A 57,671-nucleotide genomic window follows, 5' to 3' on the forward strand; every position below is an offset into this window, starting at 1 on the left:
ACGTCCCGCGCGGCGTGGGCAACTCCTTCCAGGCCCTGGAGGACGGCACCGCCTACACCTACCTGGTGGACGCCCACTGGTCGCTGGAGCTGAAGAGGACCTACACCTTCGTGAACCTCGCCGACCCCGAGCTCGCCATCCAGTGGCCGATCCCTCTTGCGGAGGCCACCGTCTCCGAGGCCGACCTCAACCACCCGATGCTGAAGGACGTCGTCCCCATGGCGCCGAAGCGCACCCTCGTCACCGGCTGCAACGGCCAGCTGGGCCATGCGGTGCGCGGGCTGGCCGAGGAGCGCGGCGCAGCGAAGGACTTCGACTTCTGCGACATAGACACCTTCGACATGTCCGACCCGGACGCCTACGCGCAGTACGACTGGTCGCTCTACGGCACCGTCATCAACTGCGGCGCCTACACGGCCGTGGACAGGGCGGAGACCCCCGAGGGCCGCGCGGCCGCATGGAAAGCCAACGCGACCGGCCCGGCGCTGCTCGCCCGCACCTGCTCCGAGCACGGGATCACCCTCGTCCACGTGTCCTCCGACTACGTCTTCGACGGCACCGCGGAGGTGCATGACGAGGACGAGCCCCTCAGCCCGCTGTCCGTCTACGGCCAGACCAAGGCCGCCGGCGACATCGCCGTGGCCGGGTGCCCGCGCCACTACATCCTGCGCTCCAGCTGGGTCATAGGCGAGGGCCACAACTTCGTCAAGACGATGAAGGGGCTGTCCGACCGCGTCGCCGACCCGGACGACAGGCTGGACAAGATCACCGTGGTCGACGACCAGCTGGGCCGCCTGACCTTCACGCGCGACATGGCCGAGGCCATCTTCCACGTTTTGGACGCGAAGGCTCCCTACGGCACCTACGACTGCACGGGCTCCGGCGCCGTGAAGTCCTGGGCCGACATCGCCCGCGCCGTCTTCGAGGCCGCCAACGGCAACGGCGAGAAGGTAGTTCCGGTTTCGACCGCCGACTACTACGCGAGCGCCGCCGGTCTCGTCGCACCGCGCCCGGTCCACTCCGCGCTCGACCTGTCCAAACTCGAGTCGGTCGGCTTCCACATGCCCGACTGGGAGGAAGAGCTGGGGGAGTACCTTGATACTCTCGCCATGCGGGATGGTGAAGCCTAATGTTTGGTCAATATGGTCCTTCTGAGACGTTTAAAAATATTTGGGCGCTGCTTCTCACTAAGGTGTTATTTCCTGGCGCGAGACTTGTCCGCCGCCCCTTCTATCTTCGCGGTGGCAAGTGCCGTTTTGTTTATGGGGAGGGTTTCACCTGTGGTTATTCTTGTCGCTTCGACCTTGCTGGCGATGGCACCCCTCTTATTGTCGGTAAGAACTGCAAGATAAACGATCGAGTTCATATCTCTGCGCATGAGAGCGTCGTTATCGGAGACAACGTGCTCATGGCTTCGAATATTTTTATTTCTGATAACAGTCATGGGTCCTATGACGACGATCCCTCGTTGCCCGACATGGCGCCAGATGATCGAAAGATTGTTACTAAGCCTGTACACATTGGCGATAACGTGTGGATAGGCGAAGGTGCAGCAGTGATGCCTGGTGTGACTATTGGCAACGGCGTGATCATCGGTACCAATGCGGTGGTGACTCATGACGTTCCCGACAACGTGATCGTTGCCGGGGTTCCCGCTAAACCCATTAAACGATTTGTCGGAGGGGGGTGGCTTCCCAGTGGAAAACGGTGAAACCCCAAAGGTAAGTATCGTCGTCCCCATGTATAACGTTGGTGAATGCGCCGCGGCTTGTCTTCGCTCTCTTATGGGCCAGACGTATAGAAATATAGAAATTGTGGTCGTTGATGATGGGGCGACCGACGATACGGCAGATATCTGTGCCCGTACCATTGCAGATGACGATCGCGTTAAGCTCGTGCATAAGGAGAACGGAGGTCTATCTTCCGCTCGCAACTTCGGCCTTGCCTGCGCCACAGGTGACTTCGTTACGTTTGTGGACGGTGACGACGTTCTGGACGAGTGTGCTGTAGGACATATGGTCGCCCTTGCGCAGAAGACTGGTGTGCCCCTTGTCACATGTGAATATAAGAAGATTGACTCGACTGACGACTTTGGTTGCCAAGAGATTGGCGAAGGCAAGGTCGTTTCCGGCGGTGAACTTCTTAGAATGTTGCTTCTGCTTAACGGTGAGTCCGGCTCTGCCTGCGCGAAGCTGTATGCTAGGGAACTATTCCCGCTCCTTGCGTTTCCCGAGGGGCAACTGTTCGAGGACTTTGGCGTTGAAGCTACTGTCTTCTTTAACGTTGATAAGGCTTGTATTTCAGGCGCAGAGCTTTATGGCTATCTTGCCCGCGAGGGTTCCATTACTACGAATAAGAAATACGAAGACAAGCACCTTGAGGGCATGGAAGCATCTTTGTCAATTGTGGGAGACGTTGTTGATGATAGACCAGAGTTGAAAGATGCGTTTGCTTGCTTTGAGGCTTTTTGCTCTCTTCGCGTTGCGTCGAGGCTGGATTTGAATAAGTGCATCGACAAGCGCAAGGCTAAGGCTTACATCCTTAATGCGAGGAAACGCTGTAGGAAGGTCGCCGGTAACCCTCTTGCGAGCAAGACTTGGCGCTTTCGCTGCGGGCTTTTTGCATTTTCGCCAGCACTTCATAATCTTGTATACAGCCTTTACGGCAGCTTGACCGGAAAGGTCGTAGGATGATGGATACACTCGAGCTTGATTTGTCAAACTCGCATCGCATTGTTTCTCGCAAATCTGACGCCGGTGCATATAACAACGCCTATTTTCTCCTCGCCCTTCTATCATGCTTTCTCTTTCCTTTTGCTTCGATTTTCTTCATTATTCTTTATATTAGGTCTGAGAAGCATTCGAGTGTGGGCCTGGCGATTCTGGTTGGTCTTTGCTCTGGCGCAATTGCCTATGGGGTTAATACGACATTAATGGCTGACATTGATCGATATACCAACAGTCTGCCTATCTTTCGTGAGACATCATTTTGGGACCTCCTTTCAATCAAGGGTGTCTATTCCTCTGTGGGGTCTCATGGTTACAACCTTTTTGCTTGGATCGTTTCGAGATTTAATGACGACCATCTTCTGCGAAGCGCAGTTACAGCAACTTTTTACTCGGTCTTGGCCTTTATTGTTGACGATTACGCCGCACTTCAGGGGTGGTCGTTTAGGAGGACTTGTGCCGCCCTTCTGATTTCAGTGGCGATCTCACCGTTTTTCAACGTTCTCTCTTATGCAAAAAGTACCCCGGCGTTTTCGTTGCTTCTCTTGGCGCTCTATTTGGACTTCCGAAAGCGTACCGGACCGGTTGTATTGATTTTGCTTTACGCTTTTGCCGCCTCCACTCATTCATCCGTTTTACCAGTGATAGCTTTAAGAGTTGTGCTGCTTTTCGTGAAAAATGAGATTGCAATTTACGGCATCAGTCTTGCATTGCTTCCTTTATCAAATATACTTTCTGCCGCCTTACCGGCCTCCTTCAGGACAATACCCGTTCTTTCTCTATTTGTGAGCGCTTTGGATAAGTTTTCGGTGTATAGCGAGTTCAGCGATTGGGGATGGGCCGCGGCATCTCAGCACAGTGTGTTGCTTATGGGGTATCGATATTATTTTGGAGCTATCGCTGTTTTCTGCATCCTTTTGGTTTTCAGGCGTTACGACGTTTCTAAATCCGGTTTGCTAGTTTTTTCAGGCATTTGGTCTGCCCTATGCATTGCAGTTTCAGTATTTTTTGCCGCAGATGTTTTCTTTCGGTATGCAATGCCTTGCTCAACGTTGTTTGTTTTAGCTGCTTTGAGTCATAAGGATGATGCCGTAAATCTTTATATAGATATCGCACTTGCGATTATTGCAGTTATCGGTTTTGTCGTTCAGTGGGCTTATCTCGCAAGCGTTGTCGATATGTCCTGTTTTATTCTTCATGGTTTGTTCGGAGTTTAGTTTTGAGTTCTCAACACAAACATTTCTACAGCAATGTCGTTTGGCAATACGGACTGCAGATTGTTAAATACATTTTTCCCCTTATTACACTGCCTTATCTGACTCGTGTGCTTCTGCCGGAGGGCTACGCGATCTACGCGTATGTCGTGTCGTTCATGACTTTCGCCCAGACTTTCGTCGATTTTGGCTTCAACCTTTCCGGTACTAAACGCATAGCACAATCCGAGACTGTCGAAGAGGAGAACCGGGCTATTGGTGCTGTGACAGAGGCTCGCCTGTTGCTTGGTGTAGTGACCGGCGCTGTCGTCGTTGTTGTGGCCTGGTTCATTCCCATTACTCATTCAAACATGCTATATACCATGCTTGCATTTGTTGCTGTATTCGGTAAGGCACTTGCTCCGGACTTTCTTTTCCAGGGACATGAAGACATGGGTCCATTGACGACTCGTTACTTTGTCTCGAAGGGTGTCTCTACTGCCTTGACGTTCGTCGTTGTCCATTCTATCAATGACATTCTGTGGATTCCTATTCTCGACATCCTTTCGAGCGTTATTGCCCTTGCCTGTTCTTTCATTTCCGCCAAGCGAATGTTCGGCACCACCATTACGTTCGTGCCCCTAAGCGAGGCGCTTTCAGAGCTGAAGGTTTCCGCGCTCTATTGTTTCTCGAACATGGCCTCCGTCGTTTTTTCCGGATTCACTACGCTCTTGATCGGAATCGTGATTACCGACAAGGCGATGATCTCCTACTGGTCCCTTGCTGTGACTGCAATCAATGCCATCCAGTCCCTTTATTCGCCAATTGTGAACAGTCTGTACCCCCATATGGTCAAGGGGGGTGACTACGGTTTTGCAAGGAAGTTGCTCCTTGTCTCTATACCCGTCCTGCTCATTGGCACCATCGCTTTCGCAGCGCTTTCCGATATAGTTATGCTCGTGCTCGGTGGCGAGGACTATCTATCAGGTTCCTGGGTTATCGCCTGGGCTTCACCCGTTCTCCTGTTTTCCTTCTATGCAACGATGGTCGGCTGGCCGATTCTAGGCGCCTCTGGCAAAGTCGCTGAGGTTACCTTCACCACAGTAGGATCTGCTGTGTTTTGCATTGTTTCGCTTTTGACCGTGTCTGCGATAGGAATCGCGAGCATGCAGGTCATTTGCATCATCCGTTGCTTTACTGAGGCAATTATGTGCGTGAGTCGCATTTGGCTTGCGCGCGGATACTTGTTTCCGTCTCGAAGCGTTACCACCGATTGCGAAAGGTAAGGAATAAGAAATGAAAAAATGCGTTGGTATATTGTCGCGGCATGCAGTGCCGAACTACGGTTCTATTCTGCAGGCATATGCCCTTCAGGATGCGTTCGCCTCTATGGGTATCGATGCCGAGTATGTTGACTACCGCATCCCCCGGGACTTTCCTTTAGCAGATGCCATGAGGACTTCTGGCGCGCTTGGTCCGATTCGTGCGATTCCAAAAGCGATTGGCGCCCGTAAGTTTGAGGCGATGAGGAATGGCTTGTTGAGGCAGAGCCGTAGGGTAACCGACTCAGAAGAGCTTAGTAAGCTTCTTGCTGAGTATCCTGTCCTTTGTGTTGGAGGCGACCAAGTGTGGAACATCATGTCTGATGGAAACATCGAGGGCGCCTACCTTCTGGAAGGAGCATCGGACGATACCTACAAGTTTTCCTTCTCGTCCTCCTTTGGCAAGAATGGCCTCGATGCGCGCGAATACGACCGTGCTGTAAAAGCGTTTGCGCGGTTTGACAGGCTTTCAGTGCGCGAGGAAAGCGGGCAGAAAACTCTTGAAGAAATGGGGTTTGAGGCACAAACCGTTGTCGACCCTGTGCACCTGCTATCAAAGGAGACCTGGTTCGACCGTGTTGAGCCTCGTGCTCCCCGCGGCGTGAATGGGGAGTACTGCCTGATCTACAACTTGCATCCAAACGATGCGTTCGACCGCTATTCTGCCGCTGCATGCAAATCTCTCGGTCTCGAGGTCGTTAGCATCCGTCCGTCGCTTCGCAAAACAATGGGGAAGAATTTGTTCTACCCGTCGCTACATGAATTCCTTTGGCTGTTTGACAATGCCGCCTGCGTGCTCACGGACTCATTCCACGGGACTGCCTTTTCGCTGCTGTTCAATACGCCCTTTGTCGATATTCTGCCTGAGCAGTATGCGGAGCGTAACAAGGCGATTCTTTCTCGTTATGGGCTGGATTCCCGCATAAGCACGGAGCTTCAACCAGAAGAGCTTTGCCTCAACGATTTTGATTGGGCGGGCGTCAATGAGTCGCTTGCAGCCAACCGTGTGTCCTCTACGGAGTTCCTTTGTGACACCGTGGACGAGTTCTCCGCCCGTCTCGCTCGCTAAAAAATGAATGGGAGGTCCTATTTTGAGTCAAGCATCTGTTTCCATCATCGTTGCTGTTTATAAATCAGAACAATTTCTGCCGAAGCTGCTTCATTCCTTTGAGGTTCAAACCCACAAGAATCTTCAGATTATTCTCGTTGACGATGGCTCTCCCGATGGCAGTGGTCGCATCTGTGATGACTATGCTGCACGTGATCCAAGGGCTGTTGTTATTCATAAGCCCAATGGTGGCACTTGCTCTGCTAGGAATGCAGGACTTGATGTTGCGACGGGTGACTACCTCATGATTGTGGACGGTGACGACTGGCTGGAGCCCGATTGCGTCGAATATTTGGTCGACTTAGCCGAGAGCACCGGCTCCGACATGTCCTACTCGGTGAATCTTTTCACAACGCGCGATAGGGAGCAGATTGCTGAGGACGTCCGGGAGACCTGGTCGGCAGAGCGTGCTACTGCTGCTATTATTTATCCTTTTATGCGTCTGGGGCCTTGGAACAAGCTGTACAAACGTTCCGTAATTGTCGACAACAATATCTCGTTTTCCGTTCCTTGGTTCGGCGAGGGTCTTTATTTTGCTACCGAGGTAGCCCAGCACTCAAATCATGTTGGCGTCGGTAGACGCAAAGTCTACAACTACCGTTTGAATAACATGGGGAGCGGTCTTACCAACTACAACGTGCAGAATGGAAAGAACGCCCTTGGAAACATTAAATTCATCAAAGAGAACCTGACTCTGGACACTCCGATGGTTCGCCATGCATGCGATTGGCATATCTGGCGAAACTACGAGTTCCTACTCACTCAGATAATAGGTGCGGACGAAATGGGCTCCGAAGGCGAGCTCGCGAAAGAATGTGCGGCGTACGTCAGGAAGAACTGGCTGCCTGTATTCAAGAACAGTGAAGTCGGCCGTTCCGAGAAAGTTAAGATTGCATGCTGCGGTATGGCACCTGTGCTGTACGCAAAGCTGGTCATAGATAGAAACCGGAAGGGACTCGAGGCTGATAAGGGCAAGTTCATGGATGTCGAGGAGTAGGTGCATGGCGAATTTAAAGCACGCAATCAAGCAGGGCATCGTCGCTCTCAAAGCCAAGAATATACAGCCTGTGATGCAGACCGTTGGCGATGAAAGCCTGCTCAAGGGGAAGACCGCCCTAGTGGTGGGAGGCACGGGCGGGATCGGCAGGGCCGTCGCCAAAGCGTTCCTGAAGAACGGCGCGAATGTTGTGATCGCCGGCACAAGGCGCGCAAAGGTCGACAAGGTCGCGGTAGAGCTTGGCGAGAAGTGCGCCGGGGTTGTCGTCAACCTTGCCGAGCCAGAGACCTTTTCGAGAGTCGTTGACGAGGCAGTGGCCTTCTACGGTCCCATCGATATCCTAGTAAATTCTGCCGGCGTTCACACCGAGGATGTCTCCATGGGCGGGTTTCTCGATTTTACCGTTGAGGAATACGACCGTATCTTGGACATCAACCTGCGCGGCGTCTACTTCATGGTGCAGTCTGTTGCACAGCGCATGATTTCCGATAAGGTCAGTAATGGGCATATCCTTATCGTTTCATCCTCGGCCGGCAACGAGCCCGCATGGTCTCCCTACCGCGTATCGAAGTGGGGTCTGAAGGGCATCACTGAGGGCATGGCTTCTGCCCTGGTTCCTCACGGCATTGTGGTCAACGCGATTGCGCCCGGTAGCACGGCGACTCCTCTTCTTGGCATCGAGGAGGGCGACAGCATCTCCGCCGAGGACAACGGGCTTGGCAGGTTCGCTATGCCCGAGGAGATCGCAGAGTTCGCCGTGATGCTTGCCAGCCCCATGGGCGACATGGTCGTTGGCGACACGTTGTACGTTTCCGGTGGCCGCGGTGTCTGTGATATCCGTTAGGGGCTTTGCGGACATTTCGAAGTTTTGAGATCGCCTTTACCGCAGAAGGAGCTTGGCTGCTTCGGAGGCTTGCTTCGAACCGTCTTCAAGGGAGACTAAGCACCGGAACAGCCGCTTTGCCAAGCCCTCGGTTGCAGTGAAACTCATGGTATTGCTTTTCGAGGTGACGCCACCGATTGCGGTGTTGTACCAGGTCCTGCCCCCGTTGTCAGAACATTGCCATTGATATGCGGCCGCGTGCTCGGCATCGACCGAAAACGCGGCTTCAATTCCTGCACTCGTTACGCAGTCATGCGGCTGCGCGGTGATTCCTCCCTTATTCGGCACCAACGCGAGCTTGGCGCTTTGGGTTGCGGTCGTGGTTCCGTCTTGGAAGGTTACAACGCACCTGTAGAGGCGTTTTGCAAGCGAGGCGTTGGCGGTAAACCGCAATGTAGGCCGCTTCGACGCGGCATTGCCGATTCCGGTGTCGTACCAGCTTTCCCCACCATTATCGGAGCATTGCCACTGGAATGAGACGGCGCCTTGAGCTTGCACGGTAAAAGAGACTTCGGAGCTTGTCGCCGCAGTAGTGTCTTGCGGCTGCCCCGTTATTTGGTTGGTGCTCAGTTTTAGATGTGCAGAGCTTGAGGCTGAGCTGGTCCCATCGGGGAAGAATGCCAAGCAGCGGAAGTGGCGCTTTGCCAGGCCCGCGCTTGCAATGAAATCGATCCTCGTCTGCGTTGAAGTCGAGCCTCCGACTCCCGTGTTGTACCAGGATTTACCCTCGTTGTCCGAGCATTGCCACTGGAACGAGGTGGCCCGTTCTGCTCCGATGGCGAAGAACGCTGTTGACCCTGCGGCCGCTGTGCAGTCTTCGGGCTGCGAGCTGATGGCGTAGCGGGCTGCAAGGACCAGGCGTGCGGGCTTGCTTACGAGGGTGCTGCTGTTCGGGAACGAGACTACGCAGCGGTAGAGCCTCTTCGCGAGTTGGGCATTGGATGCAAACCTCAGGGTTTCCTGCCTAGAAGTTTCGCCGCCTATGCCCGTGTTGTACCAACTCGAACCTCCGTTGTCGGAGCATTGCCATTGGAACGATGTCGCGCTTTGCGCCGTTACGGTGAATTCGGCTTGGGCTCCGTTGGATACTTCGCAGTCCTTTGGCATGGCTGTTATGGTGTACGTGGTCTCATAGCTTGCCGTTAAGTCGTACCTTTTTGTGCAACAAAAAAAGCCGCTCAACCAGCGGCTTTTCTTATTTCGGCATGAAAAAAGGCGACCGCCCTAAGTGGACGGTCGCCTTTATTAATTGTTGTGAAGCTTGCCTTAGGCGCGGGTCTTAATCTCCTCGAGCACCTTGGCAACAAACTCGTCGACGCTCATCTGAACGGTCTCGTTGGAGCGATCGCGGACGGAGATGTTGCCGGCCTCGACCTCCTTCTCGCCCAGGATGAGCATGTAGGGCACGCGGTCGATGCTGCGGGCCTCGCGGATCTTGTAGCCGATCTTCTCGTCGCGGTCGTCGCAGACCACGCGAATGCCGGCCTCCTCCAGCTTGGCGCACACCTCGTGAGCGTAGTCGCGGCTCTTCTCGGAGACGGGAAGCGCCTTGACCTGCACGGGAGCCAGCCAGGTGGGGAACTTGCCCGCAAAGTGCTCAATCAGAATACCGATAAAGCGCTCGATGGAGCCAAAGCACACGCGATGCAGCATGATGGGGCGTTTCTTGGTGCCGTCGGCGTCCACGTACTCCAGGTCAAAGTTGAGCGGCATCTGGAAGTCGAGCTGGACGGTACCGCACTGCCAGGTACGGCCGAGCGAGTCCTCCAGGTGGAAGTCGATCTTGGGGCCGTAGAAGGCGCCGTCGCCCTCGTTGACCTCGTAGTCCATGTGCAGCTGCTCAAGAGCGGTGCGCAGGCCCTCCTCGGCGCGCGCCCAGTCCTCGTCGGAACCCATGGAGTCCTCGGGGCGGGTGGAAAGCTCAACGTGATACTTAAAGCCAAACTTTTGGTACACGGAGTCGATGAGGTTAACCACGCCCACGATCTCGTCGGTCAGCTGGTCGGGACGCACAAACAGGTGAGCGTCATCCTGGTTAAAGCAGCGCACGCGGAACAGGCCGTGCAGAGCGCCGCGCAGCTCGTGGCGGTGCACCAGGCCAATCTCGCCGGCGCGGATGGGCAACTCGCGGTAGGAGTGCGGCTTGGAGGCGTACACCAGCACGCCGCCCGGGCAGTTCATGGGCTTAATGCAGTACTCTTCGTCGTCGATGACGGTGGAGTACATGTTGTCCTTGTAGTGGTCCCAGTGGCCCGAGGTCTTCCACAGCTGCTTGTTCATGATGAGCGGCGTGGAGATCTCCACGTAGCCGGCCTTGTGGTGAATCTCGCGCCAGTAGTCCAGCAGCGTGTTCTTAAGGATCATGCCGTTGGGCAGGAAGAACGGGAAGCCGGGGGCCTCGTCGCGCATCATAAAGAGGTCCATCTCGCGGCCGATCTTGCGGTGATCGCGCTTCTTGGCCTCCTCCAGCATGTGCATGTGCTCGTCGAGCTCTTCCTTGGTGGCAAAGGCGACGCCGTTGATGCGGGTGAGCATCTTGTTGTCCTTGTCGCCCTTCCAGTAGGCGCCCGAGACACCGGTGAGCTTAAAGGCCTTGAGGGCCTTGGTGTAGCAGATGTGGGGGCCGACGCACATGTCGATGTAGTCGCCCTGTTGGTAGAAGGTGATGCGGGCGTCGTCGTCCAGGTCGCCGATGTGCTCGACCTTGTACTTCTCGCCGCGCTCCTCCATAAGGGCGATGGCCTCGGCGCGGGGCTTCTCGTACACGGTGAACTTCAGGTTCTCCTTGACGATCTTTTTCATCTCAGCCTCGATCGCGGGGAAGTCGTCCTCGCTGATCTTTACGCCCTCGGGCAGGTCGACGTCGTAGTAGAAGCCGTTGTCGGTCGCGGGGCCGTAGGCAAAATCGGCCTGAGGGTACAGGCGCTTGATGGCCTGCGCCATGATGTGCGCGGCGGAGTGGCGGATGACGTGCGTGACCTCGTCCTGCGGGAGCTCGGCCACCGAACCGTCATTGTAGAGTGCCTTCATGGGTATGTTTTCTCCTCTCGGATGCCTGATGCAAGTGCGTGCGATGCGCTCGGTGTTTTTGACTTGCATCATTATAGGCAGGTTGCCTTGGTATACAAGCGCCCGCCGCACCTTAATGGCACGGCGGGCGATTTTCTACGCATGCTTCATCGCGTGGGGCGGGGTGTGGGGCGCGCGTGGCTTGCGGTGTGCCCGTGGCTTGCGGCCGGCCCGGCGATGGATGCGTTACTGGATGCGAGTTCGGCAGTAGGGGCAGACCTTCCAGTGCGCATCGAGCGGGCGATGGCAGCTGGGGCAGACGTTGCGAACCTGGGTGTCGCACACCGGGCAGACGACAAAGTCCTTCTCGATGGGCGCGCCACACTGCGGGCAGGTGCCGTACTGGGCAAGCTGGCGCTCGCGCAGGGCCATGTCCAGCTCCTGTTCCTCGCGGTCGGACGCGTAGGAGTGCGGGCGCAGGACCAGGTAGGCAATGAGGCCTACAAACGGGATGAGAGCGATGATGCCCCATGCCACGTAGGCGCTGGCGCCGCGGCGGCGAGCGTCGATGAACACATAGACGACCGACAGCACATACAGGGCGATGATAAAGCCAACGAAGGCATAGACGACGCCCATAAGCTGCGGCGACATGAGCTCGGAGATGTACTTGGACATTACGGATACCTTTCGGAATATTAACAGTCCGGTCAAGTTTACCACGGGGTTTGTTTATATGGGACCACGGCTAGGGGCGGGGCTGGCGCGGACACAAACATCTCAATCTGTAACAGTTAGGAGCGAAATCCGGGTCTAGATGTTACAGATCGAGACATAACTTCAACGTGGTAGCCGGCAGACGAGGTTGTCGACGTTGCCGGGTCTCCCCTCGTCTGCCGTTGGCGGGTGTTGCGGGGCTGTTCGCCGCATTGCCGCCGTAGCGGATGTGCGCACAGCGTAGGATAGTCTTATTGACATCCTGTCAACTTGTCTGGGAGGCACCGTGACAGAAACGTTTGATATCGCGATTGTGGGCGCGGGCATCACCGGATGCGCCATCGCGCGGCAGCTCGCGAGGTTTGACCTGTCCATTTGCGTGGTCGAGGCGGCCAACGATATCACGCTGGGCGCATCGAAGGCCAACGGAGGCCTAGTGCACGCCGGCTACGATCCGGCACCGGGCACGGTAAAGGCGCAGGTCAACGCCCGTGGCTGTGAGTTGTACGGTAGGTGGACGCAGGAGCTGGGCTTTCTGTTCTGCCGCACCGGGTCGATGGTGTTGGGCTTTAACGACGAGGACCGTGCACAATTGGAAAAGCTGCGCAGCAACGGCCTTGCCAACGGTGTACCCGAGCTGTCGATCGTCGGACCCGACCGCATCCACGAACTTGAGCCGCGCGCCAGTGCCTCTGCAACGTGCGCGTTGTGGTGCCCCTCGACTGGGTTTGTCGACCCGTTTGAGGTTGCCATCGCCGCGCTGGAGAACGCCGTGGCCAATGGGGTGACGTTTATGCGGTCTGCGCCGGTGGAGGCGATTGAAGTCGCGGGCTCGGGCGACGACGTGCTCTTTACGCTGGCGACCCCCGCTGGCAACGTGCGCTGCCGCTACCTGATCAACGCCGCGGGCAACGGCGCCGCTGACATCTCGCATATGGCGGGCGCCGAGGAGTTCCAGATGGTCTGGCGCCAGGGCAACATCGTAGTGCTGGACAAGGAGCCGCGTGCGCTCATGTCGCTCTACCCCGTTCCCACGCCGGTATCCAAGGGAGTTATCGTCACGGGCACCGTACATGGCAACACCGTGATTACCGCGACGGCCGCCGTGCGCGAGCCCGGCGATACACAGACCTACGCGACCGATGTCAACGCGCTCCTGACCGGCGCGCGCAAACTGGTGCCCGATCTGGACACGCGCCGCGTGGTGCGCGCGTTTGCCGGCGGACGCCCGGTCATAAAGGGAACGAACGACTTCTTTATTGGACAGTCGGCCGTGGTACCGGGGCTGTTCCAAGCGGCAGGCATTCAGTCGCCAGGCGTGGCGAGCGCGCCGGCAATTGCCGAGCGCATGGAGCTTGTGATGCGTGAGGCGGGCGTGGAGCTGCACGAGCGGGCGGATTGGGATCCGATTCGCCACGCGCCGGACGACTTTGAGCGCGCGCCGCTTGCGCGCAAGAAGGAGCTGATCGAGTCCGATCCCGCGTGGGGCCAGATTGTCTGCCGCTGCGAGACGGTGCCCGAGGCCGAGATCGTGGCCGCGATTCGACGCCGCCCGGGCGCGGTTTCGGTCGAGGGCGTCAAGCGCCGCTGTCGTGCCGGCATGGGTCGGTGCCAAAGCGGCTTTTGCCAGAGCCGCGTGGTTGCGATCCTTGCCCGCGAGCTGGGCTGCGACCCCAGCGAGGTGCTGTTGGAGGATGCCGGATCTTGGCTGGTTGAGGGACCGCTGAAGGGGGTGCGCTAGGATGGCGAAATTCAAATCGAGCGCGATTGATTGCAGCGTCGTCGAAGCCGTACAAACGCAAGCCTTCGACGTGGTCGTTATCGGCGGCGGACCTGCCGGCATGGCGGCCGCGCTGGCCGCGCATAAGGCAGGCGCACGCGTGGCCATCGTGGAGCGCGAGCAGCACCTGGGCGGCATCCTGCGCCAGTGCATCCACCCCGGCTTTGGACTGTCGCACTTTAAACAGGAGCTCACCGGTCCCGAGTACGCACAGCGCTTTATCGACCAGGTGCGCGCGACCGACATTGCACTGTTCTTGGACAGCATGGTGATTGGGATTAATTCGGGCGAGGGCGCGCCGGGCAAGGGCGAATCCACACTCCACACCGTCACGCTCATGAGCCCCGATGGCATGTTGCAACTCACCGCACGCGCCGTCGTGCTTGCCATGGGCTGTCGCGAGCGCACCCGCAGCGAGATCAAGATCCCCGGCAGTCGTCCCGCCGGCGTGTTTACGGCCGGCCTTGCGCAGCGATACATCAATATCGAGAACCTCAAACCCGGCTCGCGCGCCGTCATTTTGGGTTCGGGCGATATCGGGCTGATCATGGCACGTCGCTGCGCGCTCGAGGGGATTTCCGTCGAGGGCGTGTACGAGCTCATGCCGTACGCCAACGGACTGCGCCGCAATGTAAAGAACTGCCTGGACGACTTTGGCATCCCGTTGCACCTGTCCACCACGGTGACGCGCGTGATCGGGCACGACCGCGTGGAAGCCGTCGAGGTGAGCCAGGTCGACGATCACCTGGCGCCCATTCCGGGAACCGAGCGCATTGTTCCGTGTGACACACTGCTGCTTTCGGTGGGCTTGATTCCCGAGAACGAGCTTTCGGTTGCCGCGGGCGTTGAGCTTGACCCACGCACGCGCGGCGCCGTGGTGGACCAGAGTCTGCAGACGGGCGTGCCGGGCATCTTTGCCTGCGGCAACGTCCTGCACGTGCACGACTTGGCCGACAACGTGACGCGTGAGTCCGAGAGAGCTGGCGCAGCTGCGGCGGCGTACGCGCTGGGCGGCGGCGCGGATGCCGAGGCGGGCGCTCCGGGCGCGGGTTGCCAGCTCACGGTCTCCCCTGCCGGCATTGCGGGCTACGCGCTGCCGGGACGCATTACGGCTGCGGCACTCACCAAACTCAACTTCCGCGTGCGCCGGCCGGCCGATGCCGCCCGCGTGCGCATTCTGGCAGGCGACGAGGAGCTGTTTGCAGGAAAGGTCCGCCCGTTTAAACCGAGCGTAATGGAAAGCTTTCCGCTGCCGGCAAAGGTGATTCAGCGCGCACTCGACCTAGGTGTTAACGAGATTGTCCTGTCCGTCGATCCCGTAGAGGAGGCGTAAGGCCATGAGCATAAACGCGATCGAAACGCTGCAGTTCAACTGCACCACCTGCCCATCCGAGTGTCTCCTGACCGTAGAGGTGGAGCGTGACGCAGACGGCGCCGTGGTAGAGGTTCGCTCCGTGGCCGGAAACAGCTGCCCGCGCGGCGATAAATTCGCACATCAGGAGCTCACCTGCCCCATGCGCGTACTCACGACGACCGTGGCCGTCTCCGGCGGCGACGAGACGCTGCTGCCTGTGCGCACGGCTGAGGCCATCCCTCTGGCACTCCACGCCCAAGCCATGAACCTCATCCGAGGCCTAGTCGTCAACGCCCCCATCCGCATGGGCGACATCATGCTGGAAGACCTCCTCGGCACCAACATCAACCTCATCGCCAGCATGGACATCGACCGAGTCAAAGTAGCTAATTAGGGACGGGGCTCTTTTAGCTACCCCGCCATCCACCCCGCCCCTCCTCAATTGCGGTGAAATAGTTCCTGATTTCCGCCAAACCCCGGCATCCAGGAACTATTCCACCGCAACCATCCTTGGAATCGGTATTTAGCTTGTGCCTACTTTAGTACCAATTCAAAACTATGCCGGATTACGGGGCTAATTCGGAGACCCCCATCCATACCGGCAATTTTCGATTTTTGATAAGCCGTCTACCTGCGGTTTTAATTTAGCGATTTTCCCCATGGTCAAGTAATACAGGTCCAGCCCCGTAATCCGCCATACTTTTGAAACCAGCCCATTTGGGACGAGCCTCTTATGACCGCTTTTGCCCGCACGCTTGCTAGGCTGGCCGTGCCAAGGAGTGTCCCGGAGTGCCGACAGAAAAGGAACGTCCCTATCTGCCAGGCATGGGATACCATGGTGGCACCCTAGCGAAAGGATGTTTCATGGCACATGTCGATGACCAGCGTGTGGCGCGCGTGCTCGATGCGCTCGAGGCTCAGCACCCCGGCGCACAGCTGCTCGTAAACGACCCGTGGTCGATTTATTACCTGACCGGTTTTTATGCCGATATGTTCGAGCGTTTTTGCGGTGTGCTGCTCGCGAGCGATGACGAGCCCGTAATCTTGGTCAACGCCCTGCATCAGCTGCCCGAGTACGACAATGCCCGCGTTGCCTACCACACCGATACCGATGTCGTGGCCGATGCCATCGCGCGCGAGATCGATCCGACCAAGCCGCTTGGCATCGATACCGTCATGCGCTCCGGCTTTTTGATGCCCCTTCTGGAGCGCCATGCCGCCAGCGAGTTTTTCCTGGGCGACTTTGCCGTCACCGCCGCACGCACCCACAAGGATGCCGCCGAGCAGGAGCTGATGCGCGCGTCCTCGGCCGCCAACGATGCCGTGATGGCCGACGCCATCAAGCTCGTTCACGAGGGCGTGACGGAGCGCGAAATTGCCGACCAGATGCTCGGTCTGTACCGCAAGCACGGCTGCGAGGGCTTTAGCTTTCCGCCCATCGTGAGCTTTGGCGCCAACGCCGGCGACCCGCACCACGAGCCCGACGATACGGTACTCAAGCGCGGCGACGTGGTGCTGTTCGACATTGGCGGACGCCATCGCAACTACTGCTCGGACATGACGCGCACGTTCTTTTGGGGCGAGCCGGACGAGGAGACGACGCGCATCTACGACATCGTGCGCCGTGCCAACGAGGCCGCCGAGGCGCTCATCGCACCGGGCGTGCGCATGTGTGACCTGGACCGCGCCGCACGCGACGTGATTGAGGATGCGGGCTATGGGCAGTACTTTACGCATCGCCTGGGACACTCGATCGGCCTGCAGGACCACGAGCCGGGCGACGTTTCACTCGTCAACGAGCAGGTCGTAGAGCCGGGCATGACGTTCTCCATCGAGCCGGGCATCTACCTCCCCGGCCGCACCGGCGTCCGCATCGAGGACTTGGCCCTGGTGACCGAGAAGGGCGTTGAGATTCTCAACGCCTACCCTCACGATCTGGTCCGTCTAGTCTAGCCAATGTGACAAAGGGACAGTCCCTTTGTCACATCCCACCAACACCGCGCCACAAAAACGGCCTATCTACTACGTTTAACCCGCATAGGTCGACCATGCGGGTATTTATTGAAAACCGGCAAGTCTTCTACCTGCGGTTTTGATTTCACGATTTTCCGTGTGGTCGAGGGTGACCAGTCAAACGTAGTAGATAGCCCCATTTCGTGGCGAGCAGTCCGCTCAAGGCAAAAAGCCCCGTCCCAAATTAGCTGCCCTGCAGTCAAACGAAAGGCCTCCCGATTCCCCGACGAGAACCGGGAGGCCTTCTTATGTCCTAGAGCCCTAAGGCTCTAAGCTCGCAGCCTTACTCCGTGCGATGGCGCAGCTTTTCGATCGCTGCGGCAATCAGCGCCAGCAGGCCGGTTCCGCCAAGCGCCGCGACGGTCACGGCAGTGTTGTCGCCCGTCTCGGCCAGGCTTCCCTTAGCGGCCTTCTTGCCATTCTTCTTGCCCGAAGGATGTTTGGCATCGGGCTTGGCACCGTTATCCTTGCCGCCTGTCGGTTCCTGTACAACAACAGGCTCAACAACCTCGACGGTCACCGAAGCGGTGAGCTGTTGAGGCGCTGGCGCAGTGCCATCCTCGGCAAGCGTCGCAATCGCCGCGGCGTCACCGTCAACGGGCATCGTCGCGGTAATGACGACGGTTCCGTTCTTGAGGGCCTTGACTTTACCGTTCTCGACCGTAGCGATCGTCGGGTCGGACGAGGTCCACGTCACGTTACCACGCAGCAGCGCGCCATCGGCCGCATTGCTCGCCGCGGCAGCAAGGTCAATTTCCTTGCCGCGCTCTACCTTGAGCACGGTTTCGGCAGTCGTGGCCTTGCCGTTTTGGTCAACGATAACGAGGCCCTTGGCCGCCGGGCGCGGCTTAACGCGTACCATGCAGCTGACTGTAAGCTCCGTACCGCGAACCTTACCGCCCACGGTCACGTCATCGGCACCCCAATCCAGTGCGGGGACATTCTCCCAATCGACATCGTAGTCTTCCTGGCTGTAGTCCTTCATCATCACGGAGACCTTCTTGGGCAGCGCCTTCAGCACATCGGCGGCAGAGCTTGCCTCAAACACCTCAACGGGAGCGAACGTCGCAGGCCTCACGGGAATCTCGCTTGCCGGCGTCTCGACGACCAGCTTGCAGGTCGCCTTGAGCGCCGCGCCCTCGACGGACCCCTCGATCGTGTACTCGCCAACGGCGGCAAGATGCTTGTCCAGGCCATCCGTATTCCACGTGACCGCGGCCTCGTCCGTGTGACCATCGGAATAGGTCACGGTGACCTTCTTGGGCAGCTGCCCCGTCACGGTGTCGGCCTTGGCATCGCGCTCAACCGTGATCTGCGGCACCTCGGCAACCTTGTTAATCGTCGTCGTGGAGGTGACGACAACTTCGACCGGCAAGTTGCCATTCTTCGTGACGCCCTTGGCAACGACACTGCTGCCGTACGTGGCGGCCGCGGCAGGAACCTCAGTCCAAGTGATCTCGGACTCCGCCGTCGTCTTGCCGTCCTTCATGCGAACGGTCGCCTTCACGCCCTTGAGCGCATCACGCACAGCGTCGGCCGATGCGCCCTCGGGAACGGAAATTCCGGCAATAGGCTCAACGGACGCCGGAATCTCGGCATCGCTCTTCACGACCGTAATCGTGCACTCTGCCTTTTGATCGGTACCGGCAACCTTGCCCTTGACCGTGACCTCGCCCTCCTTGGCAAAGTCCTTGTCGGATAGACCCTTCGTGTCCCACTTCACGTCGACATCGGACTCAGTATCATCCGAGTAAATCGCCGTGACCGTGGCGGGCAGCTTGGCCAAAACGTCGTCCGCCTTGGTGCCGCGCACGACCACAATGTCTTCAGCGACATCGATGTCGACAATATGCGCGGTTACCTTGACCTTCACCTTTACGGTCATACCGTTGTCCGTTAGACCCGTGACCTCAAACTCGGTGCCGGCACGGCCCAGGCTGTCGACCTGAGACCACTTAACGGACGTCTCTTTCTTGGTCTTGCCGTCCTTCATGACCACCGTCACCTTGGACGGCAGTTTATCCATAAGGTCGCTGACCTTGGCATTGTCCGCAATCTCAACAACATCGATCGGCTCGACGTGGTCGGGCGTCTGGGCATCCTGATCCACCACGGTCACATTGCAGGTCACCTTGGCGCCGTTGAGCTTAACCGTACCCGTGATCTCCACGGTGCCGGTTCCTCTGAGCAGCTCGTCCGTGACGTTAGAAAGATCCCACACGTCAATGTCGAGCAAATCGGTCGAGCCGTCGGAGTAAGTCGCCACAACCTGCTTGGGCATCTGGGCGTACAGATCCTGCTTGGACGTACCACTGGCAACGCTAAACGACTTGGCCTCGAGCTTGGTGATGGTTCGCGGCGCCTCGGAGACGTTGACGTACACGATAGCGTTGACGTTGTCGACATCCTTGAGCTTGCCGACGAGTTTATACGTACCCTTCTTGGCGAGCGGCTTGGAGAGGTCGATGCCGTCGGTGTCGGTCCACTTTTCGATCTCGATGCCGCCTAAACTGCCCCGAGTATCCCGCGCTGAGCCATCCGAGAAATATACGGACACGGCATCTGGCAGCTCCAGCATCGATCCGACCGTGGTGTTGACCACGACCGCCTCGGGCTGCAGTGCAACCTTCTTTGCCTTCTTATCGGCAACCGTCACCTTGGCAGTCACGTTGCCGTTCTCATCCACACCGACCTTCTGGCCGTCATCGTCAAGCAGCGCCATAACAGCAGCGGCATTAAAGCCGACCACATGGCCCGTCGCATAGAACGTGCCAGGCCGCTCGTACTTCTCGGGCGCAATCGGATCCCAATCAATAGCCGCCGTCGAAACGGAGCCGTCGCTCATCTCGACCGCCATCTTGGAAGGCATGGCAGGCGCAGTGCCCGCCTTGGTGGTCACTGCGGTCTCGCCGTTATCGATTGCCTTCTCAACGCCTTGGATAACGATCTTGGTCTGAACAGTGAGACCGGTGTTAGTGCCGTCACCGTATCCGTCGAGGCCGCTTGCAAACAGCGTGCCAGACACTGTCGTGACCTGACCCGACTCTCCGGTATAAACCGAGGGACGAACGTAATCCCATTGAACCTGGGCATTATGAGTTTTGCCGTCACTCGTGGCAACCGAGACATTCCACGGCAGCTCGGGGAAAACACCGCTGGCCGTATTAATGCGCTCAGGAACGCTAACGGAGGTGACGGAACAGACGTCAACAGTGATTGTCGCCTCGGCACCACCTTGGAGCTTGCCCTTCACCTTAAACGAACCGTCCTTGGCATACGCGTCTTCGGCGACACGGTCCCATGTGACCTTTTCGCGCTGGGGCTCAGAAGACACATCGTTGTCGTATCGAACCTCAAGGTATTCCGGCAGCATCGGCTTGGTGCCGGGGACGGTCCATATGGTTCCGCCCTGAACCGAGGTTGCCTTACTCGCGATCTTAACGGTGGCAGTAATCGGAACGTCAACCGCCTGCATGCCGTACCCTGCATTAAAGCTAATTGTTGCAGTGCCGCGAACAACGCCACCCTGAGTCCAATCAAAACCTTTCGTGTTCCACTTGACCTCGGCGTATTTATGCGAATAGTCCGGATGTTCTGCCGCATCAGAACTGACAAGATCGACATAGCTGGGAAGCATAGCGGTACCGTCGCTGCCCTTGAGCACTGTAATGGTTTGTGGCTGAGCCTCCCAGTTTTTAGTCACGATGACGTGCACTTTCACGGGGATATTCGTTCCGACGACCGTTCCGGTAATCGTGCAGTCCTTCTGGGGGCACCTATCGTAGGTATCCCAGTTGACGCCAAGACTGTCAAAAGTCGTTCCATCCTGCAATACGCCGGACACGTAGAAGTAGTCCAGATTGACTTCCTCGCCGGGATAGATAACGCGCCAGTCCTCGTACGACTGTCCAAGCGTCACACCGTTATCGCTATAGTTGTTAACGCCCTTGACCTCGCCGCACGCCGCTGTCGCATGGATCTTTGCCAACGAGCCAGTGATAGTACCGGTAATTTCGTACTCGCCAGGCTTGCCGTCCAGCAGTTCTTGAGGAAACTCATCCCAGCTATAAGGCTGCCCCGACGAATACTGGGGATAGAACGAGCTGCCATCCGACAAATACAGCGTGGATGTGTAGCGCGGAGCCAGAAGTCCGGCGCCGGGAACATAAGCAATCTTGCCGATGTTGCTGCCCTCGAGATCGCAGACGTTGACCGTCGCCGTAGCCGGAATGTTAGAGCCGGTAAAATATCCGCTAACCGTAATCTGGCCAAGGTTCTTTAGGGCGTCCTGACTAATCGTCGACCACTGAACGGGGAAATTGCCTCGCGAGCCATTCCACATCGTGGCCTCGATTGAACCCGGCATATTGGGCTGGCAACCGATAAGCGTGCTTGTCGATGTCGAGGAAGGCATCTGCAGGGCGCGGACGGAGATGGTCGCCGTGACTCGGTTGCTGTCACCCAGCTCCACCTGAGTAGACGATGAAGATGAGGTATTGGTCCAATACGACAGCGAACCGGAAAGCTTAAACGACCCCTCGCTTGCCACCTGTGTGTCCAAAATGGGATCCCACGCAATGACGCACTGCTGCTTTGTACCGTCGGTAAATGTAACTAAAACGCCGCCGGGAAGACCGCTGCCCGTTGTAGGGCGTACGCCGATGGGGGTGTTGACGGGGGCAAGAGAGTCGATAGAGGCAACTTCCTTGACCTCGACCTGAGCAGTCACCTTAAGGCCGTTAACAGGTGACGCATCATACGACGTGAGCGTGCCCGTGACCGTATAGGTGCCGGCCTTTTGAAATTGAGACACATCGGCGTTGTCCCAAGTAACCTGATAGCCGTGAGAGTATATGGTGTTATTCGACTGAGTGACGGGGAAATAGACATACGTGCTAAGAGGAGTGTTGTCTCCGACCACGCGCTCGAACCTCAGTGAATCAAAATCGAGCACGTCCTTGGGGTCCTTGACAGTGACAGTACAGGTAACCTCACGGTTATCAAAACCATTGAGTTTGCCTTTAACCGTAAACGTTCCCACTTTAGAGTAAAGCGACGCGTCAACAGGATCCCAAGATACCGGGACCTGCTCGGTAGCACCGTTATCAAAGACAACCGAAGCAGAATACGGCAGAGACGGGGCCTCACCGGTTAGGGTCGTACACGTCAACTCGGTCTGGACGCTCTTGACCGCACGAACATACACGGTGCAGTACACGAGCATGGAGGGACAGTCCTTTATATGGCCCTCAACAATAAACGTCCCGCATTCTGGTACTGGTCCTCGGAAATTTTATTCCACACAACCGGGCACGACCGGGACTCACCATTGGAGTAGTAAACGGACACGCTCGAAGTCAGCGTGGGCGCAAAACCCGCTGCGGTCCATGTGGACCACTGAGTGCCACCCGTTGTGCGGGGAGCGTAGACTTTGAGAACACCGGCCACATCGAACGGCTCAGCGAGCGAGAACCATTGACCGTTAGCGTACCCACCGCGAATCTGGCCTGTGATGGCGATTTCGGACTCTTCGGTTGCTGAGGCAAACGACTCTATCGACTTTTCATCCCACTGCACAAAAGCAGAGCCCTCGGTGCCGTCAGACCATTTTACCTTCACTTCAGAGGATGGCACATAGTCGCCGTTATCGAAGCCGACATACTTTTCAATGATGGGATTAGATTCAACTGAAACGACTTTGTGGCCGTCTTCGCTGGTCGGCGCAACGACGTTGGCTGCGTCAACTGCCGCCGGGTCCGCCGTAACAGCTTCAACAACCACGCGTTGCTTGACCGTCTGCGTGGCGCCGTCGACGGTACCCTCAAACTCATACGAGCCGACAGGCAGCTGCGCCAGCGTTGCCGGAGAATCAGCGCCGTTCAACTTCCAGGTGACGTTTTCCTGCTTGGATGTACCGCTCTCGTAGGTTGCCGTTACAGTTTGGGGCAGCGTGGCGTCGGAACCCTCGGCAACGTGCAGCTCGTTCAGGCTGGCAAAAGAGGCGATCTTATCTTCACTCTGGTCTTGCGAGGTTGACTGGGTGGTGTCCGCAGATGCGGCGGCCGCACCCGTCGCATCGCTTTGCTCGGCAACGACTTGGGTGGTATCACCCTGCATCATCTCGGCGAATGCCTGCGGCGGCACCGAGCCGACCGTCATCGTCAGAGCCAGACCCGCGGTAATGGCCGCGTTGACATGCCTTCTGTTCATGTTTCCTCCCGACACGCTCAACGGACCAAACAGCACTGGTCCGATTGGCAAGTTAAGTTGAGCGTATCCTTCGTCGATGGAGGTTTGCAATATGCCACAGGTTAAGCGGCATAAATGATTTCGTAAACGGGCACCCAAGCGCAGCTAATTTGGGACAGGGCTTTTGAGTTGCGGTGATATGCGGACCGTTTGAGGCTTCTGGCTTGTAAAACAGTCCCTATTTCACCGCAACTGATGAGGGGATGGGTTAGCGCAGCAGACCGGCTACTTCGCCGGCTAGGGTGATGGTGCCGGCGGCTACGAAAGGCTCGTCTGCGACATCGAAGGCAGCGAGGGCCTCGGACACGCTCAGGTATACGCCCGCGAGTTTGTCCGCGTCCACCATGGCCGCGAGCTCCTCTGCCGGCAGGGCGCGATCGGAATCGGTCTGGGTTACGACCACACGCGGGAAGGCCGGAATCAGAACATCGACAATACCGGCCACATCCTTGTCGGCCAGCGCGGCACACAGCAGCGTGGGGCGGTTCTTCACGCACGGATCGATCTCGTCCAGCGCGCCTACAAAGTTCTCGCAGCTCTGAGGGTTATGGCAGGCGTCGATCAGCTTGAGCGGATCGGTCCCCAGCACATCAAATCGGCCCGGCGTGGGGCAACCCATAAGCGAGGCGTCGAGCGCATCGTGGTCGAGCTCGCGGCCCAGATAGCCCTCGCAAAGCATAATCGCGCACGCGGCATTCTGCGGCTGATAGGCCGGCTTGACCATGCTCGACGTATAGATCGCGCGCGGCGTGGTGCAGCTAAACTCAACCGTGTCGCCCACATGCACCGGCACCTTAGTCGTAGCGTGGCCTACCACGAGCGGCACGATGCCGCACGCGCGGCAACGGGCATCCATCACGCGCTGAACACTCGCCTCGTGCGTACCCTCGCCCAGCACAACCAGGCGTCCGGGCTTAATGACCGCAGCCTTCTCCCCCGCAATGGCCTCGAGCGTATCGCCCAGAATGCGTGTGTGATCGAGCCCAATGCCCGTAATGGCGACGGCGACGGGATCGGTCGCACTCGTGGCGTCCCAACGACCGCCCATGCCAACCTCGAGTACGGCAACATCCACCGCGGCCTCGGCAAACACTACAAGTGCGGCAGCCGTCAGCAGGTCAAACGGCGTGATGGTATAAGCGCGCTCCCCCGCCGCCACACGGTGCGCATTCACGCGGCGCCCCGCCTCAACAGCTGCCGAAACGCCACGGGCAAAGGCCTCGTCGCTCACAACGCGCCCGTCGACCTCCATGCGCTCGGGATAGCGCACCAGCTGTGGCGACGTATACAGCGCGGTTTTGAGCCCCTCACCACGAAGAATGGCAGCCGAAAAACGCGTAGTCGAAGTCTTGCCATTGGTACCGGCAACCTGGATGCAATCGAAATACTCGTCCGGACGCCCCAGCTCATCGAGCATATCGACAACCGTCTCGAGTAGAGGACCAGCATCCCCAGAAATCCGCCCCGTATCAGCAGCCAGCCCAACAGCCTCATCAAACGAAAGCAACTCAAACGAGAACGGAACGACATAAGACCCAGAACGCTTAGCCATAACCCAAAGTCCCCCATAACAGAAAAAGAGGCCCACCAAAAAGAATGAGCCCCTCGCGTTGACAATATCAGCCTTTACCCGATTGCAGCGAGATCAAGGCCACAACCAAGTGGCCCCAACCTACCAGTTGTAAACAACCACGTAAGCGAACTAGGAGCGGCCCGACGCTTTGCTCGCCGCAAGTTCCGCACGCAAAGGACAGCACTTAATGTGCTGTCCGTCTTGCGCAGGACTGTCCGCAGCGGAGAGCAAAGCGTCGGGACGCGTCCCCCAGTACCGCCTACGAGAAGTCAGCAACCTGAGCAGTCAGCGCCGCCAGGATCTCCTTGAGCTCAGCTGCACGGTCCCTCTTCTTCTGGACCACCGCAGGCGCGGCCTTGGCCACAAAGCCCTCGTTGGCGAGCGTCTTCTCGCAGCCAGCGAGCTCCTTCTGCGCCGCGGCGATCTCCTTCTCCAGGCGTGCCTTCTCGGCCGAAAGGTCGACCTTGCCCTCGAGCACCACAAAGACCTCGACGCCGCTATCGACCACGGCAATACTCGCGGCCGGCTTCTCAACGTCGGTACCCATGACCAGCGAAGCGGTGTTGGCCAGCGGCTCGATGGTCGAGCGCAGGCTCTCGAGCTTCTCGATATCCTCGGCACCGGCGCGCACGACCACGTCGAGCTCGGCCTTGGGGCTCAAGCGATAACGCGAACGCGTGGCGCGGGCGGCGGAAACGACGGCGCGGCACAGCTCAAACGCGCGCTCGGCGTCCTCGTCAACATACTTGGCGTAGTCGGCGGGCTCGGGCCACTTGGCGATCATAAGCGCCTCGGCGCGGTCCACGTTACCCTCGGCGTCCAGGTCGAGCACGCTCGCCGGCATGTTGTCCCAGATCTCCTCGGTGACAAACGGCATGAGCGGGTGCATCAGGCGAATGGAGGTATCGAGCACAAAGATCAGGTTGCGCTGAGCCTGCAGACGGCCCTCGCCCTTCAGGCGGGCCTTGGTGACCTCGACGTACCAGTCGCAGACCTCGTTCCAGAAGAACTGCTGCACGCCGCGAGCCATGTCGCCAAAGGTGTAGTTCTCAATACCCTCGGTGACCATCTTGACGGCCTTGGCCAGGCGGCTGAACATCCAGGCGTCGGCCGGCGTCTCCACGACAGGCTCGCCGGGCGTGTAGCCCTCCATGTTCATGAGCAGGAAGCGGCTGGCGTTCCAGATCTTGGTAACAAAGCTCTTGGCCTGGTCGGTACGCGGGCTGTCGATAAGCTTCTTGGTCTTCTTGTCGATGTTCGCGTCGAACTTGACGTCCTGGTTGTTGGTGCAGAGCGTCAGCAGGTTGTAGCGCATGGCGTCGGCACCGTACATACCAATGAGGTCCATGGGGTCAACGCCGTTGCCCTTGGACTTGGACATACGGCTACCGTCCTTGGCAAGAATCGTCGGGTAGATGACGACGTCCTTAAACGGCACCTCGTCCAAGAAATACAGCGAGCTCATGACCATGCGGGCGACCCACAGCGCGATGATGTCGCGCGCGGTAACCAGCGCCGTCGTGGGGTGATGTCCCTCGAGCAGCTCCGGCTTTTGCGGCCAGCCCTGCGTGGCGAAAGTCCACAGCTGCGAGCTGAACCAGGTGTCCAGCACGTTCTCGTCCTGATGCACGTGATGGCCGCCGCACTTGGGGCACACGTCGGTGTCCTCGGTAAGGGCATCCTCCCAGCCGCAGTCCTCGCAGTAGAACACGGGAATGCGGTGGCCCCACCACAGCTGGCGGCTGATGCACCAGTCCTTGAGGTTCTCCATCCAGGTGGTGTAGGTCTGCGTCCAGCGCGCGGGGTGGAAGGTGACCTTGCCGGAGTTGACGGCGTCGAGCGCCGGCCCCTTGAGCTTGTCGACGGCCACGAACCACTGCTCGGACAGCCACGGCTCCAACGCGGAGTCGCAACGGTAGCAGTGCATGACGGAGTGATCGAGGTCCTCGACGTGATCGAGCAGGTCGTGCTCCTCGAACCACTTAATGACGGCCTCGCGGCACTCATCGCGGTTCATACCGGTGAACTCGCCATAGCCCTCGACGACCACCGCGTGCTCATCGAAAATGTTGATCTGTGGCAGGTCGTGGGCCTGACCCATGGCGTAGTCGTTGGGGTCGTGGGCCGGGGTGACCTTGACAAAGCCGGAGCCAAAGTTGGCATCGACGTGCCAATCCTCAAAGATGGGGATCTCGCGGTCGACGATGGGGAGCTTGACGGTCTTACCCACAAAGGCTGCCTTCTCGGGGTCCTTCGGGGAGACGGCGACGCCCGTGTCGCCGAGCATGGTCTCGGGGCGCGTAGTGGCGACGACGATATAGTCCTGGCCGTTGACCGGCTCGGTCAGCGGGTAGCGCAGGTGCCACAGGTGGCCCTTCTCGTCCTTATACTCGGCCTCGTCGTCCGAGATAGCGGTGGTGCAGTTGGGGCACCAGTTGACGATGCGCTTGCCGCGATAGATCAGACCGTCGTGGTACCAGTCGCAGAAGACCTTACGCACGGCCTGGGCATAGTCCTCGTCCATAGTGAAGCGCTCGTTGTCGAAGTCGACGGAGCAGCCCATGCGCTTGATCTGCTCGACGATGATGCCGCCGTACTCGTGGGTCCAATCCCAGCAAGCGTCGACAAACTTGTCGCGACCGATCTCCAGGCGGCTGATGCCCTCGCTCTTGAGCTTCTTGTCGACCTTGGTCTGCGTGGCGATACCGGCGTGGTCGGTGCCGAGCACCCAGCGCGTGGACTTGCCGCGCATGCGAGCCATACGGATGATGGCGTCCTGGATGGAGTCGTCGGTAGCGTGACCCATGTGGAGCTTACCGGTCACGTTGGGAGGCGGAATGGTGACGGTGCAGTCGCCCACGCCCTCGCGGCGCTTATAGTAGCCGCCGTCGAGCCACTTCTGCAGGATCGCCGGCTCGTTGGTCGACGGATCGTAGTTCTTGGGCATTTCTTCCATATATCTCTCCCTGTCCCGCCGGGGAGGAATGTAGGCCCGCCAGGGTCTGCATTCCTCCCCTTAGGTATCGATTACTTCAGTCTGAATGACTTCGCTGAGGCTTAAACAAACACACAGAATAACACAGGTAGTTGGGGTTATTGCGTATATATAAAATAGCCTCCGACCGCGGGTGGTCGGAGGCTATTTGCAAACACGCTTTAGGCTGGTTTAGTCGTAGATGCGCTGGGGTTGTTCTTCGCCCTTTACGGAGGCTTCGGTCACGATGACCTTGGAAACGCCTTCCTCGCTGGGGAGGTCGAACATCGTCTGCTGCAGCACGTCCTCGCAGATGGAGCGCAGGCCGCGGGCGCCGGTCTTGCGGGCAAGCGCCATGCGTGCGATCTCGTGCAGGGCGGCGTCCTCAAACTCAAGCTCAACGTCCTCGAGCTGGAACATCTTGCGGTACTGACGCACCACGGCGTTCTTGGGCTCGGTCAGGATCGACACCAAGTCGTCCTCGTCAAGCGCCTGCGTCTGTGTGACGACGGGCGTACGTCCCACAAACTCGGGGATCATGCCAAAGGCGTTGAGGTCCTGCGGGAGCACCTGACGCAGCAGGTCATTCTCGTCGACCGAAGTGGGGCCGGCAATCTCGGAGTTAAAGCCCACGCCCTTGTTGCCCACGCGATCGGCGATGATCTTATCCAGGCCCACAAAGGCACCGCCGCAGATGAACAGGATGTTGGTCGTGTCGATCTGCAGCAGCTCCTGCTGGGGATGCTTACGGCCGCCGGTGGGCGGAACGCTTGCCACCGTGCCCTCAAGGATCTTAAGCAGCGCCTGCTGAACTCCCTCGCCCGAGACATCGCGGGTAATGGAGAGGTTCTCGGCCTTGCGGGCGATCTTATCAATCTCGTCCACGTAGATAATGCCCACCTGAGCGCGCTCAATGTCACCATCGGCAGCATTGATGAGCTTGAGCAGGATGTTCTCCACGTCCTCGCCCACATAGCCGGCCTCGGTGAGCGCGGTGGCGTCGGCAATGGCAAACGGCACCTCGAGGATGCGCGCGAGCGTCTGGGCAAGCAGGGTCTTGCCGGTACCGGTGGGACCGAGCAGCAGGATGTTGGACTTGGCGAGCTCTACCTCGTCCATATCGTCATCGAACTGCAAGCCCATGCCAGCATCAAAAGCGGACACCGCGGCGCCGCCCTCGATCACGCGGCGATAGTGATTGTACACGGCAACCGACATAGCGCGCTTGGCGTCCTCCTGACCCATGACATAGGCCGAAAGCTCGCCATAGATCTCGTGCGGCGTCGGCACGTGCGTGATGACCTGGCGATCGTCCTCGAGCTCAAAGCCCTCGGCCTCGGGGTCCACGGCGGGCTGGGATACGGCCTGGCCGTGGTCGTTGAGGAAGCCCGGCAGCTTGCCGTTGCGGGCAGCGTCCATAAAGTCCGAAGCCAGCGACTCCTCAAGGATCTCGGAGCAGGCGGCAACGCACTCGTCGCAGATAAAGATGTTGGTCGGACCCTTTACAAGGCGGCGAACCTGGCCCTGCTCTTTTCCGCAGAAGGAGCAGCGGATGGGGTTGCCGTTCTCGTCAAAGTTGTCCTGCATGTTACCTGCCATCCTAGGCGTCCTTCGCGGCCAAATCGCGCGAGGTGACGATACGGTCGATCAGACCGTAGTCGAGGGCCTCGGCAGCAGTCAGGTAGTTGTCGCGCTCGGTGTCGGCCTGGACCTTCTCGATGGGCTGGCCCGAGGCGTCGGACAGGATCTGGTTGAGCTCGCGGCGGGTCTTCTTGATCTCCTCGGCCACGATCTCGATCTCGGTCTGCTGGCCCTGGGCACCGCCGCTGGGCTGGTGAATCATGACCTTGGAGTGCGGCAGGCAGAAGCGCTTGCCCTTGGCGCCGGCCGAAAGCAGCACGGCGGCCATGGACGCGGCCATGCCCACGCAAATGGTGGAGACCTGCGGCTTGATAAAGTTCATGGTGTCCAGAATCGCCAGGCCGGAGTAGACCTCGCCACCGGGCGAATTGATGTAAAGCGAGATATCCTTCTCGGCATCCTGGCTCTCAAGATGCAGCAGCTGGGCAACGACCAGGTTGGCGCTGACGGAGTTGATCTCCTCGCCCAAGAAGATGATGCGGTCGTTGAGCAGGCGCGAATAGATATCGTAGCTGCGCTCACCGCGCGGCGTCTGCTCGATAACGTATGGCACGAGGGCGGAATCGAACTTAGCGATCATACGCATCTCCATTTCTCTCTTGCGGACCAAATTGGTTCTAGATAAACGTACGGTGCCCGCATGCTATGCATTGGCTGGCACCGTACGAAGCAACCGGATAACCGGTGTATAACTTTACCCCATCACGGGCGCACGCATGCGCTCGCGGGCAAGGTGGCGAGAATTACTCGGCGTCCTTGGCGGTCTCGTCGACCTCGGTCACCTTGGCGTTCTCGACCAGGTGGTCGACGGCCTTGGAGCGACGGATGGACTCGCGGACGGCAGGCATGCGGCCATCGGCGATGAACTCGGCCTTGGAAGCCTCGACGTCCTTGACGCCGGCCTTCTCGAACTCGGCGTTGATGTCGTCCTCGGTGACCTCAATCTTGAGCTCGCGGGCGAGGGCGTCCAGAGCCAGGGACTCACGGGCAACGTCGTTGGCCTGCTTGTGCAGGTCGCCGATGAACTGCTCCATGGTCAGACCGGAAGCGGGCAGCCAGGTGTCCAGCGTCATGCCACGAGCAGCGAGGTTGGACAGGAAGTTCTGGCCGAGCTCCTCAAAGACGGACTGCTCGTAGTCGGCGTCCATCTCGTCGAGCTGCAGACGCTCGGCGAGAGCGGAGACGCAACGGTTCTCCTTCTCGGCCGGCAGGCGGGAAGCCTTGTCCTGCTCGATCTCGATCTTGATGGCGTCGCGCATGGCCTCGATGCTGTCGAAGCCGAAGTCGGACTTGACAAGCTCGTCGGTGAGCTCGGGGGTGTTGCGGACCTTGATGCCCTTGACGGTGACCTCGACGGTGTGGGTCTCAGCCTCCTCGCCCTCCTCGACCTCGTCGGTCCAGGTGACGGTCTTGACGTCGTCAACGTTAGCGCCGATCAGGGCCTCGTTGAACTCCTTGGGGTTGCTGTCGCTACCGGCGATGAGCATACGGCCCTCGGCGGCAAAGTTGTCGGCGTTCTCGACGGCCTTGAGGTCGACAGTGACGTAATCCTCGGCCTCGACGGCGCGACCCTCGACGTCCTCGAAGGTGGCACGGTAGTTGAGGAGCATCTCGACCTGGTTGTTGATCTCGGACTCGGTGACCTCCGCAGGGGGCATCTCGATCTCGACAGCGTCGAAGGAGGAGAGCTCAGCGGCGGGACGCAGGGAGAACTCGACGGTGTAGGTGTAGTCCTCGTGATCCTTGGCGAGGTCGAGCTCCTTGTAGTCACCGTTCTTGGTGGGGACGATGTCCAGCTCGTTGAGGACGGCGGGCTCGTTGGCGGCGATCAGGTCGTTGGTGGCCTGAGCGAGGGTAGCCTCGGCGCCAAGAGCGGAGTCGATGACCGGACGGGGAGCCTTACCGGCGCGGAAGCCCGGGAAGCGGTACTTCTTGGCGGTATCCTTGTAGGCCTTCTTGATCGCGGCGTCGACGTCGGCGGCCGGGATAGTGACCGTAGCGGTGAGCTTGGCGTCCTTGACGTCAGAAGCGGTGATGTTCAACACGTTCCTCCTCATACTGCCCAGCTTATCTGAGGTGCTGGTACCTTTATGCAACAAAGTGTCGCGACGGCCGAGGCCGACGCTGGTGCGTTGGTGCGGGCGAAAGGACTCGAACCTTCACGGGAATCCCACCAGAACCTAAATCTGGCGCGTCTACCAATTCCGCCACGCCCGCATGAGCGCACAGACTAGGAATGATAGCAGATACGAACGGCAAGCGCACGCACACCTTTTACAGGCTCACGACCTCACCACGAGTGCAAAAGGCGGGGCGAGTTGTCCCGCCCCGACAATTACGACTTGTTCGCTGACCCGCTACTCCCCCAGCAGCGCTTTCTCGGGCGTGATCGGCAGCGAGCGGACCTGGTGGCCGGTGGCGTGCGCCACGGCCGAGGCCACGGCGGCGAGCGGCGTGTTGATGACGACCTCGCCGATCGACTTGGCACCAAACGGACCCGTCGGCTCATAGCTCGGCTCAAAGGCCACACGAATGCTACCGATATCCAGACGCGTGGGCAGCTTGTAGCTCATAAAGTTGCCGGTGCGCAGGCGGCCGCGGTCATCGTGCTCGACAATCTCGTAGAGCGCATGGCCGATACCCTGGGCAATGCCGCCCTCGGCCTGAACACGTGCGAGTGCCTCGTTGATCACGGTGCCGCAGTCCACAGCCGCCGCGTAGTCCACCACGGTCACCTTGCCGGTGGCCTTGTCGACCTCGACCTCCGCAATGCCGGCCATAAACGGCGGAGGCGAAACGGGCAGGCAGGCAGAGGCATGCGAGGTGAGCGCGTCGCCGCCCGCGATGTTCTTGACACACAGGTTGGCAAAGTCGCGCAGCGTGAGGTAGCGGTTCTGCTCGCGCGCGGCACGCTCGTCGGACAGACGCACGTACTGGCCATCAAAGACCACATCGGCGGCGTCCACGTCCCACATTTGGGCAGCCTTGGCGCAGATCTTCTCGCGCAGCTCGGTCGCGGCGTTCTTGGCGGCGAGGCCCGTCACGTACGTACCCGAGCTCGCGTACGAGCCGGCATCGAACGGTGACACGTCGGTGTCCACGCCGCGCACCACGATCAGCGAGCTCTCAACGCCCAGCTCCTCGGCGGCAATCTGCGCCAGGATCGTGTCGACGCCCATGCCGTTATCGGTGGCGCCGGTGCCGATGGTAATGAAGCCGTCTTCCTCCAGGCGCATGTCGATGCCGGCGATATCCACGTTGGAAATGCCCGAGCCCTGCATGGTGAGCGCGCAGCCCAGGGCGCGCACGCGGTCGCCCAGGTCGACGGCCAGCGGCTTGTCGCGCCAACCGATCATGTCCATCGCGCGCAGCAGGCAGCGGTCGAGTGCGCAGGCGTTGAGCTTCTCGTTGTAGTACTGCGGCATGATCTCGCCCTCGCGCACAATGTTCTTAAGGCGCAAATCGGCGGGGTCCATGTGCAGCATGTCGGCGAGCTCGTTGACGGCGCTCTCCACGGCAAACTGACCCTGGGTGGCACCATAGCCGCGATACGCGCCGCCGCGGTTGGTGTTGGTGTAGACGGCGTCCCACCTAAAGCGGCTCGCCTTTACGTGGTTGTAGAGGGGCAGGCTCTTATGACCCGAAAGGCCGATCGTCGTGGTAGCGTGCTCACCGTACGCGCCGGCGTTGGAGAGCGTATGCAGGTCGATGGCCGTGATGGTGCCGTCGTTCATGGCGCCCAGCTTAACGGTCATCTGCATCTGGTGGCGCGAGTTGCCCGCGGTGATGGTCTCCTCACGGGTGTAGCAGCAGTAGCTCGGACGGCCGGTCTGCTGCGTCACAAACGCAACGAAGATCTCGCAGCAGCCCGTCTGCTTGGAGCCAAAGCCGCCGCCGATGCGCGGCTTAATGACCTGCACCTGCGACTGCGGAATATCGAGCGACTGCGCGACCATGCGGCGCACGTGGAAGGGCACCTGCGTGGAGGTGGTCACCGAAATGCGGCCGAAGGCGTCGGTCGTCGCGAAGGCACGGAAGGTCTCCATGGGCGCGGTCTGGGTGGCCTGGCTGGTGTAGGTGCGCTCAAAGACGATGTCGCTCTGGGCGAAGGCCTCGTCCAAGTCGCCAAAATCGCTGGTACCGCTGCACACCAGGTTACGAGCAACCTCGCCGCCCTGCGGGAACATAAAGGTCACGTCGCCCTCGGGGTGGACAACGATGTCGTTATCGAGTGCCTGGGTAAAGTCGAGCAGCGGCTCGAGCACCTCATAGTCGACCTTGATGAGCTTGAGCGCCTTGTCGGCGGCCTCCTCAGTCTCGGCGGCGACGATCGCCACCTCCTCGTTTTGGTAACGGACGAGGTTCTCGAGAATCAGGCGGTCGTAGGGACTCGGCTGCGGATAGCTCTGGCCGGCGATGGTAAAGCGGCGCTGGGGCACGTCCTCGTAGGTGTAGACACCCACGACGCCGGGCACCTTCAGGGCGCGCGACGTATCGATGGAGCGGATCTTGGCGCGGGCATACGGGCTGCGCTTGAGCTTAACGATAAGCGCGCCGGCGGGCACCATGTCGCCCGTGTAGACAGGACGACCCTCGAGCAGCGCCTTCGAGTCCTTCTTGGGCTGCTTGTGGGTAATCTGCTTGTATGCGACACCATCGGAGCTGGTGTTATTGACCGGCAGTTCGGGCATCTCAAAGCCCACCTGCACGCCGGACTCATTGAGAAAGCGGACGATGGCGCGCAGCTGACTCTCGTAGCCGCTGCAACGGCAGAGGTTGCCGGCGAGCTGGCGCGAGAGTTCCTCGCGCGTGGCGACGAGGCTCGGGTCCTCCTTGGCGGCGCGGGCAAGCGCCAGCACGTTCATGATAAGGCCGGGGGCGCAAAAACCGCACTGCTCGGCACCTTCGGCAGCCATCGCGCGGGCCAGTGCCTCGGACTCGGCCTTAAGACCCTCAAGCGTGGTGATGGTGTGTCCCTCAACACGGGCGGCGGGAACCGAGCAGCTCAGCACCGGGTCACCGTCGAGCCACACCGTGCACAAACCGCAGTTGGTGGTCTCGCAGGCACAGCGCACCGACGCACAACCCTGCTCGCGCAGAAGCGAAAAAAGCATGGTGTCGGGGGCAATCTGAACCTTGACCTTGCGGCCGTTGAGCGTAAAGGAAAGATCGATGAGTTTGGCAGCCATTAGCGCACCTCGCTAGAATCGACGCCGGGCACGCGGCGGCAGGAATACTCGTCCGTGGCAAACTTAGGAATCTGCACGCCCTCGAGCTCACGAGCAAGCGCGGCCGAAAGCTCGATGCCGGCGGCGCGGCGCACGGCCTGAATCGCCAACGGGGCCGAGATACGGCGGCGGTAGTCTGCCGAGCCCCACAGGTTGGTGCCGTAGCTCAGCGAGCGCACGGATGCGGCCAAGGCGCGCAGTTCGTCCTCGGAAGGCTGCTCGCTGGTAAGGCCGCATGCCTCGCCCTGCAGCAGGGTCGCGCGCAGCGGGCGGGCGCCCACGGTGACGTGCCAGGAGTTGTCCCACCAGGCAGCGGTGACATTAAGCGAGGGGAAGTCGGTCGCGGCCTTGCGCACGGCCTCATAGCTCGCGCGATAGTCGTGCTTAACGACCACGACGTGCTCGATCACGTCGCGCACGTAGCCCATGTCCACGAACTCCGCAAGCGGCACGCGGCCGGCGCCCGTCAACTCAACATAGGAATCGAGCGCGAGAAAGGCGGAGAGAACGTCCGAGAAGCCAAAGCGGCCGTAGATGCTGCCACCCACCGTGGCGGTGTTGCGCAGCTGCACGCCCACGATGTCGTGGACGGCGAACTCAAAGACGTTGTTGACAAGCGCGTTGAGCTCGACATGGCGCTCGAGCTGGCGCAGGGTACACATAGCACCGATGCGAAACTCGGTCTCGGTCTCCTCGATCTGATCGAGTCCGCAGTCCGAAAGGTCAATCGCCGTCGCCACGCGACGCGAACCCAGGCGCATCCAGATGCCGCCGCCCACAATCTTGTTGTTGCGGTTCTTCTGTAAGAGCTCATAGGCTTCGGCCGCGTTTCCAACACGGACGTAGGTACCGAACTTGAGCACGTTCTCCCCCATCTCTTCACTTGTCCAGTACTTTTAAGTGTACCAAACGAGGGGCCGCACACCGTTTTAGGACAAAATCCACCCACCCATCCATAACTTGCGGTGATATACGGACTGATTAGCCGTTCTGGGACGCTAAACAGTCCGTATATCACCGCAAGTTATGAGGAGTCCTCCGGGATAGAAAAGGCTCCCAGCCAGATAGCTGGGAGCCTCATCACATGCTATGTCGAGCAAGATTTAGCAGACGCCCTGAGCGAGCATGGCGTCGGCGACCTTCAGGAAGCCGGCGATGTTGGCGCCCATGACGAAGTTGCCCTCCTCGCCGTACTCCTTGGCGGTATCGTCCACGTTGTGGAACATGCCGCGCATGAGCTGCTCGAGCTTGCCGTCGACCTCCTCGAAGGTCCAGGACAGGTGCTCAGCGTTCTGGCTCATCTCCAGGCCGGACACGAGCACGCCGCCGGCGTTGGCAGCCTTACCGGGCATAAAGGCGACGCCGTTCTCCTGGAAGTAGGTCGTGGCCTCGATGGTCGTGGGCATGTTCGCGCCCTCGCCGACCACCTTGCAGCCGTTGGCGACGAGCGCCCGGGCGTCCTCGAGCAGCAGCGTGTTCTCGCGAGCGCAGGGCAGCGCGATGTCGCAGGGCAGCTGCCAAACGCCACGGCCGTCGCCCTCGTGCCACACGGCGTTGGGCTTCTCGTCAACGTACATGGCGAGCGTGACGCCCTTGTCGTGGCCGGAGCGCTTCTTATTGTAGACGTGCTCGAGCACGGTGTAGTCGATGCCGTCGGGATCCTCGACCCAGCCGTGGGTATCGGAGCAGGCGAGCACCTTGCCGCCGAGCTGGGAGACCTTCTGGACGGCGTAGATGGCGACGTTGCCGGAGCCATGAACGACGACGTTCTTGCCCTCGAAAGAGTCGCCGCGGCTCTTGAGGTACTCGTCAACAAAGTAGGCCAGGCCGTAGCCGGTGGCCTCGGTACGAGCGAGCGAGCCGCCAAAGGAGAGGCCCTTGCCGGTGAGGACACCGGTCCACTCGTTGGTCAGGCGCTTGTACTGACCGAACAGGTAGGCAACCTCGCGGCCGCCAACGCCCAGGTCGCCGGCGGGAACGTCGGTGTTGGGGCCAATGTGGCGATAGAGCTCGGTCATGAAGGACTGGCAGAAGTGCATGATCTCGTTGTTGGACTTGCCCTTGGGGTCAAAGTCGGAGCCGCCCTTGCCGCCGCCCATGGGAAGGGTGGTCAGGCTGTTCTTGAGGATCTGCTCCAGGCCCAGGAACTTGAGCATACCCAGGGTGACCGTCGGGTTAAAGCGCAGGCCGCCCTTGTAGGGGCCAATGGCAGAGTTGAACTCGACGCGGTAACCGCGGTTGACCTGAACCTTGCCCTGGTCGTCGACCCAGGGAACACGGAACATGACGATGCGCTCGGGCTCGACGAGGCGCTCCAGCAGGGCGGCCTCCTCGTACTCGGGGTGGGCGTCGAGCGCCGGCTGGATGGTGCCGAGAATCTCGGTCGCGGCCTGGATGAACTCAGGCTGCTCGGGATAGCGGGCCTTGAGCTCTTCGAGAACTTTCTGCGTGTAGCTCATGCTTCCTCCAATGATGGGAAACGAAAAATGTTGGTCGCGGCACCCTATGCGCCGCGAGCTTTATCGTGTATGGATAATATCGCACTGTTGCGGCAAAGTTTCGCATAAGCCGACGAGCAGATGTTTCATTTTGATTACGATGCAGGTAGAAGCGTTTTTGAGTGCCTGACGTGCAAATCGCGTGTTTCGAAGCTGTTTCGTCCACATGTTCCAAACCACCACATTGGGCACCTTTGTGGTGGTGTTGGTGGTTAGAGGACGAGCTGATGGTAGTCGGCGGGGGTTATGCGGCCTTCGGTGGCAGCGCGGAAGGCGGCAAGCGCATCGCCCGAGAACGGCATGGCCCAGCACAGGCCGCAACCCGCGGTAATGGAGCCCGGCAATGGCATGATGCGCCCGGGCACGCCGGCATCCAGGCACAGCTGCTCGCATTCCATCACATCGAAGGTGCTGTCAAACGACACGATGATCTTGCGCTCATGTTCGAGGGCATCACCGGATGGGCCTTCGAGGTGTGCCTCACGATACGCCGCGGCGGCCGCTTCCTCTTCCGCAGTATGCCCACAGCCACCGCAGCCGCAGGTACAGGGCTCGGAACCATCGCAAGTGCAAGGCTCTCCCGTGTCGGGACAAATATCGTGAGACATGGCAACTCCAATCGTCTAGGCAAGCAACTCGGCCGCCGCAAACTCCTCGGGCGTATTGACGTTCTCGAAGCAGAGCGTCGAGCCTGCGGCCTTAACGATCTGCGGTTCATCCATATAACCAGCCTGAACGCGATTGATCAGGCAGCGAATGCGCTGGCGGTCGCAGGCGAGCAGCTCTTGGGAAACTGACGCACACGCGTCACGGCGCCAGACGGCGCAAAGCGGCTCAATCCCCCGCTCCTCGCGCGGCACGCACACGTCGAGCGCCTCAGACTCAACACGATCGGCAAGCGCGCCGATCAGTTCTGGCGAGACGAACGGCATATCGCAGGCGACGATCGCCACGAGCGGCAATCGGGCCGCGGCCAACGAGCTCGCGATGCCGCGCATGGCGCCCGCCGACCCCTCAAGGTCCGGCACTATTCGCGGCACCAGGCCGCCAAACTTGCGCTCCTCGAGGTAGGCAAGCTCGCTGGGACGCGACGTCGTCACGACCAACTCACCGGCAACTGGCGCCAACCGGCCCAGTACGCGCTCGATGAGCGGCTCGCCGCAAAACGCCATGCGCGCCTTATCGCGGCCCATGCGCGAGGACAGCCCGCCCGCCTGGACGACACAAGAAAGATCGGTACGTCTTACGGTAGTCATACGGCAAAACACCTCCATCGGCATGCTCGAAACCCGGTGCACGATGCTAACTACCGCCGCCGAAATAGCGGCGCTACGAAAAACTCGTGCAAAAACAAAACAGCGCCTTTGCGGCACGCAGCAAGACCGCGAGCACAAAAGCGCTGGTAGCGTGTGGCGGGAACGTATGTGAATCGAACACATCCAAGACGTTTTGCACGCCTCGCAACGGTTTTGAGGACCGCGGAGCCCACCGGAGCCCATCCGTTCCCAAGTGCGGCGGTATTTTACCAAACCGAGCAGCCAATCTAGCGCAGGGAGCGCAGGCCGCCGGCCTCCTTGTCGAGCACCGTAAAGCGCACGGCATCCAGGTGTTCCAAGATGCTGATGGCGCGTTTGCGCGACACACCCAGGGCCTCGCGCAGCACGCTCGTGGTGGCAGCGCCGCCGGCTGCCTCAATGGCAGCGGCAACAAGCTCGCGCGCATGGGCCTCGGCGGCAGCGGACAGGGCAACGTCGCGCTCGACCTTAACGATCGAGCGGTTGAGCGAAAGCTCGCGCAGGGCACGCGTCATGGTGTCGCGGCCGAGCTGCAGCTGTTCGCCCACCTCGGGAAGCGCCGGTGCATCCAGGCCGGCCTCGTCAAGTAGCGCGACGATCCGCTCGCAGGCCTCTCGCACCACGCGTGCCGCCGCGGCGGCCGAATGCGGATCGAATACCTCGGCGCCCTCGGCGGCGCACACGCCACGCGAGCAGCCCTCGGCAATCAGAGCCGCGGCAACGCCATCATCAGCGGCAGGCCACGCAGCATGGGCAACGGCGCCGGGCGTAAAGCCCGTCTCCTTGGGGGCAGCCGCGTGCATGGCGGACAGGGTCGCCGCCAGTGCATCCATCGCGGCGTCGAGCACGGCGGCATTCACATACAGCGCATCGCCCGAGCCGGCAAGCTTGTAAACAACACCTCGCGCCACCAGCTCGTTCAGCGCGGCGTCGGCCTCAACGGAAACAAGATCTAGCGCTGCGGCAACGTCGGCAACCACGACCGGCAACGCCTGCAGCGCCAGCCACGCATCCACACCAGCGACGGCATCGCCGGCCTCAAGCGCCGCAAGCAGCGTGCGCTCCCCCGCCGAAAGCTCGCGCGAGCGACGGCAGCGCGAAAGCAGCACACACCCGCCGCCAATGAGCATAACGGGCGAATACGACAGCACCACAGCATGGTCTCCGGCTCGCAGCGGCAGCGGGTCCTCCAGGCGCACCTGCACGGTACGGGTCTCGCCCACCGCCATGGGGGCCTCGCCCTCCAAAAGCATGATGCGGCCGACGACCTCGGCCGTGCCGGCCATCACATGCACACGCGCGCCCGACTCGAGCACGCGCGGCTTGGTGCCCTCGCGGCCCAGGTAGGTGAACGTCATCATAAAGCGCAACGTCTGGCCAAAGCGGTCCGCCACGCCCAGCATCTCGCCACGGTCAAGCGCCGCGACACCGTCACCAACCAGGTTGAGCGCCACACGCTGACCAGGCAGCGCGCGCGGCGTATCGCCATGCACCTGAATCCCGCGCACGCGACAGACCGTACACGACGGCAAAGCCATCAGCTCGTCGCCCACCGCAACCGGCGCATCGTGCAGCGTTCCCGTTACGACAGTGCCGACGCCCTTAATCGTAAAGCAGCGGTCAATCGGCAGGCGCGGCGCGGCATCGGTGCGCTCGGCACGGTCGCGGCAGGCATCCCAGCAGGCACTTACCTGCTCGTCAAGCACCGCAAGCAGCCCGTCGATCCCCTCGCCCGTCTTAGACGACACGGGCACAATCGGCGCGCCCGCAAACACGGTACCCGACAAAAAGTCATCGACATCGAGCTCGGCAAGCTCGGTCATCTCGGCATCGGCCAGGTCACACATCGTCAGCGCCACCACCATATGCGTGACGCCCAGCAGCTCCAGCACATGCACGTGCTCGCGGGTCTGCGGCATCACGCCCTCGACGGCCGAAACCACCAGCACGGCAACGTCGATGCCCGTGGCACCCTGCACCATGGCGCGCAAGTAATGCGCATGGCCCGGCACGTCGACAAGGCCGACGATCTTGCCGCTCGGCAGCGCCAGCTCGCCAAAGCCCAACTCCACCGTCATGCCGCGGCGACGCTCGACCTCAAGGCGATCAGGATTCTTGCCGGTCAGCGCCTCGATCAGTGCCGACTTACCGTGGTCGACGTGGCCCGCCGTGCCAACGATAACGGGACACTCCACCAGCGCATGAACCTCACTCATCGAGCAATCGCCTTCTCAACGCATGCGGCAAGCGTCGACGCCGCCGTCTCGATATCGCGGTCGCCTACGAGCGTACGGACGTCAAACAAAATGCGATCGTGCGAGGCGCGCGTGACGACCGGCGTGTCGAAATCTTGGACGAGTGAGCGCTTGAGTGCGTCAACGGAAAGACGCTCATCGACAAGACGCACGGCAACGCACATGGTGGGCAGCTCGACGGTAGGCAGCGAACCGCCGCCGGGAGTCGACGACTCCTCGACGATCTCCACCTGAACGGCGCACAGGCAACCGGCCTTGTCGAGCCCGGCGACCATACGATCGCGCAGCTTGCGGGCACGTCGCTCCAAATGGGCCTGCGGAAGCGTAAGCATGCTGAGCACCGGAATATCGCGATGGGCAACATCGGCGCCATCCATGTAGATACGCAGCGTGGCCTCGAGCGCCGACAGGGCCAGTTTGCCCGGGCGCAGGGCGCGCATAAGCGGATGTGACCCACAGGCCTGAACCAGGTCACGACGGCCCATGATAATGCCCGCCTGTGCTGCACCGAGAAGTTTATCGCCCGAACACGACACCAAATCGAGCCCTGCCGAAACCGAAGCCGGCGTGGTTTCTTCGCCTCCGCGCACCAAGATGTCGTCGGGCAACAGCGCGCCCGACCCCTGATCTTCATAGAACAGCAGGCCGTGCTTATGGGCCAGTGCGGCGAGCTCCCGAGAACCCACTTCCTCGTGAAAGCCCTCGATGCGATAGTTAGAAGGATGAACCTTCAGGATCATGGCCGTTTCGGGCGTGATGGCGCGCTCGTAGTCGCTCAAATGCGTGCGGTTGGTAGCCCCGACCTCAACGAGCTTGGCACCCGAGGCCTCCATAACATCGGGGATACGAAAGCTGCCGCCGATCTCGACAAGCTCGCCGCGGCTGACGATGACCTCCTTGCCTGCGGCATGGGTCGCCAGCACCAGCAGTACCGCGGCGGCGTTGTTGTTGACCACGAGCGCGTCCTCGGCACCGGTGAGCGAGCGGATCAGCTGCGCGGCGTGCTCCTTGCGCGACCCGCGCGAACAAGTGTCCACACTGTACTCGAGCGTGCTGTAGCCGCGCGCAACCTCGGCCACGGCTTTGGCGGCCGATTCCGCGAGCGGGGCGCGACCCAGGTTGGTATGGATGACCACACCCGTGGCGTTGACGGCAGGACGCAGGCTCGGCAGTGCAGAGCGATGTGCGCGAAATTCAATGGCCGATGCCAGTTCGCGCTTGGAGCGCGGGGCGGCACCGGCGCGAATGGCGGCGCGCTCCTCGTCGAGCTCGGCCGTGACGGCGGCATGCACCACCGCGTCGCAGGTCTCCCCCGCCGCCTTCACAACCGGCCACTCTGCGAGCAGCTCGTTGACGGAAGGAATGGCGCGAAGGCGGGCGCGTACCTCATCGGACATGTTCTGGCTATCGCTCATGTGCGACCTTTCAAAACCAAAGGTGAATCAATCGTTCGAACGTCAAACTATCAGCCAATTCGATCGGCTGAGTCAATCAATCGCTATTATCCTCGCGTGCCGCGATCTTTTCCACGCGAACGGCGTTTTCCTGGGTGAGCGCAGCGCCCGTCAACGGGTCCCAACGCAACGGCGTATGGTCGAGCGGGCCCACGCCCAAGGCTTGAGCGCCACCGGCATCGGCGCCAAACGAACGCCCACCGGGGGCGGCCGACGTAAAGATGCACGCCGGATGCAGATACGGCGTCGTCTCCACGCGCACGCGGTCGCGGCCCATATCGCTCACGAGTTCGACGATCTCGCCGTCGACGATGCCCATGCGCGCAGCAGCATCGGCATTCATCTGCACGGCATCCAGGTCCGATCCAGCCTCGGCGGCACCTTGAGCCGCAAGCCTGCGCGAGGTGTGCGACTCAAAGGGACGGTTGCCACTAATGAGGCGAAACATCCCCGGGCCGGGCTCCACCATGGGCGCAATCCAGTTGGGCACACGACCCATGCCGACTCGTTCCCATACGTCGCTTGCCAGCGCAATTTTGCCGCCGGCAAGTGGAATCACCGGCTCACCCGTGCGCGACGGCAGCGCCACGCCCGTATCGGCCCAGCCGCGCTCCTTGAGCTCGTCCAGATCGATCCCAAAAGGCGCCACCTGGGCAGCCGTCAGATCGTCAGACGTAAACTGGAAATACTCGCCCACGCCACACGCCTGCGCCAGACCGGCAAAAATCTCCCGACCGGGACGTGTGCCGTCATGCTGCACGGGCAGCACGGCGTTGCGGTAGAACACGCGCGAATCGTTGACGCCCACGACTGTGCCCACACCGCGGTCGGCCTCCAGATACGTCACGTCGGGCAGCACGAAATCAGAAGCACGCGCCGTCTCGGACCAACGAATATCAATCGTCACAAGCAAGTCGAGCTGCTGCAAAATACCCAACCAAGCCTGTGCATTGCCATAGCCCGCACCGGGGTTACTGGCATAGACGATGAGCCCACGCAAATCGCCGGCAAGAATCGACTGACCGATGGTCGTGCACAGTCCGCGCACCGGATCGACCAGTGGATAGCGCTCGGACCCCAGCTTGGGCTCGCGCGGCACCGGCGGCGTCGCAAAGCGAGTGGGATCGAGGTCGCCCAGTGAAAGCGGTGTGGGCGGATTGAGCGCGCCACCCGCATGTCCAATACAGCCCAGCAGCACATCGACCAAGCAGATAGCGCGTGCGGTCTGGGTGCTATTGGCATACGCGATGCCGATGCCACCATGAAAACCCGCATCCACCACAGCGGCAGGCGCGGCGGCAGCTAGATCGCGCGCCGTGGCGACAATCTCTGCGGCCGGCACGTCGCACATCGACTCGGCCCACTCAGGCGTCCAAACAGCAGCAGCCTGCGCCAGCTCGTCAAAACACGTGGTATAGCGGGCAACGAACTCGTGGTCGTACAGGCCCTCGGCAATGAGCACATGCGCAATACCCAGCAGCAGCGCCAAGTCGCAGCCCGGGCGCACGCGGAGCCAGCGATCGGCAATAGCAGCCGAACCACTGCGCCGAGGGTCAACCACGATGATCTTCGCCCCGCGCCGGCGCGCATCGTTGAGCGCATCAACGGCCCCCATCGTCGACGAATCGACAATGGAACGCCCCAAATACATGATGCAATCGGTGTGCGCCAGGTCGGAGGCGGGACTATGGCCCAGACTGTGCTCCCAGCCGGTAAGTCTGCTTACCTCGCAGGCGCCGTCGGCACCGTATACGTTGGGCGAGCCCAGCGCATGCATAAAGCGATACGCCCAGTAGCGGTCGAACGAGGGCACGCCGAGCGTCATGCCCAGCGCACGAGGCCCGTGCTCGTCAACAATCCCCAAAAGGCGCTCGGCAATCTGGGCAAACGCCTCGTCCCAGGAAATCGCATCGAACCCCGAGCCATCCTGGCGGCGTCGCATGGGGTGCATGATGCGGTCGCGCTCGTCAAACGGCATTGCCAGGCGATGCCGTCCGCGGGCGCACAGGGCTCGCGCCGCGCACGGATGCCCCGGCACCGGCAACTCGGCCACCACACGCCCATCCTCAACATGGGCCGCAAAGGCGCAATCGGCATAGCATCCCCCGCATGTGGTCACCACGGCGCGACCGTCACGCTCCACAGCAGATGCCATCTCGATTACCCCTTTCATCAGCCAAACACAACAGGCCAACAGCCCGGCAACGAGCCCCAGACCCAAAAAGCCTCCCGCACGGCAACGCCCCGCGGGAGGCTCAACGTCAAACAGACGGTACCTTACGCCTCGGACTTCTTGGCGTAGACAAACCAGTAGCCGAGCGCGACCAGAACCGCGCCGCCCACGATGTTGCCCAGCGTGGCGGCGGATAGATTAAACGCAATACCCGCGACGTTAAGCGCATCGGCCCCGGCAACCTTGGCACCATAGCCGCACGCGTGCATCACGGCACCCATGGGCAAAAAGTACATGTTGGCAACACAGTGCTCAAAACCGCAGGCCACAAAGGCGGCGATGGGCAGCAGAATGCCCACGACCTTATCGACCACGGTCTTGCCGGCGGTACCGATCCACACGGCAAGGCACACAAAGATGTTGCACAGGATGCCGCGGAAGAAGATCGTCACCCAGTCGATCGTCACCTTGCCGGCGGCGACGCTCACCATGGAGTTGGCGACCGCCTCGCCGTTGAGCTTATAGATGCCGGCCATGTACACCAAAAAGACGATGAACAAGGCACCGACAAAATTGCCGACCCACACGACGACCCAAGCCTTAAGCATCTGAGCCAGGGTGATCTTTTTGCTCTTGAGCGCGCAGACCATAAGCGAATTGCCGGTAAACAGCTCGGCGCCGCACACCAGCACCAGCACCAGGCCCAGGCAAAAGCACAGGCCGCCCACGACGCGCTGGGCGCCCCAGCCCAGCGTGCTATCGCTCAAAAACACCGTAAAGAACAGGCCGCCGAAGGCGATAAACGCGCCGGCGAACATTGCCAACAGAAAGGCCTTAGCGACCGGCAGGTTAGCCTTGGTCACGCCGGCGGCCTCGGTCTTGGCCTCGATCGCGGCGGGCGCCAGGCAATCGGGAGCGGGGTACTCCACCTTGGAATCTGCCATGTCAATCACTTCTTTCCTATTCAGCAGAGGCAAGCGCTGCTATAGCTCCTGCCCCAAGCGGACAAAGTGGGAAAAGTCGTTGGCGGCCACGGCGTCGTACACGGCGTCGACGGCCTCAAAGACCTCCGGGGACATGGGGTTGTAGAACTCCGTGTCGCCCGGCTGAATCCCAACGAAGACGATATCATCACACGATTGCTCAATCTCTTCGATCAGAATCGACAAGGGAAGCGAATGAGTGGTGAACATCGACTTGCGGGCCACGTCACGTTTGTCGAGCAAGCGGATGGACCCGACGGGCAGTGCCATGTCGGCGGCATCGACCAAGACCAGGCGAGGCGGACGCTCGCGCTTGACCTCGATGATGTCGTCCTCAGGCGTTTGGCCACCGTCGATGGTGTACCAACCGGCAATGGGCGCGTCCTCCATCTTTTTGGAGAGCACGGGGCCGGCGGCATCGTCGGCACGCAGCACGCTTCCCGCCGTGAGCACGATACCCGCAAACGGGGCGCCGTTCACACGACCATCCACAACGCGACCCATTACTGCAACCTTCCCGTCAGATACACACCCGACACATCGCGCACGCGCTCCACCAGATCGCGAAATTTCATCAAAAACGCGACCTGCTGGGCATGCAGGCCAAAGTCGTCGTCGAACACCGAGATGCCGGCCTTGGCCGACCCGCGAAAACCGCGCTCGTCGAGCAGCGCATCGCAGGCCTCGAGCAGCGACGGCACCGCCGCCTTGTCGAGCTGGCACTCGCCAAAGGAGCGGATGGCCTCGAACTTGGTTTTGGCCTCCCCCTCCGGCAGCGCGTCGACGAGCGAATAAAACACATCCACCGGCACCGACAGGCGCGGCTCAAAGCAGTCGAGCACGCCGGTGTGGTGGCCCACGGCGAGCGTGTAGTACAGCACGTCGCAGGCCTCCTGGGGAACGTCTTCCTCGGTCTCCACAAACTTACGCGTGAGCTCGTAGAAGACCACCTGGTCGGGCGCATGGCCCAGGCAGGGGTCGGCGACGCCCTCGGCGGCCTCGTCGCTTGCGCGCGAGGCATCGCCAAAAGAGCCGCCGAGCATGCCGGGGCCCGCAAAGTAACCAGAGCGGTCCGTGAGCTCCATCTAGCGACCTCCGGCCAGCACCAGATCCTGCAGCGCCGAGTAGACCTCAACACGACGAGGATCATCTTGCTTGTCGATGAGGAGCGCCATGGCACCGCGGATATCGCCCTTGGGCGCGCCCTCGAGCGTATCCATAAACTCGTTGGCCAGGTCGCGGCCGTAACGGTAGCCGCTCATGGCGCGAGCCTCGCGCTCGATGGCAACGCGCAGCTTGTACGGCACGCCGGGATGCAGGATATCGGCCTGCTCGCCGGCAGCCTCCACCGTGGTCTCGGCATGGAGCTTTTGGTCCAGCAGACCGAGCGCCATGGCAAAGCCGTAGACGGTCTGCGCGGGGCTGGGCGGGCAGCCGGGGATGTAGACATCGACCGGCAGAATCTTATCCGTGCCGCCCCAGACGCAGTAGTTGTCGTAGAAGATGCCGCCGGTGCAGCCGCACGCGCCATAGGACACCACGATCTTGGGATCGGGTGCGGCCTCAAACGCGCGCAGGGCCGGCATGCGCATGGCACGCGTCACGGCGCCGGTGTACAGCAGCACATCGGCGTGACGGGGCGAGGGCACGACCTTGATGCCAAAGCGCTCGACGTCAAAGACGGGCGTGATGGAACCGAAGATCTCGATCTCGCAGCCGTTGCAGCCGCCGCAGTCGACACGGTAGACGTACACCGAGCGCTTGATCTTCTTAAGAAGGGTCGCCTTGGCCTTCTCGATGCTCTCGTCGAGCTCGATCTTGGTCGGGCGGTACTGAAGCCGCTCGGGCAAAAGCGTGGGTTCGGCCATGGTTACTCCTCCTTCGTTTCAAAATCCATGATGATGCCCTCGACCGGCGCCGGACCGGCGGGAATCTCGGGCGCATCGGGGTTGAGCTCGCGGTCGATATACTCCGGGTTCACGCCGTGGCCGCCCAGATACTCCATGCCGGGGCCCTGGGGCTCACCGGACGCAAGCGTCTCGTTGGCAGCCATGCCGGCAGCGTTGCCGGTCTTTACGGCCGAAGCGGCGCGCAGGGCGTCGAGCTCGCGCTTGCACTCCTGGCACATACCGACGGTACGGGCGGCCTGCTCGGCCTCCATGCCGCCGGCCTTTTGCAGCAGGCGTTTAGCGTAGTCGATCTCCTTGTGCGGGGCAAACGGCTTGCCGCAACGCGAGCAGTGCTCGAGCGTGTAGACGCTCTTGCTGGTGAGGTCGTCCTTGCTCATGACGGCCAGCTCAAACTCCTCGGTGAGCTTGATGGCCTCCATGGGGCAGGCTTCCTCACAGCGGCCGCAAAAGATGCAGCGGCCGTAGTCGATCGACCAGGTGATGGTATCGTCCGCAAGGTCGGTGTCCATGCGAATGGCATCGGCCGGACAAGCCACGCCGCAGGCACCGCAGGCGATGCAGAGCTCGGCATTGTGCTCGGGCTTGCCGCGCATGTCCTTGTTGGTGGGAAACGGCGCAAACGGATACTTGACCGTCGCGTCGCCGGCCTTGGCGTTAACCTTCCAAAGCTTCAGCATATTAGAGCGCCTCCTCATCGAGCGGAGCGGCCATGGTGCCCTCGCCCGCAAGCGGCGACTTGTCGCGCCAGACGTTCTCGAACTGCTCCTTGTCGAGCACGTGGTCGCGCTTGGCGGCGACATCGGTCACCGTCACGCGGTCGGTGCAGGAGTAGCACGGGTCGAGCGAACCGACAATCAGCGCCGCGTCGCCCACGGTGTTGCCGCGGAACATGTAGCGCAGGACCGGCCAGTTGCTGTACGTGGCGGCCTTGGCGCGCCAGCGGTAGCACTTCTGGTTATTGCCGAGCATGGCCCAGTGAACGTCCTCGCCGCGCGGCGCCTCGGTGGCGCCGATAGCGTACTTGTGCGGGGTGTACTCCCAATCCGTGGTGAGGATGGGGCCCGATGGGCAGTTCTCGAGCATGGTCTCGATCATGTCGATCGAATCGTAGACCTCCTGAATGCGAACGGCGGTACGGCCGAAGGCATCGCAGGTGTCGGCCGTGGCAGCATGCATCTTCTGGACATCCGGATCGGCGTAGCCGTCGAAGGGATGGTCAAAGCGCACGTCGCGGGCATAGCCCGAACCACGCATAAGCGGGCCGACCGGCGAGAAGTCGCGAGCGATCTTGCGGTCCAGAATGCCGATACCGCTCGTACGCTCAATAAAGTTGGGCGTGGAGAGCAAGACGTCGACGAGCTCCTGAACCTCGGAGCGCAGCTGGTGGATGGTCGTGAGCGTGGAGAGCTTCTGCTCGGACAAAATGTCGCGACGCACGCCGCCGATCACGTTGAGGCCGTAGGTCTTGCGGTGACCGGAGAGCTTCTCGGCCAGGTCCATGGACTTCTCGCGGACGCGGAAGAACTGCTGGAAGCCGGAGTCGAAGCCGGTGTAGTGCGATGCGAGGCCAATATTGAGCAGGTGCGAGTGCAGACGCTCGACCTCAAGCATGATGGCGCGGATGTACTGGGCGCGCGGCGGGACATGAATGCCCTGGGCGCGCTCGACGGCCTCGGCATAGGCCACCGAGTGGGCGCAGCCGCAGATGCCGCAGATGCGGTCGGCGAGGAACGTCACGGCGTCATAGTTCAAGCGCGTCTCGGCGACCTTCTCCATGCCGCGGTGCACGTAGAACAGACGGTAGTCGGCGTCGACGATCGTCTCGCCCTCGACAAACAGGCGGAAGTGGCCAGGCTCGTCGGAGGTAATGTGCAACGGGCCCATGGGAACGAGCGTCGTCTCCTTGCCCTTGGTATCGGCCAAGAACTCGTAGTTTTCCATGTCGCTCGCGGGAGCGGGACGGAAGCGGTAGTCCATGGAGTCCTTGCGCAGCGGGTACAGGCCGCTGGGCCAATCGTCGGGCAGAACCAGGCGACGACGATCGGGCAGACCCTCGGGGATCAGGCCGAACATATCGCGCAGCTCGCGCTCGCCCCACACGCAGGCGGGAACGAACGGCGTCACGGACGGGAACGTCATCTTGGCGGGATCGACCTCGGCACGCACGGTCACCCAGCCGGGGTCCTCCCCCTCCATGGAGATGACGTAGTACACGGCGTAACGGCCGCACAGGCTGCGCTCGTCGTTGCCGATGATCACGGGAATCCAGCCGTAGCGTTCGTAGTACAGGTAGTGGACGGCCTCGGGCAGCTTGTCCTGCTTGACGGTGATCGTCAGCTGGTCCTCGCACTGCCACTCAACCTTCTCGATAGCGCCCGGCACTGCGGCGCGCAGGGCCTCGACGTGGCTTTCGCAACGACGAGCGTAGTCCTTCTTTTCAGGTTCTGCCATGGTGCTAATTCACCTCGCTTGTCTTGGTCTGGGAACTGAACACCATGCGGTAGAGAGGAGCCTCGTGGAGCTCTTCGACGCTCTGGTTCAAAACGACGGACGTTGCATCCTCGACGCCGCTCGTGATGGCGACCGGGGTGGCGATACCGAACCACATGACCACGATCGCGAGGGCGATCTCGGGGATGATCATGAGGGCGGGCACCTCGTGGCGCTTCATGCCCTCGGGCGCCTTGCCGAAGATGGACTTGAGCGCGATGCCGGTAAGGGCAAAGTACACGCCGGTGAGGCCAATGGCCACGAGCACGACCACCCAGATGGGACCGGACTGGACGCCGGCCACGAAGGTGAGGAACTCGGAGATGAACAGGGCGAACGGCGGGAAGGCGGCGAGCGCGAGCAGGGCGATGATGGTGAGCGCTGCCGTGACGGGAGCGATCTCGACGACGCCCTTGATCTTGTTCAGGTCGCGGGTGTGGTAGATGTGCTGGATGTTACCGGCCATGCAGAAGGCGAGCGCCTTCGTGAAACCGTGGAAGATGCAGTGCAGCAGGCAGGCGGCGATACCGAGCGGACCACCGATACCCAGGCACAGCGCGACCACGCCGACGTTGTCGACGGAGGAGTACGCGAAGCGGCGCTTGATATCGTCCTGCTTAAAGATGCACAGGGCGGCCACCAGGATGGACAGCGTGCCCAGGATGAGCAGGAGCGTACGCGGATAGGTGTCGCCCACCGTGATGATGGACAGGGAGTAGAAGCGGATGATCACCAGCATGGCGCACTTGAGCAGCACGCCCGAGAGCAGCGCGGAGACCGGGCTCGGAGCCTGGGAGTGCGCGTCGGGCAGCCAAGTGTGCATGGGGAACAGGCCCGCCTTGGTGCCGAAGCCGATGACGATGAACGCGAACGCGAGGCGCACGAGCATCGGGTCGAACTGGTCGGCGTAGGGCATGATGGAGGTGAGGAAGGCTGCCTCATGCGCGTTGGGCATGATATCGGCGGCGTTCGCGTAGATGAGCAGCGTGCCGAACAGGCCGAAGGCCACGCCGGCGGTGCAGACCATCGCGTACTTCCAAGACGCCTCGAGCGCCTGCTTGTTCTTGTAGATGCCCACGAGGAACACGGTCGACAACGTGGTGGCCTCGACCGCCGCCCAGGTGAGGATGATGTTGTTGGACAGGCAGGCGAGCAGCATCGTGAAAACGAACAGGCTAAACAGCGCGTAGTACTGCTTGGTGCGCTCGGCCGGCATGGTCTTCTCCTCGATATCGATCTTGATATAGGAGATGGAGTACACGCCGGTGATGAACCCGATGATGCCTACCAGAAGGACGAAGATCGACGAGAGCGAATCGAGATGGAGCCACAGGCCCAAAGCGTCGATATTCTGCCCGCTCGAGAGCATGGTTCCCGCGGTGACGACCGAAAGGACAAGGGTCGCCGCGACGGAGATGGTGTTGAGCCCCGCGAAGACGTTGTAGGACGTCGTCTTGGGGAGCGCAGCCATAATCAGGGAGAACACGAGAGGACAAGCGAGCAGGGCGACCGTCAGCATTGAAACATCCATGGCCTACCCCTTCAATTCGGTCAGGTCGTGGGAGTCGAGCGACTTGGTGTCGTTCCAAATCCTCACGACGACGGCGGACATGATGATGACGGCGAAGATGGCGTCGGTGGCGATGCCGATCTCGATGATCTCGGGGGCCGTGGGCGCGAGCAGAGCGAGCGTCACGTGGCTACCGTTCTCCATAAGGCAGTACCCGAAGATCTGCTTGAGGATGTTGCGCTGGGAGATGATGCACGTGAGGCCGACGAAGAAGTGCGCGAAGCTGATGGCGAGGGCCGGAGTGGCCACCTCGGCGGTGGGCAGGCTCAGGCGCGTGACCACCGCGAAGCAGACGGCCACCTCCAGACCGGTGAGGATGATGGTCCAGGCCGGCTTGATGGAGGAGGTCAGCGTGCTATCGGCAGGCGAACCCATCTTCTTGTAGGCACGGTTGAGAATGAACGGAACGAGGATCACCTTGGTGACGAAGGCCGACGCGGCCCACATGAGAAGCTCGGTGGCACCGGTGGTGAGGCCCAGGGTGAGCAGCACGCCCACCAGGACAACCGACTGGATCGCGTACCACTTGATGGCGGACGGGATGGTCTTCGAGACGACCACCATGGTGGAGGTCACGATCAGAAGACCGCCCAGGATATTGACTAACGAATAACCCATGTCCTACCTCCTAACCCATCCAACTAGAGGACAGAGGACCGGCGACGACGACCATGATCATGAGGACGACGAACACGAACGCCATGGCGCGCGGAAGGGGCTGGCCGGCGGCCACGGTCTCGCTCGGCTCACCGGGCAGGACCTTACCCATCCAACGCAGGAACCATGCGAAGGTGGCGACGGTCTCGACGACCATGACGCACACGAGGACAAAGATGACCGTGTTGGTAGCACCAACCGCGAAGCCACCGGAAATGATCTGGAACTTGGAAAAGAACGTGCTCATGGGGGGCACGCCGGCGATAGCGGTCGCGGCGACCGCAAAGCCCACGCCCGTGACCGGGTACTTCTTCATGAGGCCCTGGATCTTGGGCAGCATACGGGTTCCCAGCGTGAAGCTGAGAGAGCCAGCGATGAGGAAGAACAGGGTCTTGGTGAACGCGTGGTTGAAGATGTGCTCGACGGCGCCGTTAAACGCCATCTGGCTTCCGAACACGGAGAGGCCCAGGCCAAAGAACACGTAGGCGAGCTGCGCGATCGTCGAGAAGGCGAGCAGGCGCTTCATATCCTTCTGGGGCAGGTACATGAGGAAGCCGAAGAGCATGGTCACGACGGCGTCGATGATGGCGACCCAACCGACGATCTCGGGGATATCGCCGGCGCTCGCAAGAGCGCGGGCGAACACGCACACGCCGACCTTCACCATGGACGCGCCATGAAGGTAGGCGGAAACGGGCGTGGGGGCCTCCATTGCGGAGGGCAGCCACATGTAGAGCGGGAACTGGGCGGACTTGGCCCAAGCAGCGAACAGGATGAGCAGCAGCACGACGGTCTTCATACCGGAATCGAGCTGGGAGATCGCGCTCAGCGCGAACGTGCCGGTTCCGGCGAACAGGAAGGCCGCGCCGATGTAGAGTCCCAGAGCGCCGATATGGGTGATGATGAGCGCCTTCATACCGGCCTTCTTGGCCGTGGGCGTCATGTAGTAGCTGATGAGGCCCCAGGAGCACACACCGGTGATCTCGAAGAAAACGAGCTGGCCGACGATGGTGGAGCTGTAGGCGAGACCGGCCATGGCGCCGATGAACGTGGAGAAGTACACGTAGAAGCGACGACGGGGCGCGTCGGGATGCTCCTTATTCTTATCGCTCATGTACGGGAACGAATAGATGACGACGAGCAGGCCGATAGCGACGAACGCGGGTGCGAGCAGCGTGCTCATCCGGTCGAATATGAAGCCCATGACCAAGGTCTGGCCCATACTCGCCCAGGTTACATCGACCGCGTTCATGCCGTTTCCGGCAAACGTCGCGGCCAAGCCAACGGAAGCGACCGTGGCGATGCCGCCGGCAAAGGCGCAGATCCATTTAGCGTAGGGACGCGGCAGCATGACGATGAGCAGGGAGCCCAGCATGGGGACGGCGATCGCCACCATGGCAAAGAGGGACAAGCTCGATTCGATTGACATAGTTTCTCCCTTCTCCCTACACGCCTACGACGACGAAGACGAACGCGAGGACCGCGATGCCGACGACGGCCCAGGTCTGGTTACCGAGCACCTTGAAGCGCGAACGGGAAACGGAGTTCTCGAGCACGCCGCAGACGACGAAATCGACCAGGCACTTGACGAGGAAGACGACGGCGCCCACGAGAGCGGTGACGCCGATGGTCGCGGGCTCTCCCCAGGGGATGAAGATGGAGGTGAACCAAGCGACGACCACGACCTGCTTCATGCCCATGGCGAGCTTCATCATGGCCAGGGACGGGCCGGAGAGCTCGGCGAGCGGGCCCTCCTGGAGCTCCTGCTCGGCTTCGGCCTGATCGAACGGAAGCTTGCCGAGCTCCATGTAACAGGCGGCCGCGAAGGCGACGCCGGCGAGGATAACGGCGACGACGCTCGAGACGTTGCCCGTAACGATGTGCTGACCCATGGTCGCAATGTCCGTGGAGCCGCACACGATGGCGACGGTGAACAGCGCGATGAGCATGGACGGCTCGATGAGCACGCTCATGAGGAGCTCGCGGATACCGCCGAAGCCCGCGTAGGCATTGGAGGAATCCACGCCGGACAGCGCGAAGAAGAAGCGGGACAGCGCGAGCGCGTACATGATGGTGATGGCGTCACCAAAGACGGGCATGGGGCTCTGGAGCGTGAACATGGGCAGGCCCATGGCGAGCATAAACGACACCGCGAGGAACAGCGGCGGCATGATGCGCAGCACGAAGCTCGAGTCGGAACTCACGGACTCGGGACGCGCCATGAGCTTCGCGAGGTCCCGGTAATCCTGAAGGATGGACGGACCGCGGCGATTGTGCATCTTCGCGCGAATCACACGGGCGAGGCCGGAGAAGAAGGGCGCGACCAGCATGACCACGAGGCCCTGCGCCATCGCAAGAACGATGTTCATAATATCCTCTCCCCTCTCTAGACCATGACCACGGCGAGCACGAGGAAGACCACGAGCGCCGCGACGATGTAGCAGATGTATACGGAGTAGTTGCCGCCCTCGATCTTGGAAGCGAGGCCGGCCAGCTTGTCGGCACCCTCGCTCGGTGCATCGACCAGGAAACGGTCGGGCAGGGGCTCGACGCCCTGGGCGACACCGGTGAGCTTCTGGAACACGTGCGCGATGGACCAGCAGATCTTGGTGCATACCTCGCGCAGGGTGTAGAGCGGGCCCATGAAGAGTTCGACGTCGGACGCGAAGCTCGTGGCGACGACGGGCATGTGCTCGTTGGGCTCGTAGCCGCACGCCCAAGGGTCGGTCTTCTTAGCGGGGGCCTTGGCGCCGAGGCAGGACCTCAACGCGAACGCGAGGCCGGTGAGGACCACGAGCGCGATGGCGATCGCGGGGGTGGAGGTGGCGGCACCGGAAATCTCGTTCACGAGAGACGCGCCCGAGGTGGCTGTGACGGCGGAGCCGGCAAGCACGCTCTGGGCGACGTCGCCCAGAACCGGGGCGATGACCGGGGAGCCGATTCCCAGTACCACGCAGATGGCCGCGAGGAGCATCTGCGAGAACAACATCGGAGCCGGGGACTCCTTGGCGTTCGCGGCCTCCTGGGAACGAGGGCTGCTCGCGAACGAGACGCCGTAGGCCTTCACGAAGCACGTGACGGCCAGGGCACCGGTGATGGCGAGGGCGGCCGCGGAGGCGACGGCGAACACCATGACGACCGGGTCGGAGAGCGTCGAGATGTTGAACAGGGACTGGTAGGTGAACCACTCGGAAACGAAGCCGTTGAGCGGCGGGATGGCCGAGATGGCAAGGGCACCGATGAGGAAGCAGACGGCCGTGACCGGCATGCGGCGGAACAGACCGCCCATCTTCTCCATGTTGCGCGTACCCGTGGCATAGAGCAGGGAGCCCGCGCCGAGGAACAGCTCGCCCTTGAACATGGCGTGGTTGAGCGTGTGGTAGAGGGCGGCCATGAGCGCGATCGTCGCGATGACGTCGTTGCCCAGGGCGTGCGCCGTCATGGACGCGCCGACACCGAGCAAGATGATGCCGATGTTCTCGACGGAGTGATAGGCAAGCAGGCGCTTGATGTCGTGCTCGTGGAGGGCGTAGACGACACCCAGGACCGACGAGATGGATCCGAAGACCAGGACCATGAGGCCCCACCAGAGCTGGACGCCCGAACCCGCGAGCAGGTCGAGACCGACCTTGAGGATTCCCAGGATGCCGATCTTGATCATGCCGCCGGACATGAGGGCGGACACGTTGGACGGCGCCTCGGGGTGCGCCTGGGGCAGCCAGGAGTGCAGCGGAATGATACCGGCCTTCGCGCCAAATCCGAAGAACGCGAGGACGAAGCACGCGGAGGAGACGGCGGGTCCAAAGTCATGCGTACGGAAATCACTGAAGCTGAAGGAACCGCCCACGCCGTTGGTCATGAGCAGGAAGCTCGCCATGATGAGAACGAAGCCCACGTGCGCGATGACGAAGTAGAGCCAACCGCCCCTAATGGAGTTCTTGTTCTCCTCGATAACGACAAGGAAGTAGCTCGTAAGGGACATGAGCTCAAAGGCGACCAGGAACCAGAACACGTTGTCGGCGGTGATGACGAGCATCATCGAGGCGACGAAGGTGTTCATAAAGAAGCCGGCGCGCCCGACCTTGCCCGGGTACTCGTCGAAGTAGGACAGACCGTAGATGAAGCCCGCAAAGGCGAGAATCGAGATGAGGACCACGATCAGGCCCGCAAGGCCGTTGAGCAAGAGCTCGAGACGGGCGAACGGGAAGAAGAAGACCGTGTTGAGGGACGAAACGTCGCCAAGCACGGCCTCGAGGCCCGCGATGAACGACAGCACGGCCGCGACGGCGCCGATCAGGCAGCCGGCGGTCTTGGCGGCGTTGTCGGCCTTAATCAGCAGAACCGAGGCGAGCGCACCGATGCACGAGACGGCAAGCGATGCGATAAACAGCGTCATGCTATCCATTGTTTACGCTCCCTTCTGCTTTCTCGGACAGACCCTGGGCCACAGCGGTAACGTCGACGACCGGACCGTTTTCGATCGAGCGCAGGCGCTTGGCCTCGTCGAGCTCGCGATCGGCCGCGCCGCCCATGACGGTCAGCGCCTTGGTGGGGCACGCCGCCACACAATGCGGACCGTCCGGATCGAAGGCGCACAGGTCGCACTTAACAGCGCAGGTGTACTGGCCGGGAGCCCACGTAAGCAGGCTGCTCAGGGACTTAGGATACGAAGGCGTCGGGTCGCACATGCCTGCGACACCGGCGATAGACGTGCCATCGGGATGGATGGCTCCGAAGGGGCACGCGATGGCGCACAGCCTGCACCCGATGCACTCCTGCTCCTTGACGTGGATGCGATCGCCATCGTGCTCGATGGCATTCACCGGGCAGACCTCGGCGCAGGGGGCACCCTCGCAATGGTGGCAGGCAAGGGCGGCCGAAATACCGCCGGTCTTCACGAGCGCCAGGCGCGGCGTATCCTGAAGACCCTGCATCCGGTGGGCGTCGGCACAGGCGGACTGGCATGTTCCGCAGCCGATGCACCTCTCCGGGTTGATGTCGATGAAGCGGTTCATCCCCACTTCCTTTCAAAATAACGGGCCGGGCTCCCGAACGTACGGGACGCCCGGCCCAAAAAGCCAACGAGAACGGGACTACACGATTTGATTCACGTGCGTCTCGTCGTCGAACTTGGCGGCGCCAGGCTCAACGTCCTGGGGAGCGGCGGCGTCCACCAGAGCCTGCTTGAGCTCGGTGTACTGACGCTCGACCTCGCCCTCGGCCCAGACCTGGTCGGCGATAGCGTCGACCTGGCAGGCGGAAAACTTGTCCTCGGGCGTATGCGAGACCGGGTCGACCTTGTGCATGGTCAGCTCGTTGCACTTGCCGATCCACCACTGGTAGGTCATATAGACCGTGCCCTTGTTGATGCGGTCGCTCACGTCGGCGCGGCTGTATACCTGGCCGCGGCGGCTGTGGATCGAGACGATGTCGCCATTCTTGATGCCGCGTGCCTGGGCGTCCGCGGGATTCATGCGGACAAAGCCGGGCTCGTCGGCAAGCAGTGCCAGCGTCTTGCAGTTGCCGGTCATCGAGCGGCAGCTGTAGTGGCCGACCTCGCGGACGGTGCACAGGATGAGCGGGTACTCATCGTCGGGAAGCTCGGAGGGCGCCTCCCAG

At 61.0% G+C, this 57,671-nt stretch carries 43 protein-coding genes and 2 tRNA genes (1 of these 45 running past the window's edge); 12 read left to right on the plus strand and 33 right to left on the minus strand.

Annotated features, from left to right (window positions below):
- From GDJ93_RS02880 to GDJ93_RS02915, 8 genes are all read left to right on the plus strand, one after another.
- A partial coding sequence (locus GDJ93_RS02880; protein ID WP_152067675.1) for a sugar nucleotide-binding protein occupies window positions 1-1,130 on the plus strand: 1,130 nt, incomplete at its 5' end.
- Window positions 1,130-1,711 (plus strand): DapH/DapD/GlmU-related protein, encoded by a 582-nt coding sequence (locus GDJ93_RS10255; protein WP_152067676.1) that lies wholly within the window; start codon window positions 1,130-1,132, stop codon window positions 1,709-1,711. The genes GDJ93_RS02880 and GDJ93_RS10255, both read left to right, overlap by 1 nt.
- Window positions 1,698-2,693: a glycosyltransferase family 2 protein gene (locus tag GDJ93_RS02890; protein WP_152067677.1), complete on the plus strand. Its 996-nt coding sequence runs from the start codon at window positions 1,698-1,700 to the stop codon at window positions 2,691-2,693. Before GDJ93_RS10255 ends, GDJ93_RS02890 begins: the two co-directional genes overlap by 14 nt.
- Window positions 2,693-3,943: a hypothetical protein gene (locus tag GDJ93_RS02895; RefSeq protein ID WP_152067678.1), complete on the plus strand. Its 1,251-nt coding sequence runs from the start codon at window positions 2,693-2,695 to the stop codon at window positions 3,941-3,943. The genes GDJ93_RS02890 and GDJ93_RS02895 overlap by 1 nt, the downstream gene beginning before the upstream one ends.
- Window positions 3,944-3,945: 2 nt before the next feature.
- Entirely contained in the window at window positions 3,946-5,205 is a 1,260-nt protein-coding gene (locus GDJ93_RS02900; protein WP_193221423.1) for an oligosaccharide flippase family protein, read from the plus strand.
- 10 nt (window positions 5,206-5,215) lie between these two features.
- Window positions 5,216-6,310 carry a polysaccharide pyruvyl transferase family protein gene (locus GDJ93_RS02905; protein ID WP_152067680.1) on the plus strand — a complete coding sequence of 365 codons (1,095 nt, stop codon included), beginning with the start codon at window positions 5,216-5,218 and terminating at the stop codon, window positions 6,308-6,310.
- Window positions 6,311-6,332: 22 nt separating this feature from the next.
- A complete protein-coding gene (locus GDJ93_RS02910) occupies window positions 6,333-7,346 on the plus strand; it encodes a glycosyltransferase family 2 protein (RefSeq protein ID WP_226812432.1) in 1,014 nt (337 codons plus the stop codon).
- A 4-nt stretch (window positions 7,347-7,350) separates the two neighbouring features.
- Window positions 7,351-8,190: an SDR family NAD(P)-dependent oxidoreductase gene (locus GDJ93_RS02915; protein ID WP_193221424.1), complete on the plus strand. Its 840-nt coding sequence runs from the start codon at window positions 7,351-7,353 to the stop codon at window positions 8,188-8,190.
- 36 nt (window positions 8,191-8,226) lie between these two features.
- On the opposite strand, the gene GDJ93_RS02920 is transcribed toward GDJ93_RS02915, so the two are convergent.
- The 3 genes from GDJ93_RS02920 to GDJ93_RS02930 all read right to left on the minus strand — a co-directional run bounded on the left by GDJ93_RS02920 (window position 8,227) and on the right by GDJ93_RS02930 (window position 11,916).
- Entirely contained in the window at window positions 8,227-9,411 is a 1,185-nt protein-coding gene (locus GDJ93_RS02920; protein WP_152067683.1) for a hypothetical protein, read from the minus strand.
- Between the two features lie 84 nt (window positions 9,412-9,495).
- Entirely contained in the window at window positions 9,496-11,259 is a 1,764-nt protein-coding gene (gene thrS / locus GDJ93_RS02925; protein WP_117743626.1) for a threonine--tRNA ligase, read from the minus strand.
- Window positions 11,260-11,484: 225 nt separating this feature from the next.
- Entirely contained in the window at window positions 11,485-11,916 is a 432-nt protein-coding gene (locus GDJ93_RS02930) for a double zinc ribbon domain-containing protein (protein WP_055251579.1), read from the minus strand.
- 325 nt (window positions 11,917-12,241) lie between these two features.
- Between GDJ93_RS02930 and GDJ93_RS02935 the strand changes: the two genes are divergently transcribed.
- The 4 genes from GDJ93_RS02935 (at window position 12,242) to GDJ93_RS02950 (ending at window position 17,042) form a co-directional block, all read left to right on the plus strand.
- Window positions 12,242-13,696 (plus strand): NAD(P)/FAD-dependent oxidoreductase, encoded by a 1,455-nt coding sequence (locus tag GDJ93_RS02935; RefSeq protein WP_152067684.1) that lies wholly within the window; start codon window positions 12,242-12,244, stop codon window positions 13,694-13,696.
- A gap of 1 nt (window position 13,697) precedes the next feature.
- A complete protein-coding gene (locus GDJ93_RS02940; protein WP_152067685.1) occupies window positions 13,698-15,068 on the plus strand; it encodes an NAD(P)/FAD-dependent oxidoreductase in 1,371 nt (456 codons plus the stop codon).
- A 4-nt stretch (window positions 15,069-15,072) separates the two neighbouring features.
- On the plus strand, window positions 15,073-15,483 hold the full coding sequence (locus tag GDJ93_RS02945) for a DUF1667 domain-containing protein (protein WP_152067686.1): 411 nt from the start codon (window positions 15,073-15,075) through the stop codon (window positions 15,481-15,483).
- Between the two features lie 470 nt (window positions 15,484-15,953).
- Window positions 15,954-17,042: a M24 family metallopeptidase gene (locus GDJ93_RS02950; protein WP_152067687.1), complete on the plus strand. Its 1,089-nt coding sequence runs from the start codon at window positions 15,954-15,956 to the stop codon at window positions 17,040-17,042.
- A 343-nt stretch (window positions 17,043-17,385) separates the two neighbouring features.
- Here GDJ93_RS02950 and GDJ93_RS02955 read toward each other — a convergent pair whose 3' ends face one another.
- From GDJ93_RS02955 to fdhF, 30 genes are all read right to left on the minus strand, one after another.
- The gene (locus tag GDJ93_RS02955; protein ID WP_152067688.1) at window positions 17,386-22,326 is read right to left on the minus strand and encodes an Ig-like domain-containing protein; all 4,941 of its coding nucleotides are present in this window, start codon (window positions 22,324-22,326) and stop codon (window positions 17,386-17,388) included.
- Window positions 22,327-22,340: 14 nt separating this feature from the next.
- Window positions 22,341-23,312, minus strand: coding sequence for an Ig-like domain-containing protein (locus GDJ93_RS02960; RefSeq protein ID WP_152067689.1), 972 nt, complete (start codon window positions 23,310-23,312; stop codon window positions 22,341-22,343).
- Between the two features lie 247 nt (window positions 23,313-23,559).
- Complete coding sequence (locus tag GDJ93_RS02965) at window positions 23,560-24,903, minus strand: bifunctional folylpolyglutamate synthase/dihydrofolate synthase (protein ID WP_152067690.1); 1,344 nt, start codon at window positions 24,901-24,903, stop codon at window positions 23,560-23,562.
- 280 nt (window positions 24,904-25,183) lie between these two features.
- Window positions 25,184-27,880 carry a valine--tRNA ligase gene (locus GDJ93_RS02970; RefSeq protein WP_152067691.1) on the minus strand — a complete coding sequence of 899 codons (2,697 nt, stop codon included), beginning with the start codon at window positions 27,878-27,880 and terminating at the stop codon, window positions 25,184-25,186.
- 210 nt (window positions 27,881-28,090) lie between these two features.
- Window positions 28,091-29,497, minus strand: coding sequence for an ATP-dependent Clp protease ATP-binding subunit ClpX (gene clpX, locus GDJ93_RS02975; RefSeq protein WP_152067692.1), 1,407 nt, complete (start codon window positions 29,495-29,497; stop codon window positions 28,091-28,093).
- A 1-nt stretch (window position 29,498) separates the two neighbouring features.
- Window positions 29,499-30,119, minus strand: coding sequence for an ATP-dependent Clp protease proteolytic subunit (locus GDJ93_RS02980; RefSeq protein WP_022095182.1), 621 nt, complete (start codon window positions 30,117-30,119; stop codon window positions 29,499-29,501).
- A 163-nt stretch (window positions 30,120-30,282) separates the two neighbouring features.
- The gene (tig, locus tag GDJ93_RS02985) at window positions 30,283-31,584 is read right to left on the minus strand and encodes a trigger factor (RefSeq protein WP_226812433.1); all 1,302 of its coding nucleotides are present in this window, start codon (window positions 31,582-31,584) and stop codon (window positions 30,283-30,285) included.
- 88 nt (window positions 31,585-31,672) lie between these two features.
- A tRNA-Leu gene (locus tag GDJ93_RS02990) sits at window positions 31,673-31,756 on the minus strand.
- A gap of 140 nt (window positions 31,757-31,896) precedes the next feature.
- Complete coding sequence (locus tag GDJ93_RS02995; protein ID WP_152067693.1) at window positions 31,897-34,728, minus strand: molybdopterin-dependent oxidoreductase; 2,832 nt, start codon at window positions 34,726-34,728, stop codon at window positions 31,897-31,899.
- Window positions 34,728-35,630, minus strand: coding sequence for an FAD binding domain-containing protein (locus GDJ93_RS03000; RefSeq protein ID WP_226812434.1), 903 nt, complete (start codon window positions 35,628-35,630; stop codon window positions 34,728-34,730). The genes GDJ93_RS02995 and GDJ93_RS03000 overlap by 1 nt, the downstream gene beginning before the upstream one ends.
- A 240-nt stretch (window positions 35,631-35,870) precedes the next feature.
- On the minus strand, window positions 35,871-37,226 hold the full coding sequence (gene gdhA / locus GDJ93_RS03005) for an NADP-specific glutamate dehydrogenase (protein WP_152067695.1): 1,356 nt from the start codon (window positions 37,224-37,226) through the stop codon (window positions 35,871-35,873).
- Between the two features lie 251 nt (window positions 37,227-37,477).
- Window positions 37,478-37,873, minus strand: a complete 396-nt coding sequence (locus GDJ93_RS03010) for a putative Se/S carrier protein (RefSeq protein ID WP_152067696.1) — start codon at window positions 37,871-37,873, stop codon at window positions 37,478-37,480.
- Window positions 37,874-37,888: 15 nt separating this feature from the next.
- The gene (mobA, locus tag GDJ93_RS03015) at window positions 37,889-38,521 is read right to left on the minus strand and encodes a molybdenum cofactor guanylyltransferase (protein ID WP_193221425.1); all 633 of its coding nucleotides are present in this window, start codon (window positions 38,519-38,521) and stop codon (window positions 37,889-37,891) included.
- 154 nt (window positions 38,522-38,675) lie between these two features.
- Window positions 38,676-38,772 (minus strand) — tRNA-Sec (locus tag GDJ93_RS03020).
- 36 nt (window positions 38,773-38,808) lie between these two features.
- Window positions 38,809-40,776 carry a selenocysteine-specific translation elongation factor gene (selB, locus tag GDJ93_RS03025; RefSeq protein ID WP_152067698.1) on the minus strand — a complete coding sequence of 656 codons (1,968 nt, stop codon included), beginning with the start codon at window positions 40,774-40,776 and terminating at the stop codon, window positions 38,809-38,811.
- Window positions 40,773-42,230, minus strand: coding sequence for an L-seryl-tRNA(Sec) selenium transferase (gene selA, locus GDJ93_RS03030; protein ID WP_226812435.1), 1,458 nt, complete (start codon window positions 42,228-42,230; stop codon window positions 40,773-40,775). Before selA ends, selB begins: the two co-directional genes overlap by 4 nt.
- Window positions 42,231-42,306: 76 nt before the next feature.
- Window positions 42,307-44,424 carry a molybdopterin-containing oxidoreductase family protein gene (locus GDJ93_RS03035; RefSeq protein ID WP_193221426.1) on the minus strand — a complete coding sequence of 706 codons (2,118 nt, stop codon included), beginning with the start codon at window positions 44,422-44,424 and terminating at the stop codon, window positions 42,307-42,309.
- Between the two features lie 122 nt (window positions 44,425-44,546).
- Window positions 44,547-45,386 (minus strand): formate/nitrite transporter family protein, encoded by an 840-nt coding sequence (locus GDJ93_RS03040; protein WP_152067700.1) that lies wholly within the window; start codon window positions 45,384-45,386, stop codon window positions 44,547-44,549.
- 39 nt (window positions 45,387-45,425) lie between these two features.
- Window positions 45,426-45,929 carry a hydrogenase maturation peptidase HycI gene (hycI, locus tag GDJ93_RS03045; protein WP_152067701.1) on the minus strand — a complete coding sequence of 168 codons (504 nt, stop codon included), beginning with the start codon at window positions 45,927-45,929 and terminating at the stop codon, window positions 45,426-45,428.
- A complete protein-coding gene (locus tag GDJ93_RS03050) occupies window positions 45,929-46,510 on the minus strand; it encodes a formate hydrogenlyase maturation HycH family protein (RefSeq protein WP_099431578.1) in 582 nt (193 codons plus the stop codon). Before GDJ93_RS03050 ends, hycI begins: the two co-directional genes overlap by 1 nt.
- Window positions 46,511-47,293, minus strand: a complete 783-nt coding sequence (locus GDJ93_RS03055; RefSeq protein ID WP_006234107.1) for an NADH-quinone oxidoreductase subunit B family protein — start codon at window positions 47,291-47,293, stop codon at window positions 46,511-46,513.
- A 2-nt stretch (window positions 47,294-47,295) separates the two neighbouring features.
- Window positions 47,296-48,012: a formate hydrogenlyase complex iron-sulfur subunit gene (locus tag GDJ93_RS03060; protein WP_152067702.1), complete on the minus strand. Its 717-nt coding sequence runs from the start codon at window positions 48,010-48,012 to the stop codon at window positions 47,296-47,298.
- A gap of 1 nt (window position 48,013) precedes the next feature.
- Window positions 48,014-49,786, minus strand: a complete 1,773-nt coding sequence (locus GDJ93_RS03065; RefSeq protein WP_152067703.1) for a hydrogenase large subunit — start codon at window positions 49,784-49,786, stop codon at window positions 48,014-48,016.
- A 4-nt stretch (window positions 49,787-49,790) separates the two neighbouring features.
- Window positions 49,791-51,356, minus strand: a complete 1,566-nt coding sequence (locus tag GDJ93_RS03070) for a hydrogenase 4 subunit F (RefSeq protein WP_099431575.1) — start codon at window positions 51,354-51,356, stop codon at window positions 49,791-49,793.
- 3 nt (window positions 51,357-51,359) lie between these two features.
- Complete coding sequence (hyfE, locus tag GDJ93_RS03075; RefSeq protein ID WP_099431574.1) at window positions 51,360-52,013, minus strand: hydrogenase 4 membrane subunit; 654 nt, start codon at window positions 52,011-52,013, stop codon at window positions 51,360-51,362.
- Between the two features lie 10 nt (window positions 52,014-52,023).
- Entirely contained in the window at window positions 52,024-53,481 is a 1,458-nt protein-coding gene (locus tag GDJ93_RS03080; protein WP_006234112.1) for a hydrogenase 4 subunit D, read from the minus strand.
- Window positions 53,482-53,497: 16 nt separating this feature from the next.
- Window positions 53,498-54,421: a respiratory chain complex I subunit 1 family protein gene (locus GDJ93_RS03085; RefSeq protein ID WP_006234113.1), complete on the minus strand. Its 924-nt coding sequence runs from the start codon at window positions 54,419-54,421 to the stop codon at window positions 53,498-53,500.
- Window positions 54,422-54,438: 17 nt separating this feature from the next.
- A complete protein-coding gene (gene hyfB, locus GDJ93_RS03090; RefSeq protein ID WP_152067704.1) occupies window positions 54,439-56,457 on the minus strand; it encodes a hydrogenase 4 subunit B in 2,019 nt (672 codons plus the stop codon).
- A complete protein-coding gene (locus tag GDJ93_RS03095) occupies window positions 56,450-57,067 on the minus strand; it encodes a 4Fe-4S dicluster domain-containing protein (RefSeq protein ID WP_022095203.1) in 618 nt (205 codons plus the stop codon). The genes hyfB and GDJ93_RS03095 overlap by 8 nt, the downstream gene beginning before the upstream one ends.
- A gap of 78 nt (window positions 57,068-57,145) precedes the next feature.
- A protein-coding gene (gene fdhF / locus GDJ93_RS03100) for a formate dehydrogenase subunit alpha (protein ID WP_082222889.1) crosses the window boundary here: on the minus strand, window positions 57,146-57,671 show its 3' portion. Its footprint extends 1,697 nt past the window's final position; only the last 526 of its 2,223 coding nucleotides appear in the window; its start codon lies beyond the right edge, outside the window; the stop codon is at window positions 57,146-57,148.

The organism is Collinsella aerofaciens (genome assembly GCF_902501475.1).
GTDB classification, from domain to species: Bacteria; Actinomycetota; Coriobacteriia; order Coriobacteriales; family Coriobacteriaceae; genus Collinsella; species Collinsella aerofaciens_AL.

Bases quoted from the DNA above. Each gene is read 5' to 3' on its own strand.
- GDJ93_RS02995 (WP_152067693.1), bottom strand. From the start codon at position 34,728: ATGGCTGCCAAACTCATCGATCTTTCCTTTACGCTCAACGGCCGCAAG.
- GDJ93_RS10255 (WP_152067676.1), top strand. From the start codon at position 1,130: ATGTTTGGTCAATATGGTCCTTCTGAGACGTTTAAAAATATTTGGGCG.
- GDJ93_RS02970 (WP_152067691.1), bottom strand. From the start codon at position 27,880: ATGGAAGAAATGCCCAAGAACTACGATCCGTCGACCAACGAGCCGGCG.
- selB (WP_152067698.1), bottom strand. From the start codon at position 40,776: ATGAGTGAGGTTCATGCGCTGGTGGAGTGTCCCGTTATCGTTGGCACG.
- GDJ93_RS02905 (WP_152067680.1), top strand. From the start codon at position 5,216: ATGAAAAAATGCGTTGGTATATTGTCGCGGCATGCAGTGCCGAACTAC.
- GDJ93_RS03085 (WP_006234113.1), bottom strand. From the start codon at position 54,421: ATGAACATCGTTCTTGCGATGGCGCAGGGCCTCGTGGTCATGCTGGTC.
- GDJ93_RS03010 (WP_152067696.1), bottom strand. From the start codon at position 37,873: ATGTCTCACGATATTTGTCCCGACACGGGAGAGCCTTGCACTTGCGAT.
- GDJ93_RS03065 (WP_152067703.1), bottom strand. From the start codon at position 49,786: ATGGCAGAACCTGAAAAGAAGGACTACGCTCGTCGTTGCGAAAGCCAC.
- GDJ93_RS02940 (WP_152067685.1), top strand. From the start codon at position 13,698: ATGGCGAAATTCAAATCGAGCGCGATTGATTGCAGCGTCGTCGAAGCC.
- gdhA (WP_152067695.1), bottom strand. From the start codon at position 37,226: ATGAGCTACACGCAGAAAGTTCTCGAAGAGCTCAAGGCCCGCTATCCC.
- GDJ93_RS02895 (WP_152067678.1), top strand. From the start codon at position 2,693: ATGGATACACTCGAGCTTGATTTGTCAAACTCGCATCGCATTGTTTCT.
- clpX (WP_152067692.1), bottom strand. From the start codon at position 29,497: ATGGCAGGTAACATGCAGGACAACTTTGACGAGAACGGCAACCCCATC.
- GDJ93_RS03095 (WP_022095203.1), bottom strand. From the start codon at position 57,067: ATGAACCGCTTCATCGACATCAACCCGGAGAGGTGCATCGGCTGCGGA.
- GDJ93_RS03050 (WP_099431578.1), bottom strand. From the start codon at position 46,510: ATGGAGCTCACGGACCGCTCTGGTTACTTTGCGGGCCCCGGCATGCTC.
- selA (WP_226812435.1), bottom strand. From the start codon at position 42,230: ATGAGCGATAGCCAGAACATGTCCGATGAGGTACGCGCCCGCCTTCGC.
- mobA (WP_193221425.1), bottom strand. From the start codon at position 38,521: ATGACTACCGTAAGACGTACCGATCTTTCTTGTGTCGTCCAGGCGGGC.
- GDJ93_RS02930 (WP_055251579.1), bottom strand. From the start codon at position 11,916: ATGTCCAAGTACATCTCCGAGCTCATGTCGCCGCAGCTTATGGGCGTC.
- GDJ93_RS03040 (WP_152067700.1), bottom strand. From the start codon at position 45,386: ATGGCAGATTCCAAGGTGGAGTACCCCGCTCCCGATTGCCTGGCGCCC.
- hyfE (WP_099431574.1), bottom strand. From the start codon at position 52,013: ATGGGTTATTCGTTAGTCAATATCCTGGGCGGTCTTCTGATCGTGACC.
- thrS (WP_117743626.1), bottom strand. From the start codon at position 11,259: ATGAAGGCACTCTACAATGACGGTTCGGTGGCCGAGCTCCCGCAGGAC.
- GDJ93_RS02950 (WP_152067687.1), top strand. From the start codon at position 15,954: ATGGCACATGTCGATGACCAGCGTGTGGCGCGCGTGCTCGATGCGCTC.
- GDJ93_RS03055 (WP_006234107.1), bottom strand. From the start codon at position 47,293: ATGGCCGAACCCACGCTTTTGCCCGAGCGGCTTCAGTACCGCCCGACC.
- hycI (WP_152067701.1), bottom strand. From the start codon at position 45,929: ATGGGTCGCGTTGTGGATGGTCGTGTGAACGGCGCCCCGTTTGCGGGT.
- hyfB (WP_152067704.1), bottom strand. From the start codon at position 56,457: ATGGATAGCATGACGCTGTTTATCGCATCGCTTGCCGTCTCGTGCATC.
- GDJ93_RS03060 (WP_152067702.1), bottom strand. From the start codon at position 48,012: ATGCTGAAGCTTTGGAAGGTTAACGCCAAGGCCGGCGACGCGACGGTC.
- GDJ93_RS02915 (WP_193221424.1), top strand. From the start codon at position 7,351: ATGGCGAATTTAAAGCACGCAATCAAGCAGGGCATCGTCGCTCTCAAA.
- GDJ93_RS02960 (WP_152067689.1), bottom strand. From the start codon at position 23,312: ATGAACAGAAGGCATGTCAACGCGGCCATTACCGCGGGTCTGGCTCTG.
- GDJ93_RS03080 (WP_006234112.1), bottom strand. From the start codon at position 53,481: ATGTCAATCGAATCGAGCTTGTCCCTCTTTGCCATGGTGGCGATCGCC.
- GDJ93_RS02945 (WP_152067686.1), top strand. From the start codon at position 15,073: ATGAGCATAAACGCGATCGAAACGCTGCAGTTCAACTGCACCACCTGC.
- GDJ93_RS03070 (WP_099431575.1), bottom strand. From the start codon at position 51,356: ATGGATGTTTCAATGCTGACGGTCGCCCTGCTCGCTTGTCCTCTCGTG.
- GDJ93_RS02980 (WP_022095182.1), bottom strand. From the start codon at position 30,119: ATGATCGCTAAGTTCGATTCCGCCCTCGTGCCATACGTTATCGAGCAG.
- GDJ93_RS02965 (WP_152067690.1), bottom strand. From the start codon at position 24,903: ATGGCTAAGCGTTCTGGGTCTTATGTCGTTCCGTTCTCGTTTGAGTTG.
- GDJ93_RS03035 (WP_193221426.1), bottom strand. From the start codon at position 44,424: ATGGCATCTGCTGTGGAGCGTGACGGTCGCGCCGTGGTGACCACATGC.
- GDJ93_RS02955 (WP_152067688.1), bottom strand. From the start codon at position 22,326: ATGCTCGTGTACTGCACCGTGTATGTTCGTGCGGTCAAGAGCGTCCAG.